This window comes from Photobacterium gaetbulicola, assembly GCF_003025515.1.
Taxonomy (GTDB): domain Bacteria; phylum Pseudomonadota; class Gammaproteobacteria; order Enterobacterales; family Vibrionaceae; genus Photobacterium; species Photobacterium gaetbulicola.
In genome coordinates this window covers 288358-346028 of sequence record NZ_PYME01000001.1, presented here as the reverse complement: position 1 = coordinate 346028, position 57671 = coordinate 288358, and the positions used below count along the sequence as shown (strand labels likewise).

Below are 57671 nucleotides of genomic sequence, written 5' to 3'. Positions count from 1 at the left end.
CTCCTATCATTACATGAACAAGTACATTCGCAATAAAGACTTCTTCGATAAACACTGATCAATTTAAAACACCGACTATGGGGCGAGAGTCAAAACAGGTATAGTGATGCTAGGCTCATAACTTTACTTACCAACATGTCTGAATCATCAACCGTTTTTAGCTCCCTTATTCATTCCCGGCGCTCTGTACGCAAATACGATCAAGCTGCATCATTTGATCATGAGGCCGTCGCCCGCGCCCTGGAACTCGCGACTCTCTCACCAAATAGCTCCAACATGCAGCTCTGGGAGTTTCACCGTGTCATCAACCAAGAAAAGCGTGACCAGCTCGCGCAATACTGCATGGGACAAAATGCAGCCAAGACCGCCAATGAATTAGTCGCGTTTGTAGTTACCCCGCAAAAATGGAAAGGCCGGGCAGAGATGAACGCGTCGCAAATCCGGCAAGCCTTCGAGGGCCGAGAAGATGCAACCGCCAAGCGCGCTCTGAAGTACTATGAAAAACTGATCCCGTTTGTCTATAACAACGATCGCCTTGGGATCTTCGGTTTTGCTAGGAAAATCCTCAGTGCATTACTGGGAATAAAAAAACCTATGGTAAGAGAAGTCAGCAAAGCTGATCTGCGTGTCTGCCTACATAAAAGTAGTTCCTTGGCCGCAATGACCTTCATGACCGCAATGCGCGCCGAAGGTTACGATACCTGCCCAATGGAAGGCTTTGATTCTAAACGTACCAAAGCGCTGCTCGGTTTGCACAAAGACGCCGAAATCACCATGATTATCAGCTGTGGCAAACGTGCCGACGATGGTATCTACAGCGAAAGGCACCGTATTGCCAGTGATGAGGTTATAATCAGTCATTAATTGAGCAAATAAAACGCCAGCCATACCCACAGGGATTCTTTTGCGGTATGGTGTTGGCAATCAAAGCAAAAAGAACGGTCAGTAGTCCAGATGAAACAGCTCATCGAACGAAAAAACCGGTGGATGGCAAGCCATATCACCGAAGCGGAGTTCCCAACCCCTCTCAGTGAACAAGGCCTTGCCTTATACCAAGATGCGCAGGCATCACTCGAATTTGGGACCTGCCAAACGTCTGATTCCCCCAACACTGACTCACTGACCATCTACCCTGTAGACTGCCACCCTCTCACTATCCGATATGCTCTAGTTCTTGCCAACCGATGGCAGGATGAATCAGACAAAGAAGCCATTATTGAATATCTGACTCAAATCATGTTTGAAGACGCTTCACCGGCACAGCTGTTTGTCGGCTTCTTAAAAGGCAAACCGGCAGCCTGCGGCATGCTGTTCACTGACCACGAACATGGCTCGCTTATTTGTGATGTCGCAGCACTACCGCTACCAAACCAGCAACAACTAGTGACTGAGATGCAGCAGGCACTTGCAGCCAAAGCATCAAACCTACCGCTCTACTGCGAGCAACTCAAATAATCTTGGGTTATTTCCATCCGCAGTAAACTGCCCATAGCAAAAGAGCCAGTCACAAAGTCACTGGCTCTTTTTTTATCGAAATATTGGTCAATACAGGGGTTAGGTCTCCAGTGGCTATCGGCTCACACACCCAGCAAAAAAGCGCTGCAGTTTGCCCGTCACAAAATCAGCCTGCTCTAAATTGCTAATGTGGCCCGCATTCGGGATCAAGACAAACTCACTGCCGGTAATGCCGTCGTGCATGAGCTGCGACTCGAGAACAGGACGCATACTGTCTTGCGCGCCCACCATAATGAGTGTCGGCAACGCGAGCATCTCAGCATCTTCAAACATGTCACGGCGGCCAAATACCATTCGCCCAGCCTTTGCCAAAGCCAGTGCCCTATCTTTATCCGCATCAAGCAGCCTCTGCCTAAACGCAGCACGGACAGGATCATTTTTACCTAATACGGAAAACTGACGCTCATCGAAAAAGTTTACAATGTCAGGCGATAAGGCCTTCTTCTCTTCAATCTCTGCCAGCTTTGCAAAATACTTGGTATGGACAACTTCCGGCTCTAGACCCACGAAAGTATCCATCAGTACCAGGCTCTTGACCCGTGCAGGCGCTTTAATTGCCAACTCTGTCGCCCACATTCCACCAGATGACAACCCCACCAGTGAAAACGTCTCAATTCCCAAGTCATCAAGCAAGCTAAGTACGTCATTGGCATAATCTTTTAAGCTACGCGTTGATTCTGGCGCTGGTGCAGAGGCCCCGTGCCCCCAGAATTCCGGTACGATACAACGGTAAGACTGACTTAATACCTCGACTTGCGGCGCCCACATTGTGCTGTCCCACAAATAGCTATGGCCGAAGACAAGAACCGGGCCTTCGCCAATATCCTGATAGTGCATGGTCTGTGCATCAATAGTAAACGTTTTCATCCATTCCAATCCAAATAATTGTTTTTAGTTATGTGCTTTACGCCATTGCTAGCAACGTACGACAAACTTTGCTTCAACAGCACGCATGCCGCGCTGATAGCATCCCCAGGCTACGGCACCAGCCATTACATTGCCAAACATCGCGCCCAAGAAAAGTCCTTCGATTCCGCCATAATTTGCCCCAATCCAAAGCAGCGGTAAAAAACAAACAAACAAGCGTAGCGCTGAAATGACCAAAGCACGCATTGGCATCGTCAGCGCGTTGCAGACAGACACCATCAACATACAAATGCCCAGGGGACCAAGGCTCAAAGGCACCCAAGTGAGGTGAAGCGCAAGAATATGGCCCACTTCAGCTTCGCTGGTCAGTAAAGAAGTTAACGGCGAGATAGAGATGAACAGCAGGACGGCGATTACCAGTTGCCATACTAAAACAAATTTAACGGCCAGAGAAACCAAAGACTTGATCTTGTCCAGCTCTCCCTTGCCGAGCCAACGCCCTACCATTGGCGGCATCGACATAGTCAGCGCTAGGATAATGACTATTGAGAAAAACTCCAATCTCGAACCCAGAGCCCAGGCTGCCACCGTTGCCGCACCGAAACCTGCTACCAGCTTTGTTGCCAACATAGATGACACCGGAGGCAGCAGTTGGCTAAGCATTGCCGGTGCCATAATATTGACCAGTTCTTTCACCGAAGCCCAAATATCCAAGCCCTTCCAGTCAAAGCTCAACCAGTGACGCTGAATCACTTTTGGGTACACTGCTATCATACCCACAGTGAAGGCGACAACAGTCGCCCAGGCCGCCCCGACCAGGCCCATGTCAAAAGTAAAAATGAACAAAGGATCCAGAGCCATGTTCAGCAAGCTAGTTACCACCATCATGATACCCGGTAGCATCGTATTACCGTTGGCACGGCACAAGCTATAGGCAAAATACAGCATTGCCCCACACCATGAACTTGCTAACCAGACAGGCCAGTAGCCATCAATAACCGAATAGACATCTTCGGGAGCGCTGAGCAACTGTAAGACCCCTCCTCGGGCAAACCAGATAGACAGGCATATCAGCAAAACACTGGCCGCGCCGGTAATGACCACCAAACCGCCAAGTTGTTTGGCTCGCTGATAATCTCCGCTTCCCAGCACCCGTGAGATCAACGATGTCGTTGCAATCCCTAACCCTACCTGTAAGCCAATGATCACCATTTGCATCGGCAAGGTGAACCCCTGGGCGGCGAGCGGCAAAACGCCCAGTTGACCAATGAAGGCACTGTCAACCAACTGGAAACTCATAAGGGAAAGCACACCAAATAACATCGGCCAGGTCATGTCAAACAACTGGCGGCCAAGTGGCAATTCAGAAGAAGGCTGTGGTTGTAATTTTGAAGGCATAGTATTGAATGTCTTTATATTTTAGTTATTGCAGTCTAGAGACAAAAAAGCTCGGCAGTAAGAACGACCTGTTCTCACTTTACCGAGCTTTAATTACAGCTACTGGATGTTACGCTGTCACTAGCTTAACCAGATCGGCTGGTCGGTAGTATACTGATTTTAGAACTTTACCCTGGCGGACAAGTTTGCCACCGAGATCAACGTCTTTCGCACATTTGGCAATAATGAATTCACCCTTCTGGCTACCCACAATCTCGACACCCTGCTCGGCATAGAAAGACTTGGTCTCTTCGAATTCTTGCTCGTTACGACAAACCTTACTCATATTGCTCGAATGTACTTCATCCCAGCAAGCGACAAAATCAAAGCCCAAGCGCTTGGCGATCTGTAGCAGCAAGTCAATCAGGTAACTGATACCAATATTAGACTCTACTTTGTCATCACCCAGATGAACCAGACGTCCCATCAATACGTAGACGGAATCCACAATCGCATCGGCTTGCTCAACCAACGAATCGGCTTCCGCCAGCTCGGTCAGTTCTTCGACCGCCAGTGAAGTATGTAATGCATCAGCCTGTTCGTTCAAACTGGAAGGCGACTCGATATCCAAGTCAAAAGTATTACGAAATTCACGAATATCACGGTATAGGTGATCGAACAGTGCTTGATCCAGAACAGACAGCTTCATGCAACTTTCCTTTAAGTTATAAAAACCATTATAAATCATTAAATTAAAATCTTAATACCTGTTACTTTCTACCTTGATAGCAACAATACCCGATAAGAATGCTTCAATGTTTTATGCCGGTTGGAAACAAACCAAACTCAGGAGCGTAACGCTCCCAAGCCAGTATCCGATCAGCCAAAGAAGGCTGATCCTCAAGATTCAATGTTGACTGATTAGAACTCTTTCGGCGCAAAACCAGTAACAACGGAGATACCCATTTCACGTCCAAGCGCCGTCATTGGATGGACAACAACCAGACCTTTGACTGATTTTTTCAGCTTACCCATGTCGGATTGTTCGGCTTTGGTCAGCGGACGGCTAAATGCCAGTGACTTCACATCAGACCCTTTTTTGTTAAGTTGACGCTTAGTCTGGTGCTTAACTTTATTGATTCTTTTAGTAATGGTCTCGATTTCTTGCGTAGCCTGACCTGCAATTGCCTGATCACCGCGCTCTTGTGCCCCAGCCAACTTACGACGAAGTTTATCTAAACGGTTATTTAGACTCTGAAGCTCTTGATTTAAATTCATGTAGTTACCTTATTTTACTTCACAATATCCCGTAGCCGAGTGCCAGGATAAATTGCTTGACCGGAGATTATATAACAAGCATCACAGTTTGGTCGAAAATTCTGTCAAATTTGTCATCACTTACTGTGTAGCTAATTGTTCCCTACTGATAATTATCTCAATCCGTCTCAGTTATGAAACACCTTCCATTGCCAAGTAAGCACATTTCCGCTTTTATAACTCTTGCGAGTCAAGAGTTTGAACAATAAGACAATAAACTGACAGTTGAGGTAAACATACGGATATGTGTAAAGACTGCGGGATACATATTGCAATGACCAGAGTGAGGCGAAGCTTTATTGAACGCCACATCACCCATAAAAGCGAATACAAGTATTACTGCCCAAAATGCAAGCGTACAACATTTATTGCGATTGGTGGTAGCCTCGAGAATGCGAGGCCATAAAAAAACAGGCCGTTACCGGCCTGTTTTTGATTGTTACTTGAGCGCCAGTAGCTGGCTGGAAAATTCGGCAAAACCAAAACCGCCGGGTTGTGACATCACAACTTGTGGTTTGAATACTAACTGCTGCCAGTAATGCCGGATGTTTGCTACACCGACGCTCATTGGCAACAGCTCAAACATATATTGGTCATTCATTGAATCACCTACATAGCATGCTGTTTGCTTGATCTGCTGAACGGTCAACCCCTTTTCCTTGAGGAAGGCTGTCGCTGTCGCTTTTTTGGAATGTTTGCCGTACCATGCGTTGATATGAATAGAGCTTGCTGTTGCATTCGCTCCCAGGGCATGTATGCGCGCAACGATCTCATCCACAATACGGCTATCGAGCTTAGGTCGGTTTTGACCAATATCAATCGCTACTTCACAGACTCGGTAGGCTTGATCCAAGGTCAAGTTCAAACCAGGGTAATCCTCCAAAATCGCTTCAATTTCTGACTTAAGCCGCTGCTGTCTACTGCGGATTTCCTCTATTGGGATAGCCGAACGAAGGGTCAAGAAACCACCCTGTTTTTCCATGATCACCGCGCCGTTTTCTGCCAAAACGGCATCGACCGGCCAAAGTTGAGCAATGTGATCCCCCCAGCCTGCGCAAGCACCGGTCACAGCGACGACCTTTTTCCCAGCCTTTCGCAGTTGCTGCATAGCAATCAATGCTTCCGGCGGTAACTGCCCCTGCCAAGTCAACGTATCATCGACATCAGTTAAAACCCATTCTATTTTTTTCCAATCTGGTGATAGGCTCATCGTATCGGAATTCATATCAACCTCAATTTCCTTTCTTCCTATCCTCGCCACGTTTGGCAACCGGATGCAGAGTTACAACATATTCGGCAACAGCATCACCAAACTTTCTGAAAATGTCAGCAGCATCAATACGCTAAACAGTGCCAATAATAAAGGCAGCACTTCCGTGACAAAATCGACCATTTTTACTTTAAGGATGGCGCAAACCGTAAACATCATTGAGCCAAAGGGTGGCGTTACCCCGCCTATCATAATATTGACGATGACAATAATGCCAAAGTGAACCGGGTTCACCCCCAGATTCAACACAGCTGGCAGCAATAATGGGGTAAGAATAATCATCGCAGCCCCCCCTTCGATAAACATCCCCACCACAAGTAGCAACATGTTTATCAGTAATAACAATACGTACTTATTGTCTGTCAGCTCAATCAACGCCGCGGCAACATTGTGGGGGATCTGCTCCAGCGTCATATAATACCCAAACACCATAGCACCAATGATGATGAACATGACACTACTGGTCCCCTGCACCGTTTCGCGCAAGATCAACGGTAAGTGGCGGATCCCCAACTGGCGATAAATAAACACCCCAATCAAGGTACAAAGCAAGACGGCGATAGCACCGGCTTCTGTCGGGGTAAACAAACCAAAGCGCATACCAAGGATGATACCAAACGGGATCAACAAGGCAGGGATAGCGGCAAGGAAATATTGCCAACGCTCTTTTGCCGTTGCCGCCTCACTACGAGATGGCTTGTAGTGTCGCTTCCTGGCTATAAATGCAATCGTCACCATCAGGGAAATCGCCATCAAAAAAGCAGGAACATAACCGGCGATAAACATCTGGTGTACTGACACATTGGCTAACAGGGCAAAGATAATCAGGTTAATACCAGGCGGTATAACCGGACTGATACTGGATGAAGCCGCTGTTACCGCTGCGGTAAAAGGAAGATCATATCCTCGCTTGGTCATCTCAGGAGCCAGGATTTTCGACTGCATGGCCGCATCAGCATTAGCAGAACCCGAGATCCCCCCCATCAGGGTACTCAAGGCGACATTGACCTGGGCCAAACCACCGGTCCTGTGCCCTATCATAGCATCGGCAAATGCTAGCAAACTTCGGCTGATCCCTGCATAGTTCATTACCGAACCGACCATGATAAAAAAGGGAATCGCCAATAACGGAAAAGATTCAGCTGAGCTGATGAAGCGCTGCATCACCAGAGTCACTGGGATCGAGTTATTGAGAAATAAAAAATATACCATCGCTGAAGCAATCAACGAGAAAGCAATTGGGATGTTCATTAAGAAAAGAACAAACAGAATGACAATAGGTAGATAACTTTCCACAAAATAACCTATTACTTACTACATTTAAGGACGTTGATATCTTCGATAATAAATTTCACTGTATGCAGTGCCATCAGGGCAAAGCTGATGAACAACACACCGTTAATCGTGAAATAAGACATTCCCATCACTGGGGTCACTTTATTTGACAGCATCGTATACTGGTAACTCAGCACGGCCATGAGGATGTTCAGCGCGAGCAAGAATAGCGATACCAGTAATTTGAAGGGCCGCTTTGCTTTTGGCGGCAACAAAGCCACCACCACATCAACCCCCATATGCAGTTTGTGTTTGTAACAAGAGCTAATACCGAGATAAACAGCCCAAATGAAGCACACCACAGAAAGCTCTTCGCTCCATGGCACAACAAAACCAAAACCGTAGCGCAGAACCACGTTCACAATCACTACTAATACGGTGATACTAATAGCCATTGAAGCCAATATTTCTTCTATGTTACGAATCAAAAACACATTTTTCTCCAAACCAGACAACGGATCGCTGGTGCTCCATACTTCACCAACGATCCTAGCTTGACGCTGTTGATCAGCCCTGATCGGCCCGGATAGTCGCCAGCTCGTTCATAATGGTGGCATGAACACCTTCACTCCACGACGGGAACTGGTTGTATACCTCTGCCGTAAGCTGGTTGAATTGTTCCGAGTTAACCTCGTTGAAAGTTACCCCTAGGGCTTCTAGTTTCTCGGTGTATTCTTGATCCAGCTTGACCAATTCAGCCGTGTTGGACTTGGCCCCCGCACTCAGCTCTTCGATAATGATCTGCTGCTGATCCGGGGTAAACCTGTCCCATACTGATGGCGAGATATAGAGACCGACGGTACCCAAGAAGTGCTTGGTCAGAGACATATGCTTCGCCACTTCGTAAATCTTGGTCGAGTACATGGTTAAGATGGAACCCTCGAGACCATCGACAACCCCCTGCTGTACACCGGCGTAGGTTTCAGGAAATGGCAGAGCTGCCGGCGCGGCGCCCATGGCTTTGAGCGTACTGATAAACAGCTGACTTTGCGGAACGCGGATCCGCATACCTTTCATATCTTCAGAATTAACGATTTCTTTGTTAGTGATCATGTGGCGGAAACCAAACATGTAATCCGCGTTCAGGACTTTGATGCCTTTAGCCTCTGCCTGTGCCTTCAAACCGGCAACGTAGTCGGTTTTCATCATCGCAAGGTATTCATCGTAGGTGTTGTACAGCATTGGCCCAGCCAAGGCTGCGAAGTCCGGAACGTAATCCCCTAGGTAACTAAGATCTTCTACCGCAATCCAGTTGGCACCATTGACAACCTGCTCTAGGTTATCTTTGTATACCGGTAGCTGTCCCCCCGGAAAAACCTTGATGTTCACCGCGCCATCCGTGCGCTCACGAATCATATCCGTTGCCTTGACCAACTCCTGTGTCAGCAACTCGTTGGGCGAGAACACCAAGCTCATATTAAGATCAATCGGTGCTGCTGTACCTGCCGTCTGGTTATCCGCTTCTCCACACCCAACCAGTAATGCGGTTGCGGTTAATACAGTGCCTAGTAGCTTTTTCATTTCTTTTAGCCTTCAATATGTTTATTCGGTTGAATAACGAATTTCGGCAGCGAGTATGAAATGAAAATATTACATTCATATGAACACAAAATTAGGCTTTCGTTACTCACCTGAACGCAGCACTGAAAGCAGCCTTTTTTCAGCAGCTTCAGTGCAACCAATGGCTAAGCTATAGTGCTGCAGAACTAAGCTTTATTGTCATATTGCGGTAACATAAGCCACATACTGTTATGTAAATTTTCAAATGAACATGCATTATCATTGTAGGAACGATATGATCACAGGCCACCGCGGCGCTGCCGCACTTGCACCTGAAAACACAATAGCCAGCATTAACAAAGCCGCCGAGGCGGGTGTAAAGTGGGTGGAAATTGATACCCAGTTAAGTGCCGATGGCATCCCTGTTGTCATCCATGATGAAACGGTCAACCGGTGCACCGACGGCAAAGGGAGAATTGCCGATTTAACCCTGGCCCAGCTCAAGCGCCTTGATGCGGGCAGTTGGTTTCACCCAAGCTATGCCAATGAGCGTATCCCGACCCTTGTAGAGGCCCTCGATGCTTGCCTAAGCCTTGGGTTGACCCTCAACCTCGAACTCAAAGTTCATCATGATGAGCAAATTGAACCTTTAGTTAATAGCGTCGTGGCATTGATCAGAGAAAAAGGCTACCCGATTGATAAACTGCTTTTTTCCAGTTTTCAAAAAAAAGCACTAGAGCTATGCCAGCAACTGATGCCCGAGGTCCGTCGCGGCTTTATTTGTGAGGTATGGAACAACTTCAGCCTGTCGTCTATCCAAGCATGTCAAGCTTATAGCGTGCATATCGATCACCATATTTTGACTCCGGCTATTGCCAGAAACATCAAAAATGCCGGGTATGTACTCAAGATTTGGACACTGAACAACGCAGACAAAGCACAGTATTTTTTTGATATGGGTGTCGACAGCATCATCACAGATGCGCCGGATAAATTTTGAGCCTACGAGCGTCGGCCTACGCTCGTAGGCTGACACTAGAGAAGAACATGGAACTGAATCAACGCCAACACCAGATCCTTTTAACTATAAGGGCTGAGGGCGAAGTACAAATTGACCATCTCGCCGAGAAGTTTGCCGTCACGACACAAACTATTCGCCGGGACGTGAATTATCTTTGCGAGCAAGGGTTAGCACGCCGGGTACATGGTGGTGTCAGCCTGCCAGCATCCTTGACCAATACCAGCTATCGCTATCGCTCTGATGTCGAATCGACAGCCAAGAGTGAATTGGCAGCCACTGTTGCCGCTTGTATCCCGGATGGCTCAACGATCATGATTGGCATTGGTACTACACTCGCCCACCTTGCCCGACACCTGCTGGCAAAAAACGCATTACGGGTAATTACCAACAACCTGCAGGTTATGCAGATCCTTGAAGCCAATGATAACATCGAGATCTATCTGGCTGGCGGCCAATTTCGACGTGACCACCAGGATATCATGGGCAGTAGCGCCGTAGATTTCTTCGACGGTTTTGAAGCAGATATCGGCATATGCGGCTGCGCGTCCGTTACCAACAGCCATTTTGTGATGGAGCATGAAGATATTGAGGCCGACATTTCTAAAGCGATCATTCGAAACAGCCGCAAGCAATGGTTAGTGGCTGATGCCAGTAAGTGGGAACGTTTTGCTGCCGTCAAAGTATCACCAATGAAACAGTTCGATAAAATCTTCACCAACAATCAGCAGCTACCAAAGGATCTTCCGATTCACTTAACTGCGCAAGCTGGCTAACACTCTGGCCTGTATCGCAAAAGTGACCTCCAGTGTATAAGCAAAAATTGATTTGGGCTGAAAAAACCTACCTCAGCCTAATCATTTAAGCCCAAAAACTTAACTCCCCCACACCAACTGCCGAAATTAACATCATTTTTTCCAAATTAGTCCCCACAGCTGTCTAATATTCATCTATAATCTTCGGCCATATTTTTGTCAGGCTCAGCCGTCTGCTTTAGGAAAGAAGAATGTCATTTGCATCACAAAACTTTTCTCAGGAAATTGTTCGCGCACTTACCGAGTGCGGCTATGAGAAATTAACTCCAATCCAAAAACAAGCGATCCCACACGCTCGTCGCGGAAACGATATTCTTGCCAATGCCCAAACAGGTACCGGTAAAACAGCCGCTTTCGCCTTGCCTATTATCCAGCAGATCCTGGATAACCCTAAGCCGCGTGGCCGGTTCAATGTACGCGCGCTGATCTTGGCCCCGACTCGTGAACTGGTAGCCCAGATTGCCAAAAACATCGAGGACTACACCAAGTACACGGACATCTCAGTCGCTGCAGTCTATGGTGGCACCAAGATGGCCTCTCAAGAGAAGAAGCTTGAACCAGGTTTGGACATTTTGGTGGCCACACCAGGCCGTCTGCTTGAGCACATGGAGCTTAACAATGTTACGCTGGCAAACCTTGAGTTCTTGGTGTTCGATGAAGCTGACCGTATGCTGGACATGGGCTTTGTCTCCGACATCCGCCTGATCATGGGTGATATCCGCAACCACCCACAGACTATGCTGTTCTCCGCGACGTTCTCTGCCCAGATGAACAAACTAGCTAACGACATCATGCGCAAACCAAAGCGCATTTCTGTCAGCCCGGAAAACGCGACAGCAGATACTGTTGCTCACGTGGTTTATCCTGTCGACCAAGATCGCAAGCGTGAGCTTCTGTCTGAGCTGATCGGTAAGAAAAACTGGCAGCAGGTACTGGTATTCGTTAACTACAAAGAAACAGCAAACGAGCTGGTCAAAGAGCTGAAGCTTGACGGCATCAAAGCCGTACTTTGCCATGGTGACAAGGCACAAAGCGCTCGTCGTCGCGCCCTTGACGAGTTCAAAGAAGGCAAAGCACGAGTCATGGTTGCCACCGAAGTCGCAGCACGTGGCTTGGACATCCAAGGCCTACCGCACGTAGTAAACTTTGACATGCCTTTCCTGGCTGAAGATTATGTCCACCGTATTGGCCGTACTGGCCGTGCTGGACAGCAAGGACATGCGGTTTCTTTTGTCAGTCGCGATGAAGAGCTGACGCTGCAGCAGGTAGAAAACCTGATCAAGCAACGTATTAAACGTATCCAGCTAACCGGTTACGAGCCGAAGAGCCGTGATGCGCTATTGGATAAAATCCACAACAAAGCTGCTTTCCGTGACCGCCGTGGCCGTACCAACAACCCAACGGACCAGTCAGATGCAGAGCGTCGTGCTCGCCTGCGCCGTGCAGTGTTGAATAAATCGAAAATCACCAAATTGAAGAAGTAACGGATCTTCAAACAAAGGGATAAAGAAAGGGTTAGCCAACGGCTAACCCTTTTCATTTCTGAGGCATGTTCCCGCCCGTTACATTTACCGTGCTAAAAACGCTTTAAATTCGTCTCCCGGCACTGAGCTGGGTGTCGCTACCGCAATCGCAGCCCACTTAGCACCGACAGCCATCGCTTCGGCAATAGATTGCTTTGCCAATAACCCGTGGATAACTCCTGCGGCATAGGCATCGCCGGCTCCGGTCGTATCAACAACTTCAGTTTCAACTGCTGGCACATACTCTTGCCCTGCCTGACTGTAGGCAGTGGCACCTTTTTCACCATCAGTGACAATGAAGTACTCCAGCGATTCCCCTGCTACCGTTTTGGCATACTCAAAAGGGCCAATATCGTTTACTGACGAGGGACTATCCGACGACAAGATATGGGCATCCAAATCTGAGCGGGAAGTGATAAGTACTTGGCATGGGCGCCGAGTTAGGCTTTTGGGAAGTTGGGCAACAACTAGCACAGATTTTTTGCTATTCCCGCAAGCACCTACATCCTGCTCGAGTGCATTTTTCGCCCACTGCGCGATACCTTCTGCACTCGAATTGATATAGATACCATCCCAGAGAGAAAAATCCGGTGCAGGCCCTAACGAAAATGCCGGCCGCTCTGGGCGGATAATGGTTCTTTCGCCATCAGGTGTCATCAGCAGCATCAGCTCCGGGGTGACAATATCGTTACGCTGTAACAACGAGCAGTTCAATCCCTTCAGGCTTGCCTCAGCCAATAGCCAGTCCGCCGTCTCATCACGGCCGACCTGGCTAACCAGTGCAACATGGTGGCCAGCATAAACCAGAGCAAGCCCGGTATTCGCACCGCCACCACCCAAGCGACGGCCGAGATCTTGATAATGATGTCTTCCACCCGCCTGCAGCGATTCTTTCAGTTGCAGCACCCGATCACAATTGAGGTTCGCAACCAACATAACGTTTGCCAACGTACTAGACTCCGTTTTTCTTATAGGAATTCTCAAGCTACCATAAAAAAGCCGCTGCGTAATAACAGCGGCTTGTATTCGCTTCCTGAAGATCACGAAATGGGACAGTGACCTAGCTATAGTCTGCGTAAGGATTCTCGGTTGCCAGCGGAATCGATACGGCAAACTCGGAGAGTTTTACCACCTCTGGGGTCATCACCACGGAAGTTTCATCCATGACACTTTCACCAAAGTGATAGCGGATTAGCTCCTGCCCCTCACACGCTGCAACATCATTGGCAACCGCATGCTGAGAGACAAGCTTATTTTTGTTGTAATAGGCTGACATCACATCATCACTGTATTTTTTCGACAGCATTGACATGGTTTGCTGCGGCGATAGCACCAGGCTCGACGCATTATTTCCGCCAAAGCCTTTAGCGTTAAGGATGACCCCCTTGTAATCTTCGCCATTCTCACCAGCAAAGTGATGATCAGTCAAGATGTTCAGATTCGTCTGGTGGACATCGTCTGCAATATGGTCGATCGTTTTGATCCCCGGGATCCAGCCATACTGCCACACCCCCAATGATGCGATCAGCTGATCCCCTGGAGCGGCACTCATCGAATGGCCAACGTATGACTTTATTGCCGCTACCGGCCAATTATCAATGCTGAAAGTTTTTGCCACCTCGTTGAGGATATGACTTTCGGTGACCCGGTTTTGTGGTGTCCCAGTACCGTGCGCCTGCACATAGGTTTGTTTCACCCCTTCGGCACCTAAAATGGCTTTGGCCAATGCCGTCGCTTTTGCCATGGTTACATAATTGCCCACGCCGGGAGCCGAAATTGACTTCTTATTAGCATCAGCATTGATAAACACATCAGCTACCGAACCATAAACTGTTGCCCCTAGCTCCAATGCCAATTCATCATCCATAAGAACCACAAACTGGCTCGATTCGGCCATGGTAAAACCGGCATTCGATGAAAACGGTCGGCATGCACGGCGATTATCGACCGTATCGCTGTTATCCAATGCCTTGAGCTGAGCATCTTCGGCTAATGCGCCCATCACACGGAAGCCTTCCATGATTTCAGCGACAACTGGCGCCTCTGCGTTACCGACGATAGCAACGCGCGAATTGCCCTGCTGGATATCCAGCATACCTTGGCGCAAGTTGTACAAAAATGTCGCACAAGCTCCCATGCTGGTGCCCGTTGTGCCAATACTATTAATAACATAGCCATTGATAAAGTCAGCTGGCATCTCAGCGAGTGAGAGGGCCATCATTTTCGAACTGACTCTGCCGCCAGTCAAAGGGGCAGCCAACATTCCAGACAGCGAGTTCTCGTCAACCTGAGCCAGCGCACTGCCTGCGTAAACCGAAACTTGATCGGGTTTGATATGCCCCAGCACCTCGTCCCAATCCAAGCCCATGGAATTGAGGGCATCAGAAGCCCCGTACACCGCCAAGGTCAGACCGCGAGGATGAAAACGGGAATTATATAGCTTGCCGGGTTCAAACCCGGATGGGATATTACCGCCACTGGTGACAGAAAATGTCACACGGTCTTCGAGCAAAGCATTGAGCTCGCCTGTGACCGTAATCGTTACTTTATTGCCCTGCTCTTCCACCAGCCAATTGTCAGGAATGCGTGTCGGCATTTTTGATTTGCGCAGCGTAAAGGTGATGGTTTCCTGCCCGCCATTCAAAACGGCTTTATATTGATAGCGTAAGCTGTCAGGATCAAACGACTCAATACGACGGACTAACGTACCAGTCTTGATGGCGTCAATGACTTCTGGATCGACCGTCGTCCCATCAGCAAGCCCCATGCGGTGAGCCAGATCTTGCCAAGTTGATGCCATATCCTGATCGGCAAGCACATCTGCCACCATGCGCTTGTAGCTGTGAAAACCTGAACTACGACCAGCGGCATTCATCCCACCGAAGCCTACAATTAGCGGTAACTTTGACATCCTGAACCTGCTCTCAAATTTAAAGAGCACATAGATTATCAATTTACAGTGTTCATTCATCTGACATTTATGCCAATTTATCTGACAAAAATGCCAAGCCATAGTAAAATAAGCCATACAATTACGCGATGAACACAGCTAGGTCACTGATAAACCATGAAGATTGGATTTCTGCTCTATGAAAGAGCATTAATTACCGGCATTTCCCTTGCTGCCGAAATGCTCAGTTCAGCCGCAAGTTTAAGGCCACGCGCACAGCAGCGGAGCCAGCCATTTTCTATCAAATTAGTTGCCCCCAAACTGGCACCGACCAAGGTGACCGCTGGACTCAAGCTGCAACCCGATATAACCTACGCTGATCCGCAACCCTTCGATATTTTGATCCTCCCGCCAATGTGGGGAAACCCACAACAATCGATTCGGCGTTCGCCTGAAATTATTGCTTGGCTCAAAATGCAATACCAGAAAGGCGCGAAGCTGGTTGCAACCGGTACCGGGGTAGCCTGGCTGGCCGAGACGGGCTTGCTCAATGGACAAGTTGCCACTACCCATTGGTACTACTTCGATACCTTTGCCAGCCGCTACCCCAGAGTCAATCTCAATCGCCAAGCCTCTATCACTGCAGCCGACGGTATTTACTGTACAACCAGTATCAACTCACAATCAGAAATGATCCTGTACCTTATTACGGAGTACTTCGGCCAAAAGACAGCACAGACAATAGAAACCCATTTCGGCCACGAAATTTCAAAATCGACTCAGCAGCCTTTTTACCAAATTGGCGGCGAGCTGCAGTTTGACGAATCGATTGCCTTGGCACAGGATTGGATGAAAAGAAACCTGGCCCATCCCATTACCGCACAGAGTATCGCTGATCAGTGTGGCGTACCGCTTCGGACATTTAACCGAAAATTCAAAGACCAAGTCGGTGAAACCCCACACCAGCACCTACAGCGATTGAGGATGGATGCTGCGCAGCAACTACTGAGGGACTTTGGCATGTCAGTCCAAGATGTTGCCGAGCAAGTTGGATACAAGGACGCACATCACTTTTCCACCCGTTTTTTGCAGCACTACAATATGAGCCCAAGCCAATACCGCAGGATGGTTAAAACAAAAATCTACAACCCATAACTACCCAACAACTGGAATTTAATCTTATTAGCTAAATTAAGACAGGGCTTGAGCAGTAGAAATCACTATGCTTGGGGGAGTTGTTTTCAAGGGCATCTGTATGAAGCACCTCACTCCCGTCATTTTGCTTATTTTATGTTTAACTAGTGCCGACGTGACCGCTCAAATTCAGCCAACCAGTGAAACGTTAAACAATGAGAGGATGTGCCGTCTCGACATCTACCACCTAACGAAAAGTCAACAAAATACGTTTACACCCGATCTGCAGATTGCTGTCATTACCAACAACGCGATGCGTAATCGCTACGTAGATCTAAAGACAGATATCACCCATCCTACCGGCTTTGAAAATTTTCACTACTACCGTTCGGGCAGCCCGGTTGAAGTATTCACCACCAATTGGCGCAACAATGGCACCAAACACACTGTGGGAAGGTTTGTCATGCTCGGAGCCACCAGTGATAAGCAAGCTTTTGATATCTTTACCACTCTGGTCAAACAAGACAAAGGTCATTTTGAGTTACGCGGTAACAACAAGAAATATCAGTTCAATGCCAGAGAGCAAGATGTGACTAACTTTCTCGACTGCGTTAAACAACATTATCGCCCATAAAAAAACGCCAGCTCTCAGAGCTGGCGCCTTTTATCAATTCTGCTGGGGCTTTTCTTCCTCACCCCGTTGGTCTCACGCCATCGACTGCTTTGAGCCGTGCGGTGCCGAATGGGTAATGTCTTCGTATTCGCCATCGAAGGTTGCCCCCTGGTTTTCCTGCTGGAAACTTTGATCGCTATAACCCTGCTGCTTTAGTGCCTCTTGGTAAGCCGCATTGATTTTCTTCTTGATAAACGGTCTGGCAATCAGTGCACCCAACCCGATGAATAACCCCATGACAGCTGCAAATGTCACAGTGAAGAAACCCAGTACTAAAGCAAAAATGCTGGTAAGTGTATTTTTCATCGCTAACCTTCTTTTCTATCGTACTTTCATGTTTGGCAGTGTATAGCAGCCAAAATGAACCAATGATGAACAATGTGTTTATATTTGCGTTTAGCCGTGTTGCAACATCCCTCGACAAAAAAAGCCCTCAAGATTGAGGGCCTTATCGTTATGATAAAAGTGTGATTATTTCGCTGGCTTCGCTGTCACCGGAATCCCCTGACCACGAACACCAGTTGAGCGAGGTATTTCGAACACAGCCGGAGTCCAGGCCGGGACGCTTGCCACAACACCATCACCATCAGCAGCAACAGTGGTCTGTGATGCTAGCGCCGATTTGTGGTACGGGCTTAAGGTCAAATCCGTTGCCCACTTGATATCCTGTGATACGTTGGTCGCGTTAATCACAATGACCAGACCATCAAGGCTGCTATCCAGATCTGTCCCCGCAGCGGTACCGTTATCAATAGACATCACGATCAGACCCGCGGTTTGATCACTGCCGGTATTGTGGAAATCAACACGCTTGTTCACTTCCGCACCCGTACCCAAGGTAATCAACGGGTATGATTTCCGCAGCAAGGCCAGCTCTTTGAAGTACTCAACCATGGCTGCCATATCCGCAGGAGTCGGCTTGGCGTTCAGACCGGCAGAGGTAATGACCTCTTCAATCAGATCGTAGTTGTCGCCGTCTTTATCCTTGCGAGGCAAGCCCTTGTCCCAGTTGTTGTCGTTCAGGGTGAAATCAACCAAGTTGTACCAGTCACCAGAATCATAAGAGTCACGCTGCATTGACTTGGAACGCAGCAGCTCAGAACCCATGTGGGTAAACGGCATGCCCTGTCCCAGCATCGCTGTCGCAAGAGATACAGCCTGCATACGTACACGGTCTTCTGTGCTGACACTGTAACCAATCTTATACTGGTTGTTATCCCACAAGGTTTGGTTATCGTGTTTAGAGACGTAGTTTTGGATCTCCGTTGGATCGACCGCATAGCCTGCTGGTTGACCATTGTAGTCCAACTCATCGCCGCGGATAATGGTGCCGGTTGAATCAATCATTTTGAAGTCTTTGAGGTTACCGGCCATGCCCAGGCGAGTCAGATCGGCAAGATGTAAGGCTTGCGCTTTGGTCACATCACTGATTTCGTTTTTCTGAACAAAAGCACCGTTACCAAAGCCCTGTGTTTTGCGGATCCCCTCTTTGCTGTCGAATGGACTACCACCACGGACAGCATCACGCAGACGGTCAGAGAAGCTACCGATACCGGTTCCCCCTAGGTTCGGTTGGGTCGCCTGGACAAACAGTGCGTCATTGCCGACTTCACCGAAGTTCCACCCCTCACCGTAGAAGTATGTATTCGGATCAACCTTCTGGACTTCGAGTAGCGAACGCTGCATCTGATCAAGTGGGTGATGGCCCATCAAATCAAAGCGGAATGAATCGATCTTGTAATCGCGCGACCACACCACTAGCGAGTCGCTGATCAATTTCTCAAACATCGCCCGCTCAGGTGCGGTATTGGAACAACAAGTCGAGTTTTCAACATTACCGGTTACCGGATTCAAGCGCTGGTAATACCATGGCACAAGCTTATCGAGTACTGAGGTACGCTGCTCTGGGCCCGCGGAATTAGTATGATTGTAGACCACGTCCATGACCACATTCATACCGATATCTTGCTTGATCGCCATCACAGCCTCTCGCAGCTCTTTGATGCGCTGCGGGCCATCCGGGTTGGTCGAGTACGACCCCTCAGGCACTGTATAATGGAATGGGTCGTAACCCCAGTTGAAGCCATCGACATCCGAAACGAAACGGTTCAACTCCTGAACAGCCGGGTTCTCTTTAGTATCGTCCTGCTTCACTTCCTCAAGAGCTTCGGCAATGGTCAGCCCCGAAGAGCAGTATTTGGCAAACTTAGAAGACTTCACCGCCGTATTAACTTCACATAGCTTGCTAAACGACTCTTCAATATTCGCGGCTTCATCAGGGTTTTCGTTGATGGTGGCAATATCGAAAATTGGCAACAAATGAAGGTGGGTGACACCACTTTCACTCAATGATTTTAAATGCTTGACCGGTACCGAGTCAGGCTGCATAAAGGCAATAAACTTGCCACGGGCATTGTCCGGGGTAGATTCATCCTGGGCAGAAAAATCACGCACGTGGGACTCGTAGATCACAAACTGTGATGGGTTTGTTTGGTCAATCGGTCTTTGAAGATCATCCCACCCTTGAGGCTTGAGAGCAGGATCATTAAGATCAATTACCTGGCTGTATTCCGAGTTCATCGACAAGCTCAGCGAATACGGATCCGTTACCTGGTAGCTTTCTACTGCGCCTGACACCGGATGGAAGACATCAACCAGATAGCGGAAGTAAGTACCATTGGGGGCTTTATCTGTTACTAGCGACCACACCCCAGAAGTTTCATCGTAATCCATCTGCAGGCGACCCAGTTCTTCCTTGTTTTCATCAAAAAGAACGGTCACCACATTCTGTGCAGACGGCGCCCACACATTGAACTGCGTTTCGCTACCATCAATCACAGCACCAAGTTCAACGTTAGCAGCCGCATTGGCAAATAGTTGATCAAACGCCCCCGCAGATTGAACTTTGGTACCACTGAGTACCAATCCGTCCTCATCGACCGCTATCGCCGCCAATTCCGCTTTCATGACCGGGCGCATATCGATAGCACGATCGATTGAATAAGCAGGTTTGTTTGCCAGATGAGGGAATTTTGCTTTTACATCCGCGCTAAGAACTGTTGGTTCCAGGACAATATAATCAGCGTCATACTGATTTTCGCTGTCAGGCGCAAAACCACCATCAAGCTGGACATAAAGACGTACCTCATCCGCTGATTCGACCCCGTCCCAAATCAAGGTATGCCCTTCAACTAGATGGGCTTCTGCATTAGCGACACCGAACAGTAGCACATAGGCATCCCCGCGATCATCGTACGCCTGATTGCTACCCGACACATAAGAGGCTGTTCGATCCTTGATTTGGTTGAAATCAAGTTTTGCATCACTGCCTGACAAGTTGCTTAGGTTCCCATCACGAATGATGAAATTAATACAATCGGTTTTCCCACTTTTAAGTGGCAGTTTCCAGTACGGGCCATATTCATCTTCGCCTTCCGGGGCAATAGATTTGTCGTCCCAACCCGAACTTTCCTTCGCGGCTCTATCACAGGTGTCATTATTCCATACATGAAGGCTGTAATTCTCAAACGATGACAGTGCCTTCGCCGCACCATTTCGTGCCACCATATATATCACGGCCTCATCATCACCTGCCTTTATAGGTTCTGCGACCGACCCACTCTGCGGTAGGTAAGCGATAGGTCCATCTGTCTCCGGTAGTTCAATATCAATAGTTGGTGGATTGGTTGTATCAAACTTGCCATCCGTTGAGGACGACGAGCTATTACAGCCAACAATAACAAATGCAGAACACAGTGGGATCACGGCTTTTGCAACCGTTGATAGATTAAAGTTCACGAGATTTTTCCCTTTATACTCATAATTTTATTGGGGGAAGTATAAAATTTGAGTTTTAATTATGGCGGGAACGATACTGAATATTAGGCTCTGCATTCTGTGATCAAAAGCACTAAAATGTAGTTTATTAACAACAAGTTATATTTTTTGACTGTATGTCACTGTTTGTAGTGTACAAACAAAATCCAATTTTATGCACAAAACCTTACATGCCTCACGAATAAAATCAAAGCCCGGCAAAGGCCGGGCGAATAATATGTGATTAAAACCAATTTCCATTGGATAATTGCTGTAAGTTTGCTACTAACATTTAATCAAGCGCCATGCTCAGTCCTACGGAGATGGTATAGGCCGATAAATCATCGTGCCATAACAACTGACTGGCTTCTGCATAGCCGTACCAATCCCTACCCAACGCGCCGGAAATACCGATATGCACCCTTCCATATACGTCATCATGAGACTCTACGACGATAGGTAAGATGCTACCCGAGTAATTTGATTTCAGCTGGGAGATGATCCGCTCTTTGCCACTGTCTATATCGTAATGTAAATAGCCCTTCGCATAAGGTTGAAATACACCAAATGGTGTTCTAAATGGGTACGAGATGCTCAGACCTGAGATCAACATCGTCGATTCCAGAGCTTCTACGTCGTCGATCTTGGAGAATAGATAACTTGAATTCGTTAGAGAGAGCCTCTCATCGTAACGGTCTGGATCTGACAAGGTGTATTGCAGGCTGCTTTCAAGCGCTAACTGCAAATAGTCATAGTCAAAGATATAACCTGCCCCCAAAGAGAACACCCAAATATCTGAATCAGCTTCATTGGCATTGTTGACCACAGGATCAGTATATAGAGTTACCTGCCGTTCAATATCCGTATCCATCACAGCATAGCTCGCGTTAAAGTCGATAAACCATGAATCTTTAAAGTAGCTAAAGTAGCCAGAAGCGATTAAACCATCAATCTCCGTATCACTATCCTCAGCCATAGGCTTATAAAAGGGTAAACCCAAAGTTAACCCAAACAGATAATGGTTTTGGTATAAGTAATCTCCTCCTAGCGTTAGTGAATAACCATTATGATCTTGTTCAGATGACTTTTTGAACGATGCACTATCGGCAAGAATTGTATTATCAACGCGAATATAGCCTGCAACTTGAGAATGCTGCCCATCACCAAAGACCCCGGAATCAGAGATGGCATGCTCTGGAAGTCCTGGTGGCATGTAAGATGAAAAAGGATCACTGTTGTAAAGAGGAACATTCACCGATGAGCTTCGACTGCTGTATCCTGCATGCTTCATACCTGCTGACGCAGAGTGATTATTTAATGCGCGGTATTTCTTATCTATCTTATCACCACGGACTTGACTGGCTAACCCTTTGATTTCTGCCATTGCCGTATCGACTTCCTCTGATATTTTCTCCGTGAAGGACCCATCAAATAAGTCGGATCCTACAGCAGTACCAGATGTTACGAAAAATACGGTATATATTATGGGCAGACAAGAAGGTGATCTCTTGACTAACGCAAACATAATGCCCCCAAATATTTCTTGCCACTTATATCTCTATAACTTCAATGTGGCTTTGTATGGAGTGTAGTTAGCTTTAGCAATCCGAATGTGCGAAATTTCCAGTCGTCGCATAAAAGAGACACTTCTCTTTTTTTAAAAGTTAAAATGTCTCAGTATCACTTTGCAATGAATAGATCGTATTAAATGAATTTTAAGTGGTCGAACACTATAATGTATGGCAAAATCCTCAAGTTATATAGATAGTTATATCTATAATTATACAATAAGAACAATATTATTTTTTTAAGCCATTATGACTTTGAGTGCAATTCATGTCTGAGAAAGTTAACGCTTCGGCCCACATAGCACACATTTCAGAAGACTTTTTCTTCGACTGTCAAAAAAAAACACTATTCACATCTGCTGGTAACCTCTCTCTCAACAGAGCGGAAAAAGGCGTGCTATACAAACTCATAACCCTATCACCCAAGATGGTCAGCAAAGAAGAGTTAATCGCAGCAGGTTGGGCAAGAAAAGAGGTGGCTGAGACATCGCTCTTCCAGACGATTCGTACACTGCGCATCAAACTCAAGGAAGAGAAAGTCGGCCAAGTGATAGAGCTGGTTCCCCGCTTAGGTTATAAAATCAAGATCAAACGTTTCCTAACTCGAGAGCAACTCCACTCTGTCACCAGTATTCCAAAGCCGCCCGCCAAAAAACGTAAAAAGCAGGCCAAACCATATATTCTCATCAGCTTGTTATTGGCCGTTTGCGCATTGTTTGCCGTTTATTTTACCGCAGACAGGACAATTGATTACAAATACAAGCTAATCAATGACAAAAAGAATAATACCTTTATATTCTTATCAATGAAGCAGGATGATTTTGATTCCCTACTTCAAACCACCGCACTCTTTTTCAAACCTACCAATCTCACCAACACTCTTATGTTCATTCATAAGCTGGACGAAGAATTCTCTATTGCTCTTTGTACCAAAACACCTAACGGCTGTGATATTGATACCGCGCATGCAATTAGCTTCAAGCATTCAGAATTAAATACCCTATGGCAGCTACTGGATCAATATCTACCGCAAATACCGCCCCTAGCAGCAATGAATGTGCTCAAAGACAACACTAACCTGCAATCGGGCGTTAAGTCTTACAATATTTTTCTTGAAGATGGCGATTTCAATACCAATCTTTCTCACCACTTCGTCAATCAAGTCAATGATTCAACTTGGCTTTTCACCTCAATTAATTACAGGCCAAATAGCAATCAAAGCGAATACATTGCTACCTCCTTCCGTGGCGGCAGGGCAATAATGAAACCCCAAAGTAAGCTGCCATTTTTAATCACCGTGATCAATTATCCAGAGTACTTCTATTGGGTTCTCAGCCCATCGGATAAAGCCAAGCTTGGTATCAAGCCTCCAGGCCCACTAGAATCCCTAACCAATGATTTCTATGTCGATGTGTCGCAATACAAGAGCTACCTCCTGTTCCGCCAGCCTCACCTCCAGCTTTGGCTATCTGAAGGCTATGGCTTTCATTGGTTTATCAAAAATGGCAGCAACGACAATGTTTTTAACCAGTTCATTCGCGGCGAAAAATGCTCGGAGCTACCTATAGCGTTTGATAACAATCAAACCTGCCCTGAGGATCCGTAGCAGCGCCTATCGTGATATATCTGTAATTAAAAATTTTTTCCTGAACCGCCCCCACCATATTGGCTTGGGTATATACTTACTCAGATTATTCTGAGAGGGGGCTGTATGATAGGCAATGTCAATATCCTGTTTCTTCTCGGGTTCTTTTCCTATTCCTCGCAACCAGACAATCAACTGGAAAAAGCCACTGATGAAATCTGCCTGTGTCTCGAGGCACCATATCAGCAGGCTGAAAAAGCACTCAAACAGCTCTTAGGCGCACAGATCTCCGGCGATCTCGCAAAAGTGACTCAATCGCAAGATGAAATGATGGCTGTGATCAATGCTTCAAGACTTTGCCTTGAATCCTTCCACCATTTATACCCCGATATCGCTCAAGACATGACCTTAAAGGGGGAGACCCTCAAGCGGTTGGAATCAAAATGCCCTGACCCACTTTCGGCGCATCGCTCCCAACTGGAAGAAGAAGTTCCTACGCCATGAAATTATCTAAAAAATGCTGCCAACGAAGAATGTTAATGGTATGTTATTTTATAATTTCAGGAAAAGGAGAGAAGCTATGCAAACTAAACAGGCCGTTTATCTTTTTTTCTACCACCTAAGAGCGTTCTTCGAACTGACTTTCAAACCATTGTTGGGACTTCTTACCGTAGGCTTGGCTACTTCAACATTGCTGCTATTGTCACCTCACACTCAAGTGGCCGGCAGCTTGGTCTTAGTTGGCTGTATAGCAACAATACTTTGGATCACCCTGGTCAGATACTACTATGCAGCCATTTTAAAATTGACAGATACACGGAAAGACGAAAACTCGGTCATCAACTTTCCGCACAAACCGAAACAAGAATAATTGCGCGTAGAAAAAAGCCCACCACAGTCTAACAGCGATGGGCTTTTACTTAACTCTTGAATGACTAGGTTCGCCAAAGTACCTTTACAATATGCCAACCGAACTTGGTCTTCACTAGTTGAGGAGTGATCGTTTCACCTTGGAAGACTGCTCGGTCGAATTGCGGAACCATCTGACCTTTACGGAACTCCCCTAAGTCACCCCCCTTTTTGCCAGATGGACAAGTGGAGTGTTTACGTGCAAGGTCTGCAAACTTCTTACCTTGCTTTAGCTGCTTCATGATGTCTTCAGCTTGTTCTTTGTGCTTCACCAAGATGTGAAGCGCATGGGCTGTTTGTGCCATGGTATACCTCATTGTTTCTTAGCTGATAGAGCAGCGCCACCCAAACCAGTTTACTGTCCCAGCCTTTAAAATCTAAGCAATCGCTCTTGGCCTGAACTATACACGTCTATCGCAGTTCAACCAATACCGCTGTTCTATAAGCACAAAAAAAGCCAGCATATGACTGCCGGCTTCTTTGAACGAAGGGTTAATTATTGCTCTGTCTTTAGAATATCTGCTGTTTCCAAATGTGTCATCTGACGGATCTGACGCCACATGTAGAAGAATATCCCCATCATCATCAGCATAGATGGAATGGCAATAGCCGGATAGCTAACCAAAGTCAGTCGACCCAACTCTTCGTTAAATGCTTGGGTACCTGCCGGGCTAGTGACAATCATTTTGGCCAGCACGTAGTTCATCACAGATGAGAATACGAAGGTTCCGGCAAACAAATAGTTTGAGGTAAGCAAGCGACGGTCAAAGTCACTCTTTCGGCCAAACTCATTCAACTTTTGGTTGATCAATGGCAGATTGAGTACCGTGTCATTAAATAGCATCTTGCTGACAACCGGATATTTAGTAAAGGTTGAGACAAATACCGCAACCCCAATCAGGCCAGGGATCAGGGCTTCTTTTACGGCCAACCATTTTGGATCGAGCTGAAGTAGGCCTATGCCGCCAGTGAGTAAAACACTGATAAAACCCAACAGAGAAATAAAATTAAACTTTTTGTACTTGATCAGCTCATAGCCACCCAGTACAACCGGAAAAGCCAAGGCGACCAAAAGAGCGCCTACAGAACCAAGGTACTCGTCACCACTAAGCTTCATTAGTACAACTGAAGGTACAATGACATTGAAAATCAAATCGTTAAGAGGGCTAGCTTTCTTTTCCGTCATAATATTTTACAAAGTTATCTAAACGTAAACATCTGCATTGTTCCGTGAAATGAGTCAACTGTAAAGTAGATGACCGTTACAAAAGGTTAAATCCCTTTTGTGAATTACGCAAAATCCTATCATCCCCCGATGGAATAGTGCACCTTACTGCCTGCCCCGTGGATGCAAATACGCCTATCCTCTCCCATACTTTGTGCATACTTCTTGCCCGTGGACCGTGGAGTGCGAAATGAGTAAGCCTGTCATTAGCAATAACAAACCAGCTAAAGTCACATTGAAAAAAGGACAAACCTACTATTTCTGCACTTGCGGTCGTTCAGCCAAGCAACCTTTCTGCGATGGCTCACACCAGACGACTGATTTTAAGCCAATGAGCTTCAAAGCAGATAAAGACGGAGATGCCTTTCTCTGTGCCTGCAAGCATACTGCTAATGCCCCCTTTTGTGATGGCACCCACCAACAATTCAGCCAAGACGATATCGGCAAAGAGGGACCTGGCGCAACATCGGGCAATAATGAGCTCCCAACAGCGAAAGCAACCAAGGAAGAGCCCAATGTCGAATATATTCACCAACTAGCCCGCGAAGGACTTAATAATCTTGGGAACCATGGAACTATGACGGCAATGGGCGTGCCTAGATATAAACTCCCCGACTGGGACGATATCCAAATTATGGTTGCCCAGATGGCCAACAAACCACTGATGGAAGATGCCAAAGTCGGCACCGAGTTGGTCATAGGGCCGAAGGCCAAGAAACCGCTGGTGCTCAATATTCCCTTGTTTGTCTCCGATATGAGCTTTGGCGCCCTCTCCGAAGAAGCCAAAACCGCGCTTGCGATGGGAGCAGAATTAGTCGGCACGGGGATTTGTTCCGGTGAAGGAGGCATGCTCGCTGAAGAGCAACAAGCGAACAGCCGTTATTTCTATGAATTAGCCAGTGCAATGTTTGGTTACCATGAGGGCCTGTTGAAAAAGGTACAGGCCTTCCATTTTAAAGGCGGACAAGGCGCTAAAACGGGTACAGGCGGGCACTTGCCTGCGGTGAAAAACATCGGCAAGATCGCCAAAACCCGCTGCCTCGAAGAAGGTACCGACGCTATCTCTCCCCCCACATTCAAAGATCTCAAAACGCCACGCGACTTTGCCGCATTCGCCGATAATGTCCGGGTGATCACCGGTGGTATCCCCATTGGTTTCAAACTCAGCGCCAACCATATCGAAAGGGACATGGGATTTGCACTCGAAGCCGGTGCCGATTACATCATTCTCGATGGCCGTGGCGGCGGTACCGGCGCCGCACCGGAGATATTCCGTGATCATATCAGTGTCCCGACCATACCAGCCCTCGCCCGGGCCAGATACTTCCTTGACAAGCAAGGTATGACTGGCGACGTCACCCTGATAATCACCGGCGGACTGCGGACCCCAACCGATTTTATTAAAGCCATGGCTCTGGGGGCCGACGGTATCGCCCTTGCAAACAGTGCGATGCAAGCCATCGGGTGTGTCGGGGCCAGAATTTGCAACACCAATAACTGCCCGGCTGGCATTGCAACGCAGAACCCTGAACTGCGTAAGAAGCTCGACCCGAATATCGCGGCAACTAAACTCGCCAACTTCCTCACCGCTTCCACCGAACTAATGCAGGTCATGGCTCGGGCATGTGGCCACCACCATCTCAATCAATTCAACCAAGACGATTTAGCCACATGGCATCATGATATGGCGCAGCTGGCAGGTATTGAATACTCTGGATACAAACAACGGGATTAGAAAAATTGCGATGGCGATATTGTCAATCAAGGGAAATTTCCGATAAGGTTATAAGCTCAATTAAAGATTGGATATTCATATGCTTACAATAAACGATACCGCACTGGTGATAGTTGATGTCCAAGGCAAACTTGCCCAAATCATGGACGGCCGAGATGCGCTTTTCAAGAACCTAGAAACCGTAGTCAAAGGCGCTAAGGTTCTTGAAATCCCGATAATCTGGGTAGAACAAATCCCTCACAAGTTGGGACCAACCATCCCGCAGATTTCCGATCACCTTCACGATCACACACCAATCGCCAAAAATAGTTTCAGCTGTTACCGCGAGCCAAAATTTATCGAAGCACTAGCAGAGGCTGGCTGTAAGAATGTTGTGGTAGTCGGTATTGAAGCACATATTTGCGTATACCAGACCGTACGTCAGCTGCTTGAAGCTGACTACCATGTTGAAGTCGTTGCCGACGCGGTATCTTCTCGACACCCAACAAACAAGCAGGTAGCCCTAGAGAAGATGCAGCAATTCGGGGCATCTCTCACCACTGCCGAGATGCTGATTTTCGAGTTGCAAGAAGTCGCTGAAGGCGACCGCTTCAAAGAGATACTTAGCGTTGTAAAGTAAAGACGCAGCACTGCATAAAAAAACGCGGTACCTATGTACCGCGTTTTTTACATCTGGGTATGCAAAGCCTTAGTATCCAACGCCGGCAAAGTAGGATGAGATCCCGCTCAGGACCAACGCAAAAGTCATCACACTCATCACCGGTTTGCTTTTTGTCACAATAGGCATATACCAAACACCCACGGCAGCCAATAGCAAGCCGAGACTGGCCACTTGTGACACAAACGGCATGATTGCCCCACCGGCTTCAATTTGACTGGATAGCTCACCAAGTTGTGGCAACCCGGTCAGTAAGCAGGCAAGTGCGGCGAGCGCACCAATGCGAGGTAAAACAGTATTAAGCTCATCCACTTTATGTTTTGCACGGATCAAACAGGCATGCGCCAGCAAAGTACCACCGCAAAACGTCGTCGCCATAAAATGCGATGCCACCAGCCATTGCTCGCTTCTCACCACCAGGCCATTTACCAAGTACCCAACGCCAATGAGAGCAGCAAGGCCCAGGCACAACTGTCTGAATCGCTCTGAGCCAACGAGTGTTTTTTCGACAAACCAATACAACAACGCCGCGGCAAAGAATGTAATCGCAAGCAGCGCCTCTGTTCCAATGCGGTATCCATCAGCAGTATCAGAGAGCATCATATTGAGCTCTCGCAGTAACAGTGCACCAAATAACATCAACCATAAAACCGGCATCGTTCTGTGAAGTCGATCGGCCTGACCGAAACATAGTTTGCCGCTGAGCAGCACCGTGCCAAGGACAATAAATGCACCAATAGCCATTTGGGTTAAAACACTTGAAAGAATAAATGGCCACTCAAACCAAGCCATAACTCACCTCGCCGTCATTCTAGTGACGTTTTTTAAAACGTAAGGCGGCGTATTGTGCCTGACAGCAATAATTTGTCCACAAAAAAGCCCAGCTAAAATACGAACTGGGCAGATAATTGTCATACCTTTTGTCGGTTACCTATTTCACATTTCTCGGCTTGTATGAACGTTTTGGCTTGACCACATCAGAAGACAACGGTTGGGCCTTTAGGCATACAATGGCGACGAGCCACGAAACTAGCGCCACCACCACTAAACCGCCATAGGTCATGGTAAAACCTTGTCCCAAGACTGACGGATCGAATTGAGAAAGGCCCTCGGCGCTTCCCTCTCCCACCAGCACCGGTACTTTGATATGGAACAAAGTAGCACAAAAGGCAACACCGATGGCGCCACCAAACTCACGCCCATAACCAAACATCGATAATCCAATACCTCTATCATGAGGCGGCAATACATTTTGAACCACAACATTTAAACTTGGCAATGTCAGCCCGAGGCCAAGCCCTGCAACAGCGAGTGCCACAGTCACCAGTACCCCTTGGTACAATAGAAAAACAGCGACGACAGACATCCCAAAACCCAGCACGACCAAAGACTTATAAAAGCCCGTTTTGGCGATTCGCTTACCACCCAGATAAGCACCACTGGTAATACTCATCATAAAGACCATCATAATAAGTCCACTGGCCGAAGCACTTGTGCCATGCTGCCATTGCATCTGAAGGGGTAAGTAAACCAGCACGGCAAACATTAACAACTGCGAGCACATGATCAGTATTACACTGATCAGATATCCGGGGAGTGTAAACAAACGTGCAGGCAAAATTGGATCTGCTATGCGCTTTTCCACAATAATAAACAGCAAAATAGAAAAAGCTGTGGCACAAATTAATCCGATGCGGCTGATAGATATATCGGGTGACACCAGTAACAGCAACAAGGTAGTGATGGTCATCAACAGACCGGCTCCTGCCCAATCAAATCGGCTGTCACGGCCTTTGCTCAGGTGTTTGAGGTTGGTATTGATCATCCACAGCGCTACTGCACCAAGTGGGAGATTGATCCAGAACACCCAGCGCCAGCTCAAGTGTTCAGCAAAATAGCCTCCCAGCAACGGACCTGCAATGCTCGATGCGGCGTAAACTGCCGAAATATAGCCTTGATATTTGCCCACTTCACGGGCCGGGATACAGTCCGCAATCACAGTAAACGCCAGCGCAATAAGACCACCGCCACCGATCCCCTGCAATACCCTTGCCGCAACAAGTGTTGGTAGTTCTTGGGCAAGCGCACAAGCTACAGAGCCCAACAGGAACAGAGCAACACTGATATTCAGCATCTTTACCCGGCCAAAAATATCACTCAACTTGCCATATACTGGCAATACTGCCGTAGCCGCCAACAGGTAGGCTGTCACGACCCAAGTTAGCGCCTGCCCGGCTCCCAATTCTTCTCCAATGATTGGCAACGGCGTTGTGACAATACTTTTCTCTAATGAACCCAGCGCAATAACCAATGCAACGCTGGCAAAAATCGTTTTCGGCGACATATGCTCTCCTATCAATGCGTGACAAGGATAAATCAAGCAACTGAATCCGAAAACTGAAAATTATGACGCATCAGCTCTCACTAATAGCTTGCATACCATTGACAAACGGCACCTATTACTCTAACTTATTTTTTAAATAAAAATAAGTTAGCCTGCGTTACCTAAATTTGCTTATTCGCATGGTTACGCTTTCACTTATCCTATACAAGCTCAAGAGTTGGGACGCCTATGTACGCTATCACAAACATCAATGTTTTTAACGGCCATGTTACCCTTGAAAACCAAGCCATTATTGTTAATGGCGATACCATTGAAGCTATTGTCCCAATGGAAAATGCCAGCCTGCCGGCCAACACCCATAACGGCCGGGGTCTAACGGCTACTGCTGGTTTTATCGACCTGCAGCTTAACGGCTGTGGTGGTGTGATGCTCAATGTTGACATCTCTAAGCGTACGCTCGACACCATGAATCAAACCAACCTCCAAAATGGAACAACCCAGTATTTGCCCACACTGATCACCAGTAAGCATGAAACCATGTGCCAGGCGGTAGACCTTGTCTCGACAATCGACGATCCTGAAAGTGAAGGTATCATCGGGCTGCACCTTGAGGGGCCTTTTATTAGTAAAGAAAAAAAAGGGGCCCACGATGAAAATCATATTCGCATTCTTGATGAGCTAACCGCGCACTACCTAGCCGATAATGCCAAACATATCTCCGTCGTTACCCTTGCGCCAGAAAACACTTCGCAAACTGTCATTGATATCCTCGACAATGCTGGTATCACGGTGTCACTCGGTCATACCAATGCCAACTACCACCAGCTTAGCTGCAAGCATCATTTGAAGATGGCGACCCACTTGTATAACGCGATGACGCCCCTGGGTTCTCGTGAACCCGGTGCCGTGGGCTATATCTTCGACAAGAAACCGCATGCGGGCATTATTGTCGATGGTATTCACTCTTCATACGCCTCTGTTCGTATCGCACACCAACTACTGGGCGATAAACTATTCATGGTGACAGATGCCGTTGCTCCAGCTGGAACCGATATGATGGAATATGACATGGCTGGAACCACAGCGTATGTGACGGATGGTAAATGCCATTATGCTGACGGGACGATTGCAGGGGCTGCAATCACCATGATTGAAGGGGTTAAAAACCTAATCCAACATGTCGGCCTAAGCAGAGAAGAAGCACTTCGCATGGCAAGCCTCTACCCTGCGAAAGCCGCAGGTATCGATCACCAATACGGCAAGCTTGCCGCGGGCTATAAAGCTAACATTACTCTACTCAACGACAGCAATGATGTCTGCTCAGTCTATCAGATGGGGCTCAAACGGTTGTAAAGGTAAAGCACATCCTAAAGCAGGCAGATACCTCGCCAATGGTATCTGCTTGACGACATTCATACTCCGATGGTACTAATCTTTTACACAGATATTAAAACAGTACCTTGCTTGCCATGCTAAATACCCAATGGCTCCATACATTTATTACCTTGGTTGAAGTCGGCCACTTCACTCAGACTGCAGAAAGACTCTTCATGACCCAACCTGGCGTCAGCCAACATATTAAAAAACTCGAGGAGCAAGCCGGAACGCCGTTAATTAAACGTATCGGTAAAAGATTTGAGCTGACACCTGCTGGCCAGCAACTCTATCGATACGGCGTAAAACGCCAAGAAGATGAAAAACAGCTATTGGGCGAATTATTAACCGATGACCCTTTCTGTGGCGAATGCCACTTGGCTTGTTCTGGTTCGCTGGCGATGTTTCTCTATCCCCATTTTCTCAAACATCAGCAAAAACATCAGGCAATCAGTATACACCTGGAATCAGCGCCGAATCATAGAATTCTCGAAGGGATCAAAAACGGCCAGTTTGATATTGGTATCGTGACCCATTCGGTTGACGACCAATATTTCGACCAACACCAAATCGGCCAGGAAGCATTATGCGTTGTGGTGCCGGCAGACTATCCGGAAGATCAATTATCAAAAGACGCCTTATATTCATTCGGATTTATTGACCACCCTGACGGCAAGCATTACCTACAGCAGGTGCACTTGGCAAACTACAGTGATAGCCATTTTGATTTCAATAAAATAAAAAAAACGGGTTATATTAATCAGCTCAACCAGATATTGCTTCCTGTATCTGAAGGTCTCGGTTTTACCGTGTTACCCGAGAAGGCTGTTAGCCAGTTTAGCAACCAAGACAAAATCAAAACTCTCCCGCTTCCAAAAACAGTCAGACAAGAGCTTTATCTACTGAGAAAACAGCACCGCCCACTGGCGAAACGATACCTACAGATTATCGATGTGATTACGCACCTTCTGAGCCAAAGCTAATTCATGCCTTCAGAAATAAAAATCCTGCTTAAACAGCAGGATTTTACTAACCATTGCCAGACCAATTAAGTTACAGGGTAACTACAGATCCCGCATCAGAATTTCATATTCTTCTTCAGCAAGCTCTATCAGTTTGGCGAGCTCTCTTGCATCATCGCTCGCTAAAGATAGGTGCCATTTAACATCGTCTCTCTTGATCTGATCTTTGCAAACAAGTTCAGTTTTCTTTCCTTCAGAATAGAAATACAGCTGGTCAAATTCACCGCTTAAATGGCTATTCTGCTCGAGGATATTAACTTCAAGCTCCCCTACAGGACTTACTGTAACATCTGCATGAAGTCTTGATTCACCAGGTAAAGTGAAATGTCTATGTTCAGCCAACATATGACAGCCTCCCATCTGGCTTATGCCATGATTTCTTCTGCTACAGCAAACTTAAAATGCAAGTTGCCGAATAACGCTGCAAGCAGCGCCCCCAATCTCTACATTACTAATTCTAGCTAAAACCGAAAGTGCCAAATGAAAATTCACGAATTAACAACAATTATTCATTCATTTTCTTGCTCGGTATCAAATTTTAGCCAATTGAGAAAAATCATGGCACAGATTTCTATTCACTCGGTCCCGTTTCTGGCAAAGTGATATACCCCATGAAAATACCCAATGGGCCAAACAGAATAAACCAAGGAAGTAACCATGATAGATTTTCGTTCTGATACTGTAACCCACCCAAGCCAGGCCATGCGCGAGGCGATGGCTACCGCTCCTGTTGGCGATGACGTCTACGGTGATGATCCGACCGTCAATGATCTTGAAGTGTGGGCAGCAGAGCGACATGGTTTTGAAAGTGCTCTGTTTTGCAGTTCCGGTACACAAGCCAATTTACTGTCGCTGATGGCCCACTGTGAGCGAGGTGATGAATATCTATGCGGCCAACAAGCGCATAACTATATGTTTGAAGGAGGCGGTGCAGCCGTTCTCGGGTCAATCCAACCTCAGCCCATAGAGAATGAAAAGGATGGCACAATTCCTTTCGCCAAGCTTGCGGCCGCAATAAAACCCGACGACGCGCATTTCGCCCGTACCCGCTTGCTTAGTCTGGAAAATACCATCAACGGTAAAGTCTTACCGCTTTCCTATATGGCTGAAGCCAGAGAGTTTGTGAATAAACATAATCTCAAGCTGCATTTAGACGGCGCCCGAGTCTACAATGCTGCCACCGCTCTGAACGTGGATATCAAACAGATCAGTCAGTACTTTGATTCTATGACAGTTTGTTTGTCCAAAGGATTGGGTGCACCGGTTGGCTCTCTCGTCCTTGGCGACAAGGCCTTTATTGCTCGAGTACGCCGCTGGCGAAAAGTCTTGGGGGGCGGTATGCGCCAAGCGGGTATTTTGGCGGCGGCCGCAAAGATCGCCTTGACCGAGCATGTCGCCCGTTTAGCCGATGACCACGCCAACGCCAAGAAGCTTGCCGAGGGCCTGAACCACCTGCCTGGTTTTTCGGTGAAGTCCGATAGGGTACAGACCAATATTGTTTTTGCTAAAGTAGATCCAGCTCTCGATCAACGGCAACTCGCCGATATCTTGAAGGAGAAGGGGATTATTATTACGCCGGGGAATCCAATGCGGTTGGTCACCCATATCGATATCAGTCGCGAAGATATCGACACCTTTTTATCTGAACTTGAATTAGCACTGAAACAACTCAAATAGCAACGCAGACCCAATATGAAGCGCCTATTTCGCAGCTCAAATAGGCGCTTTGTCGTCATTGGCCGACCTAGAAGCGGTAGCCAAAGCTTATTGACGATAACCCATGCTCAACCTTGATACCGGCATCATCTAATCTGGTCGGTGCCACAATACGCAGCCCCAGCTCCCAGTTTTTGTAGTTAAGTACAGCCCCAAGATGGGAATTGAAACCAAACCCCGACGAATCAAAGTCTATCTGGCTATTGTCAGCATTCTTCAGTTTGCCATCTGCATTAATGTAGTGGACCCCTGCCCCTAGCTCGAAACGCCAACTTTTACATGTAGAGCATAACTTTCGGTCACCAAACTGGTAAAACAGTACTGGCGTTAAACCAACCGAATAGCCCTTATAGTTCCCGCCAACGAATTGATCATCATCGTCGTCATCATAATCGAGATCAAAATAGCTAGCGGACAGCTCTGTATGGTACCCCCAGCGAGTTGACTCCGAGAAATAGTATGGTGACTGCATCAGAGAAATAACCGGGGTGACCGAATTTGAGGAATTAAACGGGATATCGTTAAACTCTTCTCGCTTGGTAATATCGATATTTCCGTTGGACTTGGCGATAGCCAATTTAACGCTGGGGACCCTGAACAAGGTGTCCAAATCCATCGCATGGGCCAAAGAACCCGTAAAGAGCACAGTCGCACTCACAATGAAACATCCGTATTTTTTCATACGCCAATCCTCTGACATACCTTCGTATACATCTAGTTAAGCACGACAATTACCCAAAAAAAAGCCCAGCAGTTGCTGGGCCCGCATTTCATTTTTTCTTTAGTGATGTTCTACACACTTTCTATTTGTTAACACGTCAAAGTTGAACGTTTTTCATTCAAATTCTTTTCTTAACAAGCATTTAAGCGTTACCACTTAGAACAAATGGTTGTTCAGTAACAAGTGGCAAATAATACTCGCCACATAGCCCAATGCAATAACCGGCATCCACCTCAAATGTCCGAAGAAAGTATATTTACCGTGAGCGGCTCCCATCAGAGCAACGCCGGCCGCAGAGCCAATCGACAGCAAACTCCCGCCAACCCCGGCGGTTAAGGTAACTAGCAGCCAGTTGCCCAATGAGAGCTCGGGTTGCATTGTCAAGACCGCAAACATAACCGGGATATTATCGACTATTGCCGAGAGTATACCGACCATGATATTCGCCCACACAGGGTTCCACTGGGAATACATCACCTCAGACACCATGCCCAGGTAACCCAATAGGCTCAAGCCCCCCACGCACATTACAACACCATAGAAAAACAACAGCGTATCCCACTCGGCATGAGAAACACGCTTAAAAACATCAAAAGGCACCACAGAACCTATTCGTTTCAGCGCTTCTTCATCCTGGTTAGCTATCGCCAATGCAGTTTTCTTTTCGAGTGAACGCTTCAATGTCTTACGCAGGAAGAAACCAAAGAACTGCAGATAAGCCAACCCCATCATCATCCCAATAACCGGTGGGAAGTGGACCCAGGCATGAAAACCAACTGCTGTTGCAATCGTCAGGATAAATAGAAGAACAATTCGCCTTGCACCACGTTTCAGCTCTACGTACTCACTGGTCGTGTTTGGCCTCGTTTTAGGGACAAAGAGCGACATAATAAACGCCGGAACAAGATAATTGACCAATGATGGGATAAACAAGTCGATAAACTGGGTAAAGGTAACTAATCCAGCCTGCCAAACCATTAACGTTGTAATATCACCAAATGGACTAAATGCCCCACCCGCATTGGCAGCCACAACGATGTTAATACACGCTATGTTGATAAAACGTAAATTGCTACCCCCCACTTTCATCACAACTGCACACATCAGCAAAGCCGTAGTCAGGTTATCGGCGATAGGAGAGATCATAAAGGACAAGAACCCGGTAAGCCAAAACAGGCTCCTGAAGTTAAAGCCTTTGCTTACCATCCAGGCTTGGAGGGCATCGAATAGACGCCGCTCTTCCATCGCACTGATGTAAGTCATTGCAACCAGCAAAAACAGTAATAGCTCTGCATATTCCAGCAAATTGTGTTCTAGGGCCGCTTTGGCCAACTCGATCTGCCCCTGCTGCTGATAGACAAAGCCAATCATTAACCATATTAAACCTGCGGCCAACAATACCGGCTTAGACTTTCGCAGCTGAAGATACTCTTCCCCCATTACCAAGCAATACGCTAGACCAAAAATTAGCAATGATGCGTAACCAACCGTCGACTGAGTTAAATCGGCCCCTGGTACTGCAGCAAAAGCGCTGCCTCCTGCCAACAGGGCTGTCACGGTTGCCCCCAACATCATACTTACTCGTAACAGTTTCATTTGCTACTCAACTCCCTGAGTGATTAATCTAAATTAGTCTACACATTCCTTGACAGCATTTACGTGAAGTAATCCAATAAGACAACAACAACCACAACACATAGTTAACACCAAACAAACATACGTGAGATGCATCTGATTTCCAACAAAAAAACATCAAGCACCGCGCATTTTTCTGCTTTGTTTGTTGTTTTTATGAATATCCATTTAAAGTAGCACTGAATACTGTCACTCTGCGCAGTAAGGTGAAAGCTATATGGATATTATTGAGTGTTGGTTAAATAAGATGGAAAAAGCCAACATCTCTCTTTCGGCCCGGTTATCCGAGCCCCGAATAACAGCGATAACGACCTGGACGAGTGCGACTCCCTTTGAATCTCACCGGTGAGATTCATACAAAAGTCTCTTCCCTTCCGGTATCAAGTTAGTCCTTCATGGTATTTATTTACTATGCTGAAAAGTGCAACCATGTAGTAGAGACAGGGTGAGTTCCGATGACACTTTCTTCCTTTAATAAAACATGCCACCACATCGCTTGTTATGCACTTGCACTGGTAATGACATCGCTAAGTCATGCAGAAATCCACCCTTCCCCTCCTGACATTCAAGCCAAGTCATGGATTTTAATGAGTTACGACACAGGGCAAGTCATTGCTGGTGAAAATATCCATGCGCCCCATGCCCCCGCAAGCCTAGTAAAAATCATGACCAGCTATATTGTTGGCCAAGAAATCAAGTCTGGCCATATCACATCGGACGACATGGTCATCATCAGTGAAAATGCATGGGGTAAGAAATTCCCAGGGTCATCGAAAATGTTTCTCAATGTAGGTGACCAAGTCTCTGTGGACGACCTCAACCGGGGTGTCATTATTTCATCGGGTAATGATGCTACGGTAGCACTAGCGGAGCACGTTGCCGGCCACCAAACTGCATTTATCGAAATGATGAACCGCTATGCCGAAAAAGTCGGTATGAAAGATACTTACTTCACCAATCCTCATGGGTTAGATTCAGCTGAACAGCAAACTACCGCTTATGACATGGCCTTGCTATCAAAGTCATTGATCAGTGATTTACCGGATATGTACCCGCTATTCAAAGAAAAGTCATTCACCTTCGGTAAAATAAAACAAGGCAACCGCAACGCATTGCTCTGGGACACGACGATCAATGTTGATGGCGTGAAAACTGGCTACACCAAACAGGCCGGCTACAGCCTCGTGTCTTCCGCACAACAAAATGGACAACGGCTAATTGCCGTTGTCTTGGGTACTCAAAGTGCCACTGTACGCCGCACTGAAAGTAAAAAGCTTCTGACATGGGGATTTCGCTTCTACCAGGACATCGAACCGAATTTCAGCAAAGAAGAGCTGCAGCCACTGCGTGTCTGGTACGGCAGCCCCTCAAGTATCGAGGTTGAAGTTGGCTCTGGCGGTAAGGTCACTATACCTCGGCGCCAAAGAAAGAACGTAGACTATGCAATTATCTACGACAACCTAGAAGCCCCTGTCGACAAAGGGCAAGAGGTCGGTAGAGTTATCTGGTACATCGATGAGGTCGTTATCGCTGAACAACCGTTACTGGCAACCAAGCAAGTAGAGGAAGCGCCTTGGTACAAGTCGATGTTCGATGTTGTTTGGCGACCGATAAACCAATGGTTCAGCAGTCAAAACGAAGCGCTAAAAACAAAAGCCAACCAAACATGACTCGACACTAAGCCTTATTGTATTGAACAGAACAGGCAGTAAAATCCAGATGCCTGTTCTGTTGGAAGGAATATGCCTACCCTACTTGATCATCGACGTATTCATATTCATCAAAATTATCAGACTCACTCCAGTCAGCAAACTCCAAGTCTTGCTGATACTCATTCCAGAACTCATCTTCGTTTAGTTCAAAGTCAGTAAGATCAATTTCAAACATTGTGACTCTCCATGCAGTCATGTTAGTTCTCGCCCATGCGCCGTATCAAATAGCGAGGCACAATGACTTTTTAATCCGCACAAATGTCAAAATGATGAATGAGCAGTGTAAAGAGTATGAACTTTCTCCTTGTTAACACTTCAGCTACTGAGATTCGTGTTCCGGTTTCATCCAAACCGATTTAAAGTCAAACCATCCCATAGAATTCGACTGCATGCCCTGTACTGCCCCAGAGTCATCAACTCCCAACCAGTTATGGAACAGTGGCAAGACCTGACCAAACTGCACAAGCTTCGCTCCTATATGCTGACACGGAGGGGCCTGTTCGGGGTTTGCTCGCCATCGCGTTACCTCTTGCTCAAGCTGCTCGAACTCCTCTTCCGGCATTGCCCGTGCGATGTGATCAAAATTAAAAAACCACGACAGCAAGGCATCATCGCGATAATTCATCAAGCTCATACCACCTAACCAAAGATCAATCTTCTGGCTATGTTTTCCGAGTGCAATTTCTGTCGTGGTGAGCTCCAATATTTTTAACTTGATACCATCTTCTGCCAATATGTCCTTGATCGCATTCGCGACATGTGGGTAAACCGGATGCTGACAGGCAAAGGCAATCGTCACCGTTCTTTTCGATGGTGGTGCACTCACCGGTATAGAGTGAAGCGGCACATGCGTCCATCCCGGTAGGATGCCGTAGGCATTGGTTAACCGGAAGTCTCCTATTTGATCCTTGTTCAACCTCTGCAACAACTGCAAAGCCGTCAGGCGACCTTGTAAGTATCGCAACCAATCTGGGTCAGCAGGAAGGCCACCTGTTCGGTTAAACAAAAGAAAGTTACACCCTTCATCCAGTTTCAACTTCGAGGATACACTGACATCACCCAACTGGCTTGCATCAGTTGCAGGTTGCAAGTAACACGAAGCCACATCAGAGAGCATCCAGATATCAACGACGTCAATCAACGCCCTGAAGCCAAAATACTGATCCGAGGCTTCCAGCTTAAAACGCTTACTGTCATTCTGAATTACCTTGTACGGGCCAGTACCGATAGGAAACAACACATTAGGGTTATCCATGTCAGCATCTGCAGGTTGAATCATGGCGATAAGGTTGGTTAACAAATCAGGAAAGCGATGATCATCAGTTCCGAGATAGAAGTCGATAGTATTGCTAAAAGGTGCCTCAATCTGTTTGATATGGCTGAACAATCGGTGTTGCTTGACGCGGTTGAAGGTCGCAATAATATCGTTACTATTTAGCAAACGGCCATCATGAAAACGGACTGAAGGGCGAATATAAAAGCGCCAGTGGCGAGGGGTGATAGCCTCCCAGTGGTGCGCCAAATCCCCCTCAACTTCCTCTTTTTCCTCGTTTATACGCGTCAAGCCATTAAACACCTGGCGGACCAAGTGCTGCTCTGAGCGCCGTAACGGCTGAAGCGGATTAAGATTACTGAACTCGCGATAGTATGGCAGACGAACAATTTGCTTACCGTGAGCAGTCGTATGGCCAAGTTGCTCCTGAATGATTTGCGCCAGCTTATCGGCATTGTGTTCAAGTGCTTCTAGGGCAGGTTCGAGTTTACCTTCTGCAACCAACTTTCTTGCATGCATTAGCTGCAATTCATTGTCAGTGCTACAAAACACTAGCCGAGATTGTTTGCCCCGACCTACCGCAGGCTCCCAGGTGATCCAGCCCTTGTCCACCATTTTATTGATAACCATACGAACATTACGACGGGTACAAAATAACACTTCGGCAATGTCTTGGAGGTTGGTATCGGCATCTTTGCCTGAGAAATGGTTATACAAGCGCTGAAATTGGACTTTGAGACGTTGACCACTCATAAAAGAGGAACCTATTTATATTACTTCTTCTGTTTTAGACTTCCTATTTTAACGTAAAATTGGCCTCGTACCCAAGTGGTACTTGGCGGCATAGGGCAAGTTATTTCCTACTTTGTAGACCCCCAAAGAATAGCTTCTGAGTGACGCTATGCCGCCAAATACTCTTTCATATACCAACGAAAAGACAAAAAAAAACGGACATAAAGCCCGTTTTATTATTCAGTAGACACTGTTTTATGCAGTCTTGGCCATTAGCGTCGTTTCAGAGCGCGACAGCTGGAATTCACGCCATTTCGAATACAGATAAGTAGTAACAATAGAGAAGAACAAATATGACAGCGAGAATACAAATGGAGAATTGATCAGGTTCGATTCCAACCCCCACATTACTCCAGTGATCGTGACACCGATTTTAGCCATAAGCCCCATCAGAAGCATCAGCAATGCGAGTTGTGGATAGCGAGTTGAGCAGCGGAACGCCAACCAATAGCCCGCCCCAACGGCAACAGAAGCAACGCCAAACCCTACGAGAAACGAGTGAAAATGCTCACCAGATAGAACACCAGCAACGGCAGACAACAAAAAAATCAAACCGAACTTCATAGTCACCTCTTTAAGAAAGTTAGAAATGCGTCCTTTCAATGTGCATCATACTAATACGAGCATTTTCCCACTTTCCGTTCAAAATGCATACACCCCATAGCTTTGTAGCACGCAGTATTTCGCCCTAACTTTCATTTATTTACAATTTGTAACACCCTAAACATCTACCACATAAGAGTTTAGCACCAACCTGTTATAAAAATGTAAACACACGCCAAAAATGTAAGAAATAATGTCAAAGCACCCGTTTTCATAGATTACATCTAACTTATAGCTTATGAATATTGAAATCTTAGAATTCAATTTCACCAATCGAACACCTGGCAAGATTAAATATGGAATTTAATCTTTCAGTTATGTCACATTGGTTTTTGTGACGAACATAAAAAAACACCCAGTAAAACTGGGTGTTTTCGGCATCACAAAAAACACATATTCAATGCAGAGTTTTATGCGATCTCTAGCTTCTGTACTGTTGTCAGCGTGACATCGTGGTAAAGCTTCCGCAATTCAACCATCACACTATCACGGGTAATGGTTCCAACAAACTGGCCGTTGTGCAGTACTGGTAACACACGGGGCTTACTGACTTTCAGTGCTTTCACACGCTCTTCTAACGATAGTGACGTTGCACTGGTTGCCATACCGATACCTGATGTTGGGTAAAGCATATCCTTGTCAATACACAAGTACTCGACGACATCTACCAAGCGATCATTGATATCTACAGCAACAACATCACTTCTCATGAGATCGGCGACTTTTGTCTCTTTGGCCGGTTGGAAATCCTTATACCATAGCTCTTTCATCATATCGAACATGGACAGGAACCCGACCAAACGGCCATTAACATCACAGACCGGTGCACCCGACAGTTTGTTCGCTACCAATATATCTACGGCTTTCGGCACAAACAGATCAGCAGATAATGTAAGTGGTTGTGAATCGACAATGTCCTTGACAGTTAAATGTGAAAGCAAATCCGCCTCCTTGGCAGTCGAGAGTTCTACACTTTGGGAAATAGAAGTTACGTTTGTCGCTTTAAGCTCTGGACGACGGAAAATACACCAATTAGCCAGGCCTACTAATACAGCCCCTCCGACAATATTGCCAAGAGTGACAGGTAGCAGATTCGCCAGTAGAAAGTTGTGAATGTTAAGATCACTGTATTGCTGTGGATTAGTGCCAATCATTTGCCAAAATTGCTCAGGCGCAAAATGTTGAATCACAATGCCAAGCGGGACCATAAACATATTGGCCACAGAGTGCTCAAAACCACTAGAGACGAACATTGAGACAGGCAAAATCATTAACATGGCTTTAGTCAGCGCATTTGCAGAACTAAATGTCATCCAAATAGCCAAGCAAACCAATAAATTACATAAAACACCCAATGAGAATGCCTGAAGCGGCGTGTGATGGAGCTTATGCTGGGCAATGTTAAGCGCATTCAATCCCCACTGACCATGGTTCAGTAGAAACATGCCACCACCGGTGATCAGCAGCAACATGAACATGGCACCGAAAAAGTTCCCGATATACACTTTAGCCCATAGCGATAACATCTTTTTTAGTGTGATCTGGCGATTCGCCCAAGAAATGCTTGAAAGCACAGAACTGGTAAAGAGCTCACCGCCACAGAGAACGATTAAAATCAACCCCATACTAAAGACCATACCACCCACTAATCGGCTTAGGCCCCACCCCGCAGACGAACTCCCAGTTGTTACCGTAATATAAAATACGAATGCCAATCCGATAAAAGCCCCCGCCATCATAGCAAGGCCCAGTGTCATGCTACTGGTCTTCTTTGCTTTGCTAAGCGCAAACTTTTCTGCTTCCGCCATCATTTCCATCGGCGAGAACAGTTGGTTATTGTTGGAATCTACGTAACTCATGCTTACCCCAAGTGTTACGCATCTTTATTCAAAAATGAAAACCAATTAACGTGAGCGTTTTGCTTAAATCAAAAGGTTAAAGTGTCAATCGATGCGCATATAAGAAAAACTGATAGCATTATAGGGCTAAATAAGTTTTTCTTGCATTAATTATTTGCAATATATGATTACACTTTCGCGTGTTGCGGTAATTGTTTGAAATAAAATTAAAGAATTGTATCTAGGCAGATAGCGCGGGATCTGCTGATAAGCAATAAGTTTTACATGTATGATACGCCTTTAGCATCTTATTTTTGTGACATTCGTCTGTATTTGCTTGATAGAAGCAAAAAAAAACACCCAGCCGAGCTGGGTGTTTGTTAATCCGCTAATGAATTTCTACAGACTATTTATTCTGCTAACGCGAGTGCTTTTTCAACTCTAACCGCTGCCACTTTGAACTCAGGGATCTTGGCATAAGGATCTGTCGCTGAGACTGTTAGCTTGTTTGCTGCTGATTCCACGAAGTGGAACGGTACAAACACAACATTTGGTTGAATACGCTTGGTGACAAAGGCTGGCGCATCAATCGAGCCGCGTCGAGTTGATAGCGTCAGCATCTCACCGTTAGACACACCTAACCGCTCTGCATCAAACACGGAGATCATCACTCTTGGCCCCGCAAGGTTATCAAGGCCTTTCGTTTTACGGGTCATCGTTCCAGTATGGAACTGCTCCAACAGGCGCCCTGTTGACAGCACCATAGGATACTCATCATCCGGAAGTTCTGCGGCATACAAGAAAGGTACCGCAGCCATTTCGGCTTTTTCACCACGAACAAAACTCTCTTGGTGCATAACCCGCGTGCCTGGATGGTTTTCATCACGGCACGGCCACTGCAAACCGTCTTTACCGACACGATCCCAAGTGATACCTGCATATTGCGGTGTTAGCGCATTTATCTCTGCCGTGATCTCCTCAACAGACTGATAATCCCAGTCACTGCCCATCGCGTTAGCAATATTCTGGATGATCTGCCAATCTTCCATTGCCTGACCCGGCGCTTTCACTGCTGGATTCAAGCGCTGAACACGACGCTCTGTATTGGTGAAATGACCCGCCTTCTCAGCAAATGAATATGCAGGAAGAACAACATCCGCCAACTGCGCGGTCTCGGTCATGAAGATATCTTGGACAACCAAGAAGTCGAGCTTATCGATAGCTTCCAGTACGTGCTTCTGGTCTGGATCACTCAGTACAGGGTTTTCACCCATCACATACAAACCTCGGACTTCCTTTTTACAGGCTGCATCGATAATTTCTGTGAGAGTCAAACCAAGCTCTGCTGACAAGTCTGGGCGATCCCATGCTTTAGCAAACTTAGCGTGAGCGTCTTTGTTGGTGACCTTCTGATATCCTGGGAAGTCCCAAGGAAGCGCCCCCATGTCACAAGCACCCTGAACATTCGATTGACCACGAAGCGGGTTGATACCACCACCTTCAATACCGATGTTGCCACACAGCAACTGCAGGTTCGCAATTGAACGTACGTTATCGTGCCCCGTCGTGTGCTGGGTTATCCCCATTGAATAGTAAATCGCTGTACGTTTGGCAGTACCGATTGCCTCGGCCAACTTGAGCAAATCAGCTTGTTTCACACCGGTGACCAGTTCAACTTTATCCGGAGCGTAAGCGTCACTCATAACCTCAGCTTTAAGGTTCTCATAGCCCTCTACGCGCTGTTCGATATAGCTCTGATCTTGCCAGCCGTTCTTGATGATTTGCTGCATGATACCGTTAAGTAGCATCACGTCAGTACCCGGGCGGTGTGCGACGTATAGTTCTGAGTGATCGGCAATAGCCACTTTCTTCGGATCAGCAACGACCAAACGTGCCGTGCCCTTACGAAGCGCCTGCTTGATATGCGAGGCAATAATTGGGTGAGCTGAAGTCGTGTCCGAACCGATAATGAAAATCAGATCAGAGTGGGCAATACTCGGGATATCATTGGTCATTGCCCCGCTACCCAACGAAGCCTCTAGGCCTGTCACCGTGGTTGAGTGGCACAAACGCGCACAGTGGTCGACGTTGTTGGTGCCGAATTCACGACGAATAAACTTCTGGAATGCAAAGTTATCTTCATTGGTGGTTTTCGCCGAGGAAAAACCAGCCAATGCATTACCGCCCGACTCTTGCTTGATAGCAGTGAATTTCTCGGCAATCAGTGAAATCGCGTCTTCCCAACTTGCTGGCTGAAGCTCACCATCTTTACGGATCAACGGCTGGCTAAGACGCTCCTCGCTTTGGATAAAGTCAAAACCAAAGCGCCCTTTGACACAAAGCATGCCCTGGTTTACCGGTGAGTCTTTTGCCCCCTGGACGTAGCGGATCTTATCGGTTAACTCATCCACATACATGGTGACCTTACAACCTACACCACAGTAGGTACAAATGGTGTCTACCGGTTTTAGCATTTCGACACGGCCCTGCGACTTGTCACGGGCATCAGTGAGCGCACCAGTCGGACAGACCTGCACACAAGCACCGCACTGAACACAGTTCGAGTCACCCATGCTGTAACCATTCTCAAAGCCCGGACGGCATTCTGGACGCTTGGCACTATTACCATCAGCATCTTTCATGAAGCCCAGCACACCGTGAACAGCCTGGTTGTTACAAGTATCGACACACTGGCCACAGCTGATGCAGCGGTTGGCATCAAAGACAATAAACTCAGAACTGTCATCAACGGCAAACTTCTGGCAGCTGGACATATCCAGCTCCTCTTTGTCGACCTTATATTCAGTCGCAAAGTCACGTAGCTTACAATCTGTATTGGCTTGGCAGCCACACTCAAGACAACGCGCAGCTTCACGCATCGCTTCTTCGTTCACAAAACCTGTTTCAACTTCAGCAAAGTTCAACTGGCGTTGTTCACTGGTAAGCTCAGGCATAATTGAACGCATAGCCTTTTGGATCCCTTCGAACTGCTTAGGATCCACATCTTTAACCTTGGCCGCCTTCTGCGAGATGTATGGCTTAACAGGAATATGCTCCATGTCACCATTGAAGAATCGGTCAATCGCCTCTGCCGCTACTCGACCATCAGCAACAGCTTCAATGGCTGTCGCAGGGCCACGTCGGAAATCACCAATACTGAAAATGTTTTCAACACCAGAGTGCATGGTACTGTCGTTTGACTCAAGGGTTAGCCAGCGAGTAACTGGTAGCTCAATGGTATCATTGTCGAGGAAAGACAAATCCGGCTTTTGCGATACCGCTGAAATTACCGTGTCAAAATGTTCAACAAAGTACTCACCTGTAGCCTCAGGGCGGCGACGGCCGGAAGCATCTGGCTCGCCAAGCGCCATTTTTTCTAGCTTCACTTCCGTCACCCGGCCATTGTTATCAGCAATGTTTTCAACCGGGTTGGTCAGAAAGTGGAACTTCACACCTTCATGCTCAGCTTCAACAATTTCGTAGTCTTCTGCAGGCATTTCATCGCGGGTACGACGGTAGATAAGAGTGGTATCCGCTCCGGCACGAACTGCGGTCCGCGCACAGTCAATGGCGGTGTTACCACCACCAATTACTGCCACTTTCTTGCCTGTGGTGTAGTTTTGTGTCGTTACATAGTCTTTCAGGTAATCGACACCTAGGTAACAACCGTCCTGATCGCTTCCCGGGTAGTTCATCTCGACAGCTTGAGAGGCACCCACGGCCAAACATACCGCATCATACTGTTTGGTCAGCTCAGATAGCAGGAAGTCTTTACCCAACGTGGTATTGGTCTCTACCTTCATACCATTGCGGCAGATAAGTTCAATTTCCTTATCTAGGATCGCTTTTGGCAAACGGTATTCAGGAATACCGTAACGTAACCAACCACCCGCCTCCGGCATAGACTCGAACACAGTGACGTTGTAACCCTCATTGCTCAGGTAGTAGCCACAGCTCAAACCGCCTGGTCCGCTACCGATGATCGCAACATTCATTCCTTTATCCGCTTTACGTGGCGGCACGTACTGTTCTTGTGCTTCAAGATCAATATCGGCAGCGTGACGCTTCAATTGGCGGATCGCAATTGGCTCGTCGACAATGCCACGACGACATTCAGTCTCACAGAATGCAGGACAAACACGACCAATAGACAGTGGCATTGGCAAGGTTCGTTTGATGACCTCAACCGCCTTCTGGTGGTCATTTTGAGAAATGTGGTACAGATAAGACTGAATATCGACCCCCGCAGGACAGGCTGTTTGGCAAGGCGCCTCACAGTCTGCGTAATGGTCTGACATAATACGGTTTAGCGATTGGCGACGACGCTCAGATAGTGCATCGCTTTGCGTGGTGATCACCATCTCAGGAGCAGCAGAAACTTCACATGCCCGCTGAACACCCTGGCCTTCAATTTCAACCACGCATAAATCGCATGGTACTTTTTCACCATTTTTATTCAACCCACACAGAGATGGGATTTCAATCTCGAACTGTTGAGCGAGCTCGAGAATTGACAATTGACCGTCAGTAGCCAGTACCTGACCGTCTATCGTTAAATTGCTCATAGTTGCCTCTTTGTATTGCTGGCACTGTGCCTTTATTGTGAGTTTCAAATGCTCTTAAATTTGCTAACTTCTTGTTCATGGGGAGAAGCAGCACAGCGCTCAGGATGATAACCAGTAATATTTTTATGTAGGTTCAGTCGATCATCTATTTGTAGTTATCAGGTCAGAATATCAGCTACAGCATCAAATTCCTTGATTTGAAACATTTTGGATATTTATTTTGGCCATGAAATAATTAAAAGAGATAAATAGTAGCTTTTTTCTGCTAACTCAAAGGGTTGCTTAGACAAGCGTTTAGAGGTGAGATAATATATTGATAAATTTAATATTACTTAAGCCTGCGCACTTCAATGACCACGATACTCGACTCTGTAGACCAGCGGACTAACCTCGTTGGTGAAAACCGCCTAGAACTCCTTATCTTCCGGCTTCATACCGCTCAGTTGTTTGCCATTAACGTGTTCAAAGTAAAGGAAGTGGTCAAACTCCCCAAGCTCAATCAACTGCCGGGCTCCCACCCCAATATTAGTGGTGTGGCCAACATCCGTGGCGTGTCTATCCCGGTTATCGATCTGCGCCAGGCCATTGGAATGCGTGCCTGCGATACCCAAGACGAATGCAACATCATCATCACTGAATACAATCGCAGTGTGCAGGCTTTCTTGGTCGGCCAAGTGATGAATATCATGAATATGACATGGCAAGACATCCAGCCACCGCCAAGCCAAGTAGGTAAAAACAACTACCTCACCGCAATTACCAAAATTCGAAAAGACAATACTGAGCGCTTAGTCAGTATCATTGATGTCGAGAAAGTGCTGGCCGAAATCATCGATTACGACACGCAAATATCACACGAAGTGCTCGATCAGTCGCTACTGAGCCACTTCCAAGGCCGTAAGGTATTGATTGTTGACGACTCTTCAACGGCGCGGGCGCAAATCAGAGAAACCTTGTCACAGCTTGGCTTGGAGGTGATTGAGGCCCATAACGGTCTACATGCGCTGACTATGTTGAAAAACTGGTGCGATAAGGGCATCAACCTTTACGATGAGCTGCTGATGCTGTTTACCGATGCTGAAATGCCTGAAATGGACGGCTATAAGCTGACCCACGAAATCCGTAATGACCCTAGGATGCGTGATCTGCATATCGCTTTGAATACTTCGCTGAGCGGTAACTTTAACGAAGCTATGGTAAAAAAGGTCGGCTGCGATCGCTTCATCTCCAAATTCCAGCCTGATCTGCTGGTAGAAGTCGTTCAAGAAAGACTGAAACAGATCCTCTAATTCCATCAGCTCGCCCTCCTAGCCACGATCAAAGTCTGAGGGCGAGCGCTTGTACCACGTATCACTATCATCGCTTGATTGGTGCTGAGTCACCGCAGATTTCTTCTTCAATCTTTGCTCAACAATAAATAAGGCTGAAGTGAAGCAGTGACAGTTTCACTATTGTTTCATACCAAAGTGCTTCATCTATCATCGTGCCCTGCTCCCTGTTGTTCCCGCGCTGACGGACTCTCTGCTTTGTTAGGCATGCGGTGAATATGTTGTTCAGTATCAACGGGCTGCCAACTGTTATCCCAGGCATAGAGCGTCTCTCCGCCGACAATATCGATTTTTTGAGCGCTGATATCATCCGCTCTTACCGTCAACTGCATCGTTAGCAGCAAGGTAATGAGGAAGGAGAGCACCCAGCTAGGGGCCTCCTCTTTGACCTTGTTCTTTTGGTATTCAGTCATCGCTAGCTCTCTTAATGATTTTTGGCCGTTGTGACATTGTCACTTGCACTGCGTAATGTGACTCGACGGTCAAAGAAATCCCCTTCGAAATTCTGCTCACCTTTGAGCGGTGCTTGGTCACCGTAAGCCGATGCAAAAAGTTGCAGAGTATCAACACCTTGTAATTCTAGATACTGACGCACCGCCTCTACCCGTTGTTCCGAAAGCGCTAGATTTCGTTCGCTGCTGCCACGGCGATCAGAGTAACCTGACAGCTCCCAGCGAATATCTGGCGCTTGCTTCATGATCTCGGCAATCTCATCCAGCTGAACTTTAAACAAGGGTTCAATCTCTGCAGACCCGGTTCTAAAGTGCACGTTCATTTCCAGTGCAAGGTCTAGTTGGCGATCCTCAAGGTTCATCAACTCATATTTTTCCTGCTCCAGACGCGCTATTTCAATTTGTGCCTGGTTGTATTTTCGGCTGATGCGCTCAAGCTCGGTATTGCGAGCGAGCAATTCGCCGAGTTCTTCATCTTGGGCCTTGATTTGTTCATCCTGCCCGACCGCAGTGCCAACAATACCCCCAACCATGGCACCAACAACGGCACCAACAGGCCCTCCGACAATGGCACCCAATGCGGCACCAGAGCCCAAACCGATAAGCTGCTCTTGCTCACCCACCTTGTAGCTATCGTCCATATTGTCATTGGCTGTTGCCATTGGAGAAACAAGGGATGCCATTAGCGCTGTTGTGATTAGAGTCGAGATAAGTTGCTTTTTCATCGTGATGTCCTCATCGAATGTACTGGGTTACGACTAACGCTATCAGTCGCTGTTTCGTGTTGATGAGGTTATTAAAGCAAGTCTATCTGGCGAATCAGGGCACAAAAAAAGGCAATGCAATGATCAATTGTGGCAAAAAAATGGCATTTACTCCGATCCCTCTTTCAAGCCTTTTCTATCAGCTAGATTGTTGTATAGTCACAGCATAAACACTGTTCACAATTTTCTACCGCTGGCGGTACAGGAAAAGAGTCATGAAAAAAATTGCCATTGTTGAAGATGAAAAAGCTATCCGTGAAAACTACATCGATGTTCTGAAAAAACACGGCTATGATGTGAAAGGCTATGACAATCGCCCTGATGCGCAAGCAGCATTTGAAAATGCACTACCAGATCTGGCCATCATCGATATTGGCTTGCAAAATGAAATTGATGGCGGGTTTACCTTATGCCAGTCGCTTCGAGCTCTATCACCGACTTTACCTATTATCTTTCTCACTGCACGCGACAGCGACTTCGATACGGTATGTGGTCTTCGCATGGGCGCAGATGACTACCTGACCAAAGATATCAGCCTGCCACATTTGATTGCCCGTATTGCCGCATTATTTCGCCGCAGCGATCTGATGCAGCAACCAACCGAAAAAGTTGAACTGATCCAGCATGGGGATCTTTCCATCGACAAAAACAAAATGCAGGTGTACTGGCAGCAAAACCTCGTAGAGTTGACCGTGACCGAGTTCTGGATGGTCTACGCCCTGGCCAAACGCCCGGGGCATGTGAAAAGCCGACATGACTTGATGAACGAAGCACAAGTTGTGGTCGATGACAGTACCATCACCTCACATATCAAGCGTATCCGTAAAAAATTCATGCAGTTCGATAATCAATTTGACTGCATCAATACAGTCTACGGCATGGGCTACCGCTGGGGGGCCTGATGATAACTAAGTTTATAGCAGAAAAGTTCAAATCCAATCTATCACGGCTCAGGCCCGCCATTGGCCTGCGTTCAAAAATCACCCTTATCGCCTGTATGCTGCTGACCCTACCTTGGATTGGCTATAACTATATCCTGGAGATGGAAAAGCTGCTCCGCCAAGGCCAGGAGCAGACATTGATTGGGACCTCAAGGGCGGTCGCAACGGCTCTCAATGAGCGCCCTAACCTATTCAGTGATCAGGCCAGTTTTTTACAGTCGGTACAGAAAGGCCGAGATCTGTACGCCTACGAACTCAGTTCGCCCATCAAACTTGATGGTCAAACCAATGACTGGGCTGATTACACCGAGCAAATGGTGCACTACGGCCGTGATTATGTCCAATTCAGCCGCTGGCCGTATCAACATAACGGTATCCAGTTCAACCATATGGTCGGCAAATATGATGGGTATCTCTACGCCATATTCGAAGTGAATGACGATAAACCCGTTATGCGCCGCAAGGGGTCTTCAAGAGTCGATCGCAATGATCATCTCATCATTGCACTGACCGCACCTAACGGCGAATTCCATCGCTACGTCGTTTCAGTTTACGAAGACGGTTGGTTCAACGCCTGGCAGATCAACGGCGATATTGCCGACCCGGCTGACCTCGTCCTGGAAAGTCAAATCCAGGGCTACTGGCGTACTACCGATAACGGCTACAACATTGAATTACGCCTTCCTCTCTCCATGCTTGGCAGCAAGCTCGGCTTTGCTTTTTATGACGTCAATAACACAGGTAACCGTGAGATTGAGACCATCATAGGGACCTCGAATACTAACCAAATTATCAAACTCGGCACAGTGCTTATCCCCTCACCAGAGATCGAAAATATTCTAAAGGGTATGGGACATACTAGTACACGGATTTGGGTTATAGACAGGCACCAGCGTGTCTTAGCGCAAAGTGGCGATATTCAAGAGTCTAACGGTGTATGGTCTTCGTCGGTCAAATATGGCAACAAAAATAGCTCCTGGTGGACAGTACTAGAAGAAAAATGGCTTCACCCACTTTACTACCGCTACCTCATCAACGAACCCACAGAGTTCAGCGATTCACTCAAAGATGCGGCTAAGGTGGAGGGGGTGCATATCTCCCAAGCACTACAAGGACGAGGCTATTCACACTGGCGCCAATCCAGTGACGGAAAGGCAATGATATTGGCTGCGGCCTACCCTATTTGGTTAGGCGACAACGTAATGGGTGCCGTCGTAGCGGAAGAATCGACAATTGGCATTCAAACTCTGCGTAACCGTGCTCTGGAGGAATTACTCAACGCGCTTTTCGCGATCATACTGGTCGGCACTCTGACATTATTCCTTTTTGCCTCGAATATTTCTCGCCGGATCAGAAAACTGCGCAATGAGGCTGAGCATGCCATCGATACCCAAGGAAAAATTCAACACACCATAGCAGCCTCAACGAACAGCGATGAGATTGGAGATCTGAGCCGGAGCTTGGCAGGTATGGTTAGCCGATTGGGCCAATATAACCACTATCTGGAGAATCTCTCCTCTCGCTTATCTCACGAGTTACGCACGCCGGTGGCCGTGGTTCGCTCATCGATAGAAAACCTATCGATGCAGGAGCAAGACGAGGATTCAAAACGGTACATTGAAAGAGCTCAAGAGGGAGTGCAAAGACTCAATACGATATTGTCCAGCATGACCGAGGCCACGCGTATCGAGCAAAGTTTACAAGGGGCAGAAAAAGAGCTCTTCCCTCTCAACGAACTGGTCGAAGGATGCATGCAGGGCTATCAAATGGCCTATGCCAACCAAATATTCCGCGTCGATAGATGCAGTGAACCGGTGATGATTAATGGCGCACCTGATTACTTGGCACAATTATTAGACAAGCTGATTTCGAACGCCGTCGATTTTAGCCGGGATGACCATCCGATAGAAGTGACGTTGTCACAGATTGATTCTCAGGCTTTCTTGACCGTCAGCAACCATGGGCCACTACTACCAGAGAATATGAACGACCAACTGCTTAACTCTATGGTATCCGTTCGAACCCAAAGCCAGCAAAACAAACCTCACCTAGGACTTGGATTGTTCATTGCCCGCCTGATCACAGACTACCATCAAGGGAAAATTTTGCTTAGAAACCGTACAGATAAACAGGGGGTTGAAGTCTGCGTCACCCTACCAGTTGCAACGCTTGAAGGAATATCTAAGAACTAGGCCATAACTGCAGCGGTAAACAAACCTATCGCTGCGGCTATTGCTACGATCGCTAAAACGATCTCAAATAACATTTCTCGCATATTTAATTGCTCACGAACAAACAATGGTAACTTAGTCAAATATTGCCGCATAACCATATAACTCTTTGGATTTAATGAAAGCAAAAAATCTCATAACAAGGCAGAGAATAAAGTGGCTTTCATTAATTGTTTAATTTACCTTATTGATAGTACGCCAATCGGCTAAATATAAGCTGAACAGTTAATTGACAAGCCTTGGATTAACCCTGCAGATATAGCAGCATCCAAAGCATATAAACCATTGTTTTAATACATCAAAAAATATCACCTTCTTTTCCAGCTAGCCAAATTCGAACAAAAAACAGTAAATTTTAAATAAATCACACAACCAGACAGCTTACATTCAGCAAGCAATAAAAAGACAGATTTGAAAGAGGCTCTTTAAACATATAAATATTAACTGTTAACAAAGTTAGTCAACTTGTTCATTTTGCTCACTCAAGCTTTCACTATTATTCTTTTCATCCAGCCATATTTCATTTGTTAGCTCGTTAGTATGAGCAAAAATTTCCTGCTCTTTTTGTTCAATCGCCTTATATTGGTTTTCACATACCGAGCGGGCGATCTTGTCTTCACCATAAGATAAAGTACAACGCTCCATATACTCATCAAACCCCATCAATAGAGGCTCTGCAGTGAGGCTAATTGGCACCGAAATCGCCATGCTTGCAATTGCGACATATATCGAGACACGGAGTCTGGGTAAGCAATACTTCTGCATATCAACCTCATCGTTAGTGGCAATGCCTTATCTAAAGCAAAGTTGATTTATCAGTAATTTTCCAACCAGAGTTTGAGACAAAAAAAGGAGCCTTAATGGCTCCTTTTAAAATGGTCAAAATAAACTCTAACTATCAATGTATTGCTGATAAAAGAAATGATTAACCGCGATAGTAGTTTTGAGGAACAAACGGCATTTTTTCCACTGTCATCGGCAGTTTCTTGCCACGAACTTCAGCAAAAATCTCAGTGCCAATTACAGCTAGATCCGTTTGTACATAGCCCATTGCGACAGGCGCACCTTTGGTAGGACCAAACGTTCCTGAAGTGACAAGACCGACTTCTTTACCCTCAGCGTCAAACAGTTTACTTCCTTCACGCACAGGAGCCTTCGACTGGCCAACCAAGCCGATACGCTTACGGGCAACATCTTTCGTTTTAATTTGCTCAAGAATAATATCCGCACCCGGGAAACCGCCAGCACGTTCACCATCAGCACGGCGCGGCTTGCTAATACCCCAAAGCAAGCTGCCTTCTACTGGCGTAGTTGTCGTATCGATATCGTGACCATATAGACATAAGCCGCACTCGAGGCGAAGCGAATCACGAGCCCCAAGGCCAATCCACTCAACTTCTTCTTGACCTAGCAGTTCGCGAGCTAGCTCTTCAGCTTTATCCGCAGGGACCGAGATTTCATAACCATCTTCACCGGTATAACCTGAACGGCTGACTAGGCACTCACCCCCCAGCAATTCAACTCTCGCCGCATCCATGAAAATCATGTCACTGACAGCAGGGTTCAAACGCGCCAATACCTGTGCAGCCTTTGGACCTTGCAGAGCCAATAATGCTCGGTCTTCAATGATTTCCAGCGTAACATCTTGGGGAAGGTGCGCCTGGATATGGGCGATATCTTGGGCTTTACATGCAGCATTCACCACGACGAACAGGTGATCGCCAAGATTGGTCACCATCAGATCATCAAGGATCCCACCCTGTTCGTTGGTGAAGAACGCATAACGCTGCTTACCTTCAGGCAAGTCGATAATATCAACAGGAACCAGTGACTCTAGGACTTTTGCCGCATTTGCACCATGAAGGCGAAGCTGCCCCATGTGTGATACATCGAAGAGACCAGCCGACTCACGGCAATGGATATGTTCCTTACGTACACCCAACGCATACTGCACTGGCATATCGTAACCAGCAAAAGGAACCATCTTGGCGCCCATTTCGATGTGTAGTGCGTGTAGTGGTGTTACCAGTAATTCTTGTGACATACGATTTTACTCCATACACCGCGAGCAAAGCGGCGATACTCCATATCAGCTGTTACAACCATGTTATACATAGTTTCTTATAGTAAACAAAGTTTCCCGCCATTCAAACCGTGCTACATCACACATTTGAATCACAAGTAAAGATTTGTTGAATTAACACTTTTATCAAGAAAGGAAGCTATTACAGCAAGTCCCCGGCTCGTAACCCTGCGCACCAATTGTTAAAACCACCCATAACTTTAACAAGCTTGACCTGAGCCTGTGTCTATAGTTATAGGCAAATGCCGGAGATGGCTTGCCTGTACTTTTCGATCTAAACAATATCAGGCATTCTTACGCAGCGTTACCGCGTCACTTAAGATGCAGTAACCCAAAGAATCAATGCATCATCTTCACTGACAGAAGTCAGCATATGTCCCATATTGGCATCGTAATAGACCGAATCCCCCTCACTCAGTGACACCGGCTCGTAAAACTCAGAGTAAAAAGTAATCTCACCCTCCAGGACCAGTAAGAACTCTTCGCCATCATGGCGGATCCAATCCGGGTAATCCTCAAAAGCCCGAGCCCGCACTCTTGATTTGAAAGGCATCATCTTTTTATTGGTTAACTGGGTAGCTAGAAGCTCATGCTCGTAGGTCGTCGTTGGGTGAGGTTTACCCTGCGCCTTACGTGTAATGTCACGACGTCCTGTCGCTTTAAGTTGTTTTGGCGGCGCGAAAAGCTGTGGAATATCAATCTCTAACCCACCGGCAAGCTTTTGCATTGCCTGAAACGTCGGTGAAATCTGCTCGTTTTCAATTTTCGACAATGTCGAGCGGGCCAACCCCGTACGCTTGCTGGCCTCTTCAAGAGTCAGGCCGTGCGCCATGCGAATTTCCTTGAGCCTTTTTCCTAATTTCATCGGCTCAATTTTGTCAGCCTTTTCAGACTCGAACTCTTTTACGACGGTCATTGATGGATACACATCGACCTGCTGTTCGTCACTCATTACTTCCCTCCCTGGTAACGACATTCAATTCATTCTGGCATACCGCCGGAGAAACATAAAAGCCTGCCGGTAAAAAAAATATGACCCATGCATCATATTTGAAATTTAGTTTCCAAAAGGAAACAGGTTGATTTTCAAGCGCCAGTTTTGTCTGGATTGACAAAAAAAAGTTCGACCAGCCTGCAATTCAGTATGCTTTGTAAAGGTATTGTAGAACGTCACAACCCCATACAGCACAAGGGGTGATATACAATTTTAACTTTTTGCACACACCATCGACCACCCAATTCTTTAGAAAAAAGTTAACAGCATATTAGAAATTTAGTTTGCAAAAAGCAAACGTTTGCGTAAGATTGTGGCTATTAAAGTACATGTTGTTCCACTATTGGAAATTTTCGTTTAATCGGCTATCTATAGTAAAGCATGTTATGCAGTTGTTAGGCGGAGACGTTGCTCAACACGTCTTTCTGATAACCCCACAATGCGTAACAGAGACACCCCATAACAACGATATACGCTTTGGCTCGGAATAAGGACTGACCTTAGAGCGCGATTAGAGGATAACGTGAAATGAAAGCTTCGTACCAAAACCACG

Annotated in this window: 51 protein-coding genes (2 of these 51 only partly in view); 21 read left to right on the top strand and 30 right to left on the bottom strand. The window is 46.7% G+C overall.

All coding sequences use genetic code 11. The features are described from left to right. From C9J03_RS01410 to C9J03_RS01400, 3 genes are all read left to right on the top strand, one after another. Positions 1 to 58, top strand: the end of a protein-coding gene (locus tag C9J03_RS01410) for a lipase family protein (protein ID WP_044621046.1). The gene continues 791 nt to the left of window position 1, outside the view; only the last 58 of its 849 coding nucleotides appear in the window; its start codon lies beyond the left edge, outside the window; the stop codon is at positions 56 to 58. 77 nt (positions 59 to 135) lie between these two features. Next, the gene (locus C9J03_RS01405) at positions 136 to 864 is read left to right on the top strand and encodes a nitroreductase family protein (RefSeq protein ID WP_044621045.1); all 729 of its coding nucleotides are present in this window, start codon (positions 136 to 138) and stop codon (positions 862 to 864) included. A gap of 90 nt (positions 865 to 954) precedes the next feature. Next, positions 955 to 1455 carry a hypothetical protein gene (locus tag C9J03_RS01400; protein WP_044621044.1) on the top strand — a complete coding sequence of 167 codons (501 nt, stop codon included), beginning with the start codon at positions 955 to 957 and terminating at the stop codon, positions 1453 to 1455. 114 nt (positions 1456 to 1569) lie between these two features. On the opposite strand, the gene C9J03_RS01395 is transcribed toward C9J03_RS01400, so the two are convergent. From C9J03_RS01395 to C9J03_RS01360, 8 genes are all read right to left on the bottom strand, one after another. Then, entirely contained in the window at positions 1570 to 2382 is an 813-nt protein-coding gene (locus C9J03_RS01395) for an alpha/beta fold hydrolase (protein WP_044621043.1), read from the bottom strand. Positions 2383 to 2430: 48 nt separating this feature from the next. Next, positions 2431 to 3780 carry an MATE family efflux transporter gene (locus C9J03_RS01390; protein ID WP_044621042.1) on the bottom strand — a complete coding sequence of 450 codons (1350 nt, stop codon included), beginning with the start codon at positions 3778 to 3780 and terminating at the stop codon, positions 2431 to 2433. 109 nt (positions 3781 to 3889) lie between these two features. Further along, a complete protein-coding gene (locus tag C9J03_RS01385) occupies positions 3890 to 4468 on the bottom strand; it encodes a nucleoside triphosphate pyrophosphohydrolase family protein (protein ID WP_039465844.1) in 579 nt (192 codons plus the stop codon). A gap of 212 nt (positions 4469 to 4680) precedes the next feature. After that, positions 4681 to 5037 (bottom strand): YibL family ribosome-associated protein, encoded by a 357-nt coding sequence (locus C9J03_RS01380; protein WP_044621041.1) that lies wholly within the window; start codon positions 5035 to 5037, stop codon positions 4681 to 4683. Positions 5038 to 5515: 478 nt separating this feature from the next. Then, positions 5516 to 6301 carry an HAD-IIB family hydrolase gene (locus C9J03_RS01375; protein ID WP_044621040.1) on the bottom strand — a complete coding sequence of 262 codons (786 nt, stop codon included), beginning with the start codon at positions 6299 to 6301 and terminating at the stop codon, positions 5516 to 5518. A 57-nt stretch (positions 6302 to 6358) separates the two neighbouring features. Further along, the gene (locus C9J03_RS01370; RefSeq protein WP_044621039.1) at positions 6359 to 7642 is read right to left on the bottom strand and encodes a TRAP transporter large permease; all 1284 of its coding nucleotides are present in this window, start codon (positions 7640 to 7642) and stop codon (positions 6359 to 6361) included. 11 nt (positions 7643 to 7653) lie between these two features. Further along, positions 7654 to 8115: a TRAP transporter small permease gene (locus C9J03_RS01365; RefSeq protein WP_082060468.1), complete on the bottom strand. Its 462-nt coding sequence runs from the start codon at positions 8113 to 8115 to the stop codon at positions 7654 to 7656. 73 nt (positions 8116 to 8188) lie between these two features. Continuing rightward, on the bottom strand, positions 8189 to 9202 hold the full coding sequence (locus C9J03_RS01360) for a C4-dicarboxylate TRAP transporter substrate-binding protein (protein ID WP_044621038.1): 1014 nt from the start codon (positions 9200 to 9202) through the stop codon (positions 8189 to 8191). 274 nt (positions 9203 to 9476) lie between these two features. Between C9J03_RS01360 and C9J03_RS01355 the strand changes: the two genes are divergently transcribed. From C9J03_RS01355 to C9J03_RS01345, 3 genes are all read left to right on the top strand, one after another. Beyond that, positions 9477 to 10181, top strand: coding sequence for a glycerophosphoryl diester phosphodiesterase (locus tag C9J03_RS01355; RefSeq protein ID WP_044621037.1), 705 nt, complete (start codon positions 9477 to 9479; stop codon positions 10179 to 10181). A 47-nt stretch (positions 10182 to 10228) separates the two neighbouring features. Further along, a complete protein-coding gene (locus C9J03_RS01350) occupies positions 10229 to 10975 on the top strand; it encodes a DeoR/GlpR family DNA-binding transcription regulator (protein ID WP_044621036.1) in 747 nt (248 codons plus the stop codon). A 230-nt stretch (positions 10976 to 11205) separates the two neighbouring features. Next, positions 11206 to 12498, top strand: a complete 1293-nt coding sequence (locus tag C9J03_RS01345; protein WP_044621035.1) for a DEAD/DEAH box helicase — start codon at positions 11206 to 11208, stop codon at positions 12496 to 12498. A gap of 84 nt (positions 12499 to 12582) precedes the next feature. Here the strand turns inward: C9J03_RS01345 and C9J03_RS01340 are convergent, their stop codons facing one another. Both C9J03_RS01340 and C9J03_RS01335 read right to left on the bottom strand, forming a co-directional pair. Further along, positions 12583 to 13485, bottom strand: a complete 903-nt coding sequence (locus C9J03_RS01340; RefSeq protein WP_044621034.1) for a PfkB family carbohydrate kinase — start codon at positions 13483 to 13485, stop codon at positions 12583 to 12585. Positions 13486 to 13597: 112 nt separating this feature from the next. Continuing rightward, the gene (locus C9J03_RS01335) at positions 13598 to 15448 is read right to left on the bottom strand and encodes a beta-ketoacyl synthase (protein WP_044621033.1); all 1851 of its coding nucleotides are present in this window, start codon (positions 15446 to 15448) and stop codon (positions 13598 to 13600) included. 156 nt (positions 15449 to 15604) lie between these two features. On the opposite strand from C9J03_RS01335, the gene C9J03_RS01330 reads away from it, so the two are divergent. Further along, positions 15605 to 16582, top strand: coding sequence for a GlxA family transcriptional regulator (locus C9J03_RS01330; protein ID WP_044621032.1), 978 nt, complete (start codon positions 15605 to 15607; stop codon positions 16580 to 16582). Positions 16583 to 16682: 100 nt separating this feature from the next. Further along, positions 16683 to 17195 carry a hypothetical protein gene (locus tag C9J03_RS01325; protein ID WP_044621891.1) on the top strand — a complete coding sequence of 171 codons (513 nt, stop codon included), beginning with the start codon at positions 16683 to 16685 and terminating at the stop codon, positions 17193 to 17195. Between the two features lie 72 nt (positions 17196 to 17267). Here C9J03_RS01325 and C9J03_RS01320 read toward each other — a convergent pair whose 3' ends face one another. The 3 genes from C9J03_RS01320 to C9J03_RS01310 form a co-directional block, all read right to left on the bottom strand. Continuing rightward, a complete protein-coding gene (locus C9J03_RS01320) occupies positions 17268 to 17540 on the bottom strand; it encodes a hypothetical protein (RefSeq protein WP_044621031.1) in 273 nt (90 codons plus the stop codon). A gap of 165 nt (positions 17541 to 17705) precedes the next feature. After that, positions 17706 to 21032 (bottom strand): pullulanase-type alpha-1,6-glucosidase, encoded by a 3327-nt coding sequence (pulA, locus tag C9J03_RS01315; protein ID WP_044621030.1) that lies wholly within the window; start codon positions 21030 to 21032, stop codon positions 17706 to 17708. A 310-nt stretch (positions 21033 to 21342) separates the two neighbouring features. After that, positions 21343 to 22434, bottom strand: coding sequence for an autotransporter outer membrane beta-barrel domain-containing protein (locus tag C9J03_RS01310; RefSeq protein WP_052829610.1), 1092 nt, complete (start codon positions 22432 to 22434; stop codon positions 21343 to 21345). A gap of 452 nt (positions 22435 to 22886) precedes the next feature. Between C9J03_RS01310 and C9J03_RS01305 the strand changes: the two genes are divergently transcribed. The 3 genes from C9J03_RS01305 (at position 22887) to C9J03_RS01295 (ending at position 25074) form a co-directional block, all read left to right on the top strand. Beyond that, positions 22887 to 24224: a winged helix-turn-helix domain-containing protein gene (locus C9J03_RS01305; RefSeq protein ID WP_044621029.1), complete on the top strand. Its 1338-nt coding sequence runs from the start codon at positions 22887 to 22889 to the stop codon at positions 24222 to 24224. 105 nt (positions 24225 to 24329) lie between these two features. Next, a complete protein-coding gene (locus C9J03_RS01300) occupies positions 24330 to 24707 on the top strand; it encodes a hypothetical protein (RefSeq protein ID WP_044621028.1) in 378 nt (125 codons plus the stop codon). Positions 24708 to 24783: 76 nt separating this feature from the next. Next, positions 24784 to 25074 carry a hypothetical protein gene (locus tag C9J03_RS01295; protein WP_044621027.1) on the top strand — a complete coding sequence of 97 codons (291 nt, stop codon included), beginning with the start codon at positions 24784 to 24786 and terminating at the stop codon, positions 25072 to 25074. Between the two features lie 64 nt (positions 25075 to 25138). On the opposite strand, the gene C9J03_RS01290 is transcribed toward C9J03_RS01295, so the two are convergent. Together C9J03_RS01290 and C9J03_RS01285 are read right to left on the bottom strand one after the other, a co-directional pair. Further along, positions 25139 to 25417: a peptidylprolyl isomerase gene (locus C9J03_RS01290; RefSeq protein WP_039465876.1), complete on the bottom strand. Its 279-nt coding sequence runs from the start codon at positions 25415 to 25417 to the stop codon at positions 25139 to 25141. A gap of 191 nt (positions 25418 to 25608) precedes the next feature. Further along, on the bottom strand, positions 25609 to 26298 hold the full coding sequence (locus C9J03_RS01285) for a VC0807 family protein (protein ID WP_044621026.1): 690 nt from the start codon (positions 26296 to 26298) through the stop codon (positions 25609 to 25611). 229 nt (positions 26299 to 26527) lie between these two features. Here C9J03_RS01285 and C9J03_RS01280 point away from each other — a divergent pair, with 229 nt between their 5' ends. Continuing rightward, positions 26528 to 28072, top strand: a complete 1545-nt coding sequence (locus C9J03_RS01280) for a glutamate synthase-related protein (RefSeq protein ID WP_044621025.1) — start codon at positions 26528 to 26530, stop codon at positions 28070 to 28072. Between the two features lie 79 nt (positions 28073 to 28151). Further along, entirely contained in the window at positions 28152 to 28691 is a 540-nt protein-coding gene (locus tag C9J03_RS01275; RefSeq protein WP_044621024.1) for a hydrolase, read from the top strand. A 69-nt stretch (positions 28692 to 28760) separates the two neighbouring features. On the opposite strand, the gene C9J03_RS01270 is transcribed toward C9J03_RS01275, so the two are convergent. After that, positions 28761 to 29522 carry a DmsC/YnfH family molybdoenzyme membrane anchor subunit gene (locus C9J03_RS01270; RefSeq protein WP_044621023.1) on the bottom strand — a complete coding sequence of 254 codons (762 nt, stop codon included), beginning with the start codon at positions 29520 to 29522 and terminating at the stop codon, positions 28761 to 28763. Positions 29523 to 29661: 139 nt separating this feature from the next. After that, positions 29662 to 31074: an MDR family MFS transporter gene (locus tag C9J03_RS01265; protein WP_044621022.1), complete on the bottom strand. Its 1413-nt coding sequence runs from the start codon at positions 31072 to 31074 to the stop codon at positions 29662 to 29664. A 228-nt stretch (positions 31075 to 31302) separates the two neighbouring features. On the opposite strand from C9J03_RS01265, the gene nagA reads away from it, so the two are divergent. Next, complete coding sequence (gene nagA / locus C9J03_RS01260; protein ID WP_044621021.1) at positions 31303 to 32427, top strand: N-acetylglucosamine-6-phosphate deacetylase; 1125 nt, start codon at positions 31303 to 31305, stop codon at positions 32425 to 32427. A gap of 116 nt (positions 32428 to 32543) precedes the next feature. Next, a complete protein-coding gene (locus C9J03_RS01255; RefSeq protein WP_044621020.1) occupies positions 32544 to 33431 on the top strand; it encodes a LysR family transcriptional regulator in 888 nt (295 codons plus the stop codon). Between the two features lie 81 nt (positions 33432 to 33512). Here C9J03_RS01255 and C9J03_RS01250 read toward each other — a convergent pair whose 3' ends face one another. Then, entirely contained in the window at positions 33513 to 33815 is a 303-nt protein-coding gene (locus C9J03_RS01250) for a hypothetical protein (protein WP_044621019.1), read from the bottom strand. A 315-nt stretch (positions 33816 to 34130) separates the two neighbouring features. On the opposite strand from C9J03_RS01250, the gene ltaE reads away from it, so the two are divergent. Next, positions 34131 to 35147, top strand: a complete 1017-nt coding sequence (ltaE, locus tag C9J03_RS01245; protein WP_197078581.1) for a low-specificity L-threonine aldolase — start codon at positions 34131 to 34133, stop codon at positions 35145 to 35147. Between the two features lie 67 nt (positions 35148 to 35214). Here ltaE and C9J03_RS01240 read toward each other — a convergent pair whose 3' ends face one another. Both C9J03_RS01240 and nhaD read right to left on the bottom strand, forming a co-directional pair. Next, positions 35215 to 35868, bottom strand: a complete 654-nt coding sequence (locus tag C9J03_RS01240; RefSeq protein WP_052829609.1) for a hypothetical protein — start codon at positions 35866 to 35868, stop codon at positions 35215 to 35217. Positions 35869 to 36063: 195 nt separating this feature from the next. Next, complete coding sequence (nhaD, locus tag C9J03_RS01235; protein WP_044621888.1) at positions 36064 to 37479, bottom strand: sodium:proton antiporter NhaD; 1416 nt, start codon at positions 37477 to 37479, stop codon at positions 36064 to 36066. A gap of 518 nt (positions 37480 to 37997) precedes the next feature. Between nhaD and C9J03_RS01230 the strand changes: the two genes are divergently transcribed. Then, positions 37998 to 39212 carry a D-alanyl-D-alanine carboxypeptidase family protein gene (locus C9J03_RS01230; RefSeq protein ID WP_044621017.1) on the top strand — a complete coding sequence of 405 codons (1215 nt, stop codon included), beginning with the start codon at positions 37998 to 38000 and terminating at the stop codon, positions 39210 to 39212. A gap of 76 nt (positions 39213 to 39288) precedes the next feature. On the opposite strand, the gene C9J03_RS26570 is transcribed toward C9J03_RS01230, so the two are convergent. From C9J03_RS26570 to fdhF, 5 genes are all read right to left on the bottom strand, one after another. Next, positions 39289 to 39450 carry a hypothetical protein gene (locus C9J03_RS26570; RefSeq protein ID WP_156149924.1) on the bottom strand — a complete coding sequence of 54 codons (162 nt, stop codon included), beginning with the start codon at positions 39448 to 39450 and terminating at the stop codon, positions 39289 to 39291. A gap of 123 nt (positions 39451 to 39573) precedes the next feature. After that, entirely contained in the window at positions 39574 to 41280 is a 1707-nt protein-coding gene (gene sgrR / locus C9J03_RS01225) for an HTH-type transcriptional regulator SgrR (protein WP_039465894.1), read from the bottom strand. 234 nt (positions 41281 to 41514) lie between these two features. Next, the gene (locus C9J03_RS01220) at positions 41515 to 41883 is read right to left on the bottom strand and encodes a hypothetical protein (protein ID WP_044621016.1); all 369 of its coding nucleotides are present in this window, start codon (positions 41881 to 41883) and stop codon (positions 41515 to 41517) included. 449 nt (positions 41884 to 42332) lie between these two features. Next, entirely contained in the window at positions 42333 to 43781 is a 1449-nt protein-coding gene (gene focA, locus C9J03_RS01215) for a formate transporter FocA (RefSeq protein ID WP_039465898.1), read from the bottom strand. A gap of 389 nt (positions 43782 to 44170) precedes the next feature. Next, positions 44171 to 48325, bottom strand: a complete 4155-nt coding sequence (gene fdhF / locus C9J03_RS01210) for a formate dehydrogenase subunit alpha (protein ID WP_044621015.1) — start codon at positions 48323 to 48325, stop codon at positions 44171 to 44173. Between the two features lie 350 nt (positions 48326 to 48675). Here fdhF and C9J03_RS01205 point away from each other — a divergent pair, with 350 nt between their 5' ends. Next, positions 48676 to 49614, top strand: a complete 939-nt coding sequence (locus tag C9J03_RS01205) for a chemotaxis protein CheV (RefSeq protein ID WP_044621014.1) — start codon at positions 48676 to 48678, stop codon at positions 49612 to 49614. Positions 49615 to 49796: 182 nt separating this feature from the next. Here the strand turns inward: C9J03_RS01205 and C9J03_RS01200 are convergent, their stop codons facing one another. After that, a complete protein-coding gene (locus C9J03_RS01200) occupies positions 49797 to 50066 on the bottom strand; it encodes a hypothetical protein (protein WP_039465902.1) in 270 nt (89 codons plus the stop codon). 11 nt (positions 50067 to 50077) lie between these two features. Further along, the gene (pdsO, locus tag C9J03_RS01195; protein WP_039465903.1) at positions 50078 to 50830 is read right to left on the bottom strand and encodes a sortase-associated OmpA-like protein PdsO; all 753 of its coding nucleotides are present in this window, start codon (positions 50828 to 50830) and stop codon (positions 50078 to 50080) included. Between the two features lie 254 nt (positions 50831 to 51084). Between pdsO and pdsR the strand changes: the two genes are divergently transcribed. Further along, entirely contained in the window at positions 51085 to 51771 is a 687-nt protein-coding gene (pdsR, locus tag C9J03_RS01190; RefSeq protein WP_044621013.1) for a proteobacterial dedicated sortase system response regulator, read from the top strand. Further along, positions 51771 to 54002: a proteobacterial dedicated sortase system histidine kinase gene (gene pdsS / locus C9J03_RS01185; protein WP_082060466.1), complete on the top strand. Its 2232-nt coding sequence runs from the start codon at positions 51771 to 51773 to the stop codon at positions 54000 to 54002. The genes pdsR and pdsS overlap by 1 nt, the downstream gene beginning before the upstream one ends. A gap of 495 nt (positions 54003 to 54497) precedes the next feature. Here the strand turns inward: pdsS and C9J03_RS01180 are convergent, their stop codons facing one another. The 3 genes from C9J03_RS01180 to C9J03_RS01170 all read right to left on the bottom strand — a co-directional run bounded on the left by C9J03_RS01180 (position 54498) and on the right by C9J03_RS01170 (position 57076). Next, positions 54498 to 54749 carry a hypothetical protein gene (locus C9J03_RS01180; RefSeq protein WP_044621012.1) on the bottom strand — a complete coding sequence of 84 codons (252 nt, stop codon included), beginning with the start codon at positions 54747 to 54749 and terminating at the stop codon, positions 54498 to 54500. 217 nt (positions 54750 to 54966) lie between these two features. Further along, entirely contained in the window at positions 54967 to 56085 is a 1119-nt protein-coding gene (gcvT, locus tag C9J03_RS01175; protein WP_044621011.1) for a glycine cleavage system aminomethyltransferase GcvT, read from the bottom strand. Between the two features lie 355 nt (positions 56086 to 56440). Next, complete coding sequence (locus tag C9J03_RS01170) at positions 56441 to 57076, bottom strand: helix-turn-helix domain-containing protein (RefSeq protein WP_044621010.1); 636 nt, start codon at positions 57074 to 57076, stop codon at positions 56441 to 56443. Positions 57077 to 57646: 570 nt separating this feature from the next. Here C9J03_RS01170 and C9J03_RS01165 point away from each other — a divergent pair. Next, positions 57647 to 57671 carry the 5' portion of a serine hydroxymethyltransferase gene (locus tag C9J03_RS01165; RefSeq protein ID WP_044621009.1) on the top strand. 1271 nt of this gene lie beyond the right edge of the window, so 25 of the gene's 1296 nt are visible here — the first part of the coding sequence; its start codon is at positions 57647 to 57649; its stop codon lies beyond the right edge, outside the window.

Coding starts and splice junctions, on each gene's coding strand:
- C9J03_RS01405 (WP_044621045.1), top strand. CDS start 136: ATGTCTGAATCATCAACCGTTTTTAGCTCCCTTATTCATTCCCGGCGC.
- C9J03_RS01400 (WP_044621044.1), top strand. CDS start 955: ATGAAACAGCTCATCGAACGAAAAAACCGGTGGATGGCAAGCCATATC.
- C9J03_RS01395 (WP_044621043.1), bottom strand. CDS start 2,382: ATGAAAACGTTTACTATTGATGCACAGACCATGCACTATCAGGATATT.
- C9J03_RS01390 (WP_044621042.1), bottom strand. CDS start 3,780: ATGCCTTCAAAATTACAACCACAGCCTTCTTCTGAATTGCCACTTGGC.
- C9J03_RS01385 (WP_039465844.1), bottom strand. CDS start 4,468: ATGAAGCTGTCTGTTCTGGATCAAGCACTGTTCGATCACCTATACCGT.
- C9J03_RS01380 (WP_044621041.1), bottom strand. CDS start 5,037: ATGAATTTAAATCAAGAGCTTCAGAGTCTAAATAACCGTTTAGATAAA.
- C9J03_RS01375 (WP_044621040.1), bottom strand. CDS start 6,301: ATGAATTCCGATACGATGAGCCTATCACCAGATTGGAAAAAAATAGAA.
- C9J03_RS01360 (WP_044621038.1), bottom strand. CDS start 9,202: ATGAAAAAGCTACTAGGCACTGTATTAACCGCAACCGCATTACTGGTT.
- C9J03_RS01355 (WP_044621037.1), top strand. CDS start 9,477: ATGATCACAGGCCACCGCGGCGCTGCCGCACTTGCACCTGAAAACACA.
- C9J03_RS01350 (WP_044621036.1), top strand. CDS start 10,229: ATGGAACTGAATCAACGCCAACACCAGATCCTTTTAACTATAAGGGCT.
- C9J03_RS01345 (WP_044621035.1), top strand. CDS start 11,206: ATGTCATTTGCATCACAAAACTTTTCTCAGGAAATTGTTCGCGCACTT.
- C9J03_RS01335 (WP_044621033.1), bottom strand. CDS start 15,448: ATGTCAAAGTTACCGCTAATTGTAGGCTTCGGTGGGATGAATGCCGCT.
- C9J03_RS01330 (WP_044621032.1), top strand. CDS start 15,605: ATGAAGATTGGATTTCTGCTCTATGAAAGAGCATTAATTACCGGCATT.
- C9J03_RS01325 (WP_044621891.1), top strand. CDS start 16,683: ATGAAGCACCTCACTCCCGTCATTTTGCTTATTTTATGTTTAACTAGT.
- C9J03_RS01320 (WP_044621031.1), bottom strand. CDS start 17,540: ATGAAAAATACACTTACCAGCATTTTTGCTTTAGTACTGGGTTTCTTC.
- C9J03_RS01310 (WP_052829610.1), bottom strand. CDS start 22,434: ATGGCAGAAATCAAAGGGTTAGCCAGTCAAGTCCGTGGTGATAAGATA.
- C9J03_RS01305 (WP_044621029.1), top strand. CDS start 22,887: ATGTCTGAGAAAGTTAACGCTTCGGCCCACATAGCACACATTTCAGAA.
- C9J03_RS01300 (WP_044621028.1), top strand. CDS start 24,330: ATGATAGGCAATGTCAATATCCTGTTTCTTCTCGGGTTCTTTTCCTAT.
- C9J03_RS01295 (WP_044621027.1), top strand. CDS start 24,784: ATGCAAACTAAACAGGCCGTTTATCTTTTTTTCTACCACCTAAGAGCG.
- C9J03_RS01290 (WP_039465876.1), bottom strand. CDS start 25,417: ATGGCACAAACAGCCCATGCGCTTCACATCTTGGTGAAGCACAAAGAA.
- C9J03_RS01285 (WP_044621026.1), bottom strand. CDS start 26,298: ATGACGGAAAAGAAAGCTAGCCCTCTTAACGATTTGATTTTCAATGTC.
- C9J03_RS01280 (WP_044621025.1), top strand. CDS start 26,528: ATGAGTAAGCCTGTCATTAGCAATAACAAACCAGCTAAAGTCACATTG.
- C9J03_RS01275 (WP_044621024.1), top strand. CDS start 28,152: ATGCTTACAATAAACGATACCGCACTGGTGATAGTTGATGTCCAAGGC.
- C9J03_RS01270 (WP_044621023.1), bottom strand. CDS start 29,522: ATGGCTTGGTTTGAGTGGCCATTTATTCTTTCAAGTGTTTTAACCCAA.
- C9J03_RS01265 (WP_044621022.1), bottom strand. CDS start 31,074: ATGTCGCCGAAAACGATTTTTGCCAGCGTTGCATTGGTTATTGCGCTG.
- nagA (WP_044621021.1), top strand. CDS start 31,303: ATGTACGCTATCACAAACATCAATGTTTTTAACGGCCATGTTACCCTT.
- C9J03_RS01255 (WP_044621020.1), top strand. CDS start 32,544: ATGCTAAATACCCAATGGCTCCATACATTTATTACCTTGGTTGAAGTC.
- C9J03_RS01250 (WP_044621019.1), bottom strand. CDS start 33,815: ATGTTGGCTGAACATAGACATTTCACTTTACCTGGTGAATCAAGACTT.
- C9J03_RS01240 (WP_052829609.1), bottom strand. CDS start 35,868: ATGAAAAAATACGGATGTTTCATTGTGAGTGCGACTGTGCTCTTTACG.
- nhaD (WP_044621888.1), bottom strand. CDS start 37,479: ATGTTGGGGGCAACCGTGACAGCCCTGTTGGCAGGAGGCAGCGCTTTT.
- C9J03_RS01230 (WP_044621017.1), top strand. CDS start 37,998: ATGACACTTTCTTCCTTTAATAAAACATGCCACCACATCGCTTGTTAT.
- C9J03_RS26570 (WP_156149924.1), bottom strand. CDS start 39,450: ATGACTGCATGGAGAGTCACAATGTTTGAAATTGATCTTACTGACTTT.
- sgrR (WP_039465894.1), bottom strand. CDS start 41,280: ATGAGTGGTCAACGTCTCAAAGTCCAATTTCAGCGCTTGTATAACCAT.
- C9J03_RS01220 (WP_044621016.1), bottom strand. CDS start 41,883: ATGAAGTTCGGTTTGATTTTTTTGTTGTCTGCCGTTGCTGGTGTTCTA.
- focA (WP_039465898.1), bottom strand. CDS start 43,781: ATGAGTTACGTAGATTCCAACAATAACCAACTGTTCTCGCCGATGGAA.
- fdhF (WP_044621015.1), bottom strand. CDS start 48,325: ATGAGCAATTTAACGATAGACGGTCAGGTACTGGCTACTGACGGTCAA.
- C9J03_RS01205 (WP_044621014.1), top strand. CDS start 48,676: ATGACCACGATACTCGACTCTGTAGACCAGCGGACTAACCTCGTTGGT.
- C9J03_RS01200 (WP_039465902.1), bottom strand. CDS start 50,066: ATGACTGAATACCAAAAGAACAAGGTCAAAGAGGAGGCCCCTAGCTGG.
- pdsO (WP_039465903.1), bottom strand. CDS start 50,830: ATGAAAAAGCAACTTATCTCGACTCTAATCACAACAGCGCTAATGGCA.
- pdsR (WP_044621013.1), top strand. CDS start 51,085: ATGAAAAAAATTGCCATTGTTGAAGATGAAAAAGCTATCCGTGAAAAC.
- pdsS (WP_082060466.1), top strand. CDS start 51,771: ATGATAACTAAGTTTATAGCAGAAAAGTTCAAATCCAATCTATCACGG.
- C9J03_RS01180 (WP_044621012.1), bottom strand. CDS start 54,749: ATGGCGATTTCGGTGCCAATTAGCCTCACTGCAGAGCCTCTATTGATG.
- gcvT (WP_044621011.1), bottom strand. CDS start 56,085: ATGTCACAAGAATTACTGGTAACACCACTACACGCACTACACATCGAA.
- C9J03_RS01170 (WP_044621010.1), bottom strand. CDS start 57,076: ATGAGTGACGAACAGCAGGTCGATGTGTATCCATCAATGACCGTCGTA.